The sequence below is a fragment of the Vibrio sp. IB15 genome, assembly GCF_016406055.1.
Taxonomy (GTDB): Bacteria; Pseudomonadota; Gammaproteobacteria; order Enterobacterales; family Vibrionaceae; genus Vibrio; species Vibrio chagasii.
In genome coordinates this window covers 1-52,123 of the sequence record NZ_JAEFCE010000035.1, presented here as the reverse complement: position 1 = coordinate 52,123, position 52,123 = coordinate 1, and the positions used below count along the sequence as shown (strand labels likewise).

The following is a 52,123-nucleotide window of genomic DNA, read 5'->3' as shown; positions in this document are numbered from 1 at the left end:
TTTCCGACGTCTCGGAAAACCAAGTAGTTCTCTCAAAGTTACTTTTAATAACGGCTCGAAAATCAGAAGCTTTAGAAAAACTTTTAAAAAACCACAAAAAAAATCACTAACCATAAAAATTTCAACAACTTAAAAAATTAAACTTTCTAAAATAACTGTAGATTTTTGTTATTGAGAGCATGTGGGTTGTTTGAAAAACGTTCAAACTGGTTTTTTAGTTAGCCTGTGTACAGAAATGATCAATCAGCAAAATTCATGGCTGTGGGCAAATAGTAGGCAAAAAGGTGAGCTGTTTTTCACAAAGTCGGCAGAGAAAATTAAAACTAGCAGAGCGAGAAAACGAAGAAAGATCGTTAGAAGGGAAAATAAAACACAATCTTCAGAAAGGAAAAAGCCCCTTTTCCTTTGAGAGAACCGGGGCTAGTTGGCGCGTCAGAGCCTGTGTGGAGATCATCGAGAAATGAACACATTTCCGACTCGCCGTTGCATTCTTACCGTAAAAATGGATAGCAGGTGAGAGATGAGAGAGCTAAACACTCACTAGTAAGTATGCTTGCCAGTTTCCCTTGCTGCATGGCTCACGTCTGAACACGAGCAGCAAGTTCAACCAATAACTATTGCAATAGTGACATTGCAGAGTTAGGCAATTGTTTTGCTTGAGCAAGTATTGAAGTACCTGCTTGTTGCAGAATTTGTGATTTGGTCATTTGCGTCGTCTCTTTCGCAAAGTCCGTATCTTTGATTCGGCTGTTTGAAGCGTCTACGTTCTCTTGAACGTTTGCCAAGTTATTAATACTGTGGCTTAGACGGTTCTGTTTCGCACCCAAATCAGCACGCTGTGAATCTACGTACTTCAATGCAGAATCAATAACGCTGATAGCGTTCTGTGAACCAGCAACACTTGTTAGACTGATATCTTGAACTGATGTTGCACGGCCTTCGCTCTTAATTCCAAGCTCAGATGCCAAGCCACCAGAGATTGACATAGCGCCAGCTAGGTCTGGTTCTGCTACAAATAACTGTAAACGACCGTCATCAGTAACCGATGCATTTAGTAAGTCAGATTGACCATTAATGTAAGTCGCTAACTCTTCAATATCGTCACCCGCTTTAGTGTTGATATCTAGAACGATGTCTTCACCCGCTTTAGTTTTGAATTCAAACTTAAGATCGCTCGCTGTTGGCGGCACTTCCCAGTTCTTATCTTTCGCGTTTTCTGAGTCGAACGTAGTACCACCCATACGGTAGTCATCTGCACGGATGCTTGTCAGAGCCATGATCATTGCTTCACCAGAGTTAGAACCAATCTGGAATGAAGCTTCACCGAATGACCCGTTCAGTAGACGACGACCACCAAACGATGTGGTTTCCGCGATACGGTTAAGCTCATCTTGAAGTGCCATTGACTCTTCATTCAGTGCAGTACGCTCTGCCGGCGAGTTAGTGCCGTTTGATGATTGAATCGCTAGATCACGCATACGTTGTAGTACGTTAGTCGATTCGTTCATCGCGCCTTCTGCTGTTTGAGCGATCGAAATACCGTCGTTGGCATTACGCATTGCCACATCAAGACCACGAGACTGAGCCGTTAGACGGTTCGAGATTTGCAGACCTGCCGCATCATCTTTCGCGCTGTTGATCTTGTGACCAGATGACAAACGCTCCATAGAAGTCGCTAAGTCATTAGACGCTTTGTTCAGGTAACGCTGCGCTGTCATTGCGGAAACGTTAGTACTTACATTAACTGCCATTTTGCTCTCCTTATGAGTTCGCAAGCTCTCTGCGAAGCGGCCAGCTTTACTCTCATATGGATAAGCACTGACCGTATGTTACTCAATAAACCTTACACAAGGTTTAAGATCTGTATTAATCATTTATAACCAACACAGATACAAGTTGTATGCCAAGTTTAATTTTGTATAAATAATTTTTTTATTTACTAATAATCAAAAACTTACAGAAAATTAAACGCGATTATGATTGTTTACTTTTAGAAGATGAAACTGCCCTCATCCTCTTGTTGCCGTTTTTTGCCGCTATATCAAGAAACATTATGCTTCGTACGAAAAAGCGGCAATTTTTGAAGTCATTCGCACGTATGGCATAGCACATAAGGCAAAGAATCGACTCCGTGGTATTTAGCAGTTCACCACTAAATACCGATCAATCGTTAAATATAGTTAAACAAGGTTAGGTCTTTTGTTTTGCCAAACGCTTGCTGTGAAGCTTGCAGTGCTCGAGAGTTTTCATTGAATTCAATGATGGCTTTCGAGTAATCCAAATCTTCAAAGTTGCTTTTCGCTTTCGCCAAAGACAACTTAAAATCTTCATGCTGTTGCTCTTGAATATCTAATGTACTCAAACGGGCACCAACATCCGTTCTCGCTTTCGTTAAATGGATAAACGCAGCATGGAACTCTTCCGTCATTTGGTGCAGTTTTGCCGTTGCCGATGCATCGGACACTGGATTTTCTACCTGCTCTGCCGCTTCTTTGAACGTGTCAAAGATCGAGAATGTCTCTCTCGGCTCTAAGGTGATCGAATCGCCCTTAGTGACTTGTCCTTTAAACTGAATATTTAGCCCTTCGTAGACAATGCCAGTCGCAGGGTCAAAATCTTCAGCAGCAACCACAGCGCCATCTTTTTCAAGTTGGTACGCAAACTTACCAGTCTGCATATCAACAAAGGTTACTTTATAAGTAGAACCATCTTCTGCACTGTTTGTTGCACGACCAAGTAGTAATTCAGATGCGGGCTCAAGCTCGTATTGAGGCTCGTAATCACCGAATGGGTTATCTATTTCCATAAATAACTTACTGCCCGGATCATTCATCGCCATTTCAAAGCTACTCGCTACACGCATCTTTCGCTGATAGTCGTCACCTTGATACGTCACCGTTCCTTCGTTATCGCGAAAGAAGGGCTGACTTTTTGGCTTAGTACCAGCAAATGTGTAGTTACCAGACTCGTCTTGAGAGTTTGCTAAGTACAAAAAGTTATTCGCTAACTCTTGGATTTCACGCTTCTTCGCTAAACGGTCTTCAGGTGACAACGCGCCGTTGATCATTTCCATCACGGTTCGTTTTGCTTCATCAGCAAAGCCTTCCGAGTTAGCGATCATCACCTCATGGTGCTCAAGGCGGTTTCTAACCAGAGTAATAGCATCAACGTACTGTTTAAGCTGCTCTGATTGCTGACCAATATTCTGTAAATAGTGCGTCGCTAACGGGTCATCACTTGGCGACTGCAGCTTCTTACCCGAAGCGAGTTGCGCCTGGTTGTGATGCACCTTGTTCTCTTGGCGGCGCAAGTCATTTTGTACGGACTGGTAGTTATGGAAGCTAGATATACGATTTAACATTTATACTTCCTACCTCAGAGCCAAAATAGTATTAAAGGTATCGTTAGCAGCTTGCATGATGCGTGAAGAAGCCATATACGCTTGTTGAAACTTCATCATGTTTGCCGCTTCTTCATCAAGGTTAACCCCTGAGATTGAAGCAATACGCTCCTGGGCTGACTGCTTTTCTAACGTCGCAATATCACTCAAGCGATTAGCCGTTGAAGACTTCAGACCCGTATTGGTATTCAGGTTGTGGTAAAGGTCTAAAATCGTAGACTCACCATCGTTCAAGATCTTGCCCGTTTGGAGATCTTGCAGCTTACGCAAGTTGCCATTGTCACCTTCTGATGGGACAAGGTTTGCCGTAAATTTGTCGTTTGCCAACGCGCCTGCCGTCAACTCGAAGGTCGTGCCGTTAATCGTCACTGGCCCTTGTGGTGGATACGGTTGAGGCTGCATTAAGATGTTGCCTTTTGGATCCGTCACCGCGAATTGCTCACCCTTGGGTGATACGATCACTTCAAACTCACGCAGTTGGCCTGCCTCTAGGATTTTGAACCCAGCAGTACCCTTGGCAAACGTCGTCGATGCCTCATAGCTTTGTGCGGCAATGTCTTTTGGATCTGTGGTTGCCATATGAATCTGCGCGGCAAAATTACGCGTTGGACGCAGTAACAGCTTTTCACCAAGTTCAGGCGGATTACGAATTTCGACGCGCATACCATCAAGGTAAAATGCGTTGCCGCTCAAATCGGTACTCACTTTGACCGTTTCGCCACTTGGCTTGGTCACCACGTAATCACTACCATCGTATTTAAGACCGTACTCTCCACCTTTTAAGGCAGAAGTATCATCAATAAACACAGCGACATCCGCTTTGGATTGCCCACTTGCCGTCACACGAGATTTTGCCACCAGCTCAGAGTTCACATCGGTAAACAGGTTCTTACCCACATTGCCGTTGAGATCCAAGCCTTGCTCTTGAAGAGCATTAACCTTGTACGAAAACGCGGTTGCCAAGCGGCCGAGCTCATCCATGATTGCTGGGATGTGTTCGTCTCGCATGTCTAACATGGCACCGATTTTTCCATCAATGTCACTGCTGGTGATCGGCTTTAAAGACTTTCCTTCAACAATCGCCAAACGACGCTGGTGTGCATCAGGCAAACCGTCCACCATTTTTAGCTGGCTTGCCTCGCTGCCTGATACTAAGGTGTGGCCGTTACCAATATGGACATTGAAGCCTTCGGCATTTGAGCGTGGTGTCACCGTTACTTTGGTGTAACCAGAAAGCTCATTAATTAGCTTTTCATGCTGATCTCGCAGGTCGTTATGAGGCCCAGGAGTTCGCATCATCAGGCGTTGTACATCACGGATCTCGATCGCGAGTTGGTTGACTCGCTCGATACCCATATCTAATTTTTTATTCGTAGAATCAGACTGTTGACGAACCGTCTCATGAAATTCATTCAACGTTTTTGTGAGTAACCCAGCCTTCTCGATTACGACTTTTCGAGCACCAACGTCGTTCGGTGTATCGGCTAAGGTTTTAACCGAGTCAAACCATTCATTTAGGTTTTCTGGAATCTTCTTCGAAGCCACCGAAGACAACATGTTCGACAGCATGTCCAAGTTGCCTTGAGTGTCGCCTTTGTTGGCGGCATTGGTTGTCGATAGGTTAAGTTCATTGACGGCAAATTGGTCCCAAGAGCGGCGAACATTTTCCACATGCACACCCATGCCGTAGGTTTGACCACCGTACTGGCGCGGGTCATTAACACCTTGAATCACAGATTGACGGCTATAGCCCTCTGTATTGGCGTTAGAAATGTTATGACCTGTGGTGTTTAGCTGTCTCTGAGCAGTAAGAACACTTTGTGCCCCTACATTCAGAAGATCCGACGCCATAATGCCCCCAAAAAACTTAACAAAATCAGGATAAACTGATTAACTACCAGTTTAAATAGCAATATGTATGCCAACAGATAAAGAAGATAATCAAAAGGCGTTAATTTATTGAAGTATAAAGAGATAACTATGTGTGATGGTGTTGAATCTTATACAGCATATAAGAAAAGAGCCTGCCACTGGCAAGCTCTAGGTGTTCAATCGATTTGACCTAGTTCATTTCATCAATCTTAGCTTTAACTCGCAATACTTTATCAGCGTAGTTAGGGTCGGTTGCGTAGCCTGCTTGATGAATCCCTTTGATGAAATTCTCTGAATTACCTTGGTGCTGCAGCGCTGTTTCGTATCTTGGGTTTTCGTTCAAGAACTTCACATAATCGTTGAAGCTGTCTTCAAAACTAGAGTAAGAACGGAAAGAGGCCGATTCTTTAACGGCAGTTTTACCATGGAACTCGAGTGTTTGAGTTGCCACTTTATCGCCTTTCCAACTTCTGTCTGCTTTGATGTTGAACAGGTTATTACTGTTGCCCAGAGAGTTCTTAACCATCTTAGAGCCCCAGCCTGTTTCCAGTGCCGCTTGAGCCAATAGTAGAGATGAATCCACACCAAGGGCGCTTGCCGCTTTTTCTGCGTAAGGCTTCATTGAAGCGACAAATGATTCTGGTGAGTCGAAAGAGACCGGCTGTTTGGCTGCTGACGCAGATTGGATTTCTGACGTTCTCTCATCTGAACGACCTGAGAATTGTGGTCTTTGCAATGAAGTATCAAAGCCTTCGCTACGAACCTTATCTTCTGTCGCGTCGCTAGATTGGCCGGCACTTAACTGAGCAACAATCATATCCGCAAGGCCTAGTGAGCCATTCGCACTGAGCTCACTCGCCATTTGATCATCTTGCATTTGGCGGTAGAACTGTTCGTTCTGGCTGTTCAACATATCCGATTTAAAGCTAGAGTTCGCATCGCGCATCGACTTAAACAACATTGAGGTGAAAATCGCTTCAAACTGTTTTGCCGCTGCGGTCAGTGCTTCTTTCTCACTGCCCTCTTCACCGTTTACTGCTTGTTGACGAAGACGGTCTAGGCTACCGATATCGTGAATAAAGCCGATGTCGTTGTTATTCTTAATCATGCTCTATTCCTTAGATAATGATCAGCTGGCCTTCAATCGCACCCGCTTGTTTCAGTGCTTGAAGGATTGCCATTAAATCAGAAGGCGCTGCGCCCACTTCGTTAACCGCTCGAACCAAATCATCCAATGTTAGGCCAGGTTCAAACTTAAACATCTTGCCATCGGCTTCAGTGACTTCGATATCAGAGTCTGGAACCACTACCGTTTGACCACCAGAGAATGCATTCGGCTGGCTCACGTTTAAGTTTTCTTTAATCGCGACTGTCATACCGCCGTGTGTTACCGCCGCCGCTTTTAGGCGCACGTGCTTACCAACGACAATAGTACCAGTACGAGAGTTAACGATGATTTTCGCTGAGCCTTCAGCTGGATCAAATTCAATGTTTTCGATTGCCGATAAGAAAGCCACACGTTGGCTGATTTCTCGAGGCGCACGTACTTTTACAGACGTCGCATCAACCGCAGACGCCATTTGTGGGCCTAAGAAATTATTAACCGCATCAGCCATGCGCTGCGCTGTTGTGAAATCTGATTGGATTAGGTTGAAGGTGATGTAGTCGCCACGGCCGAAAGGCGTTGGGATCTCTTGCTCTACTGTTGCACCACTAGAGATGATACCGACGTTAGGGTTATTGCCGACAATCTTAGAACCATCGTTACCCTGAGCACTAAAACCACTTACCACTAAGTTACCTTGCGCGACGGCATACACATGACCATCTAGACCTTTTAGGAAGGTTTGTAGCAAGGTACCACCACGTAGGCTTTTTGCCGAACCGATAGAAGAAACCGTGACGTCAACTTCCTGACCTTGCTTAGAGAAAGCCGGCAGTTCAGCGGTAACAATTACTGCCGCTACGTTTTTGGTTTTTGGCTTAGTGCCAGGCGGCAATTGGATGCCAAAATTTTGCAACATCGCGTTAAATGTTTGATCGGTAAAGGGAGTTGTCTCACCGGTACCCGGCAAACCCGTGACCAAACCATAACCGACAAGTTGGTTACTACGAACACCCGCCACTTTTGCCACGTCTTTAATACGCGCAGCATGGGCACTGGTGGCAAGAAATAGCATGCCAAATAGTACGAGTGTCAGTTTTTTCATTGAGTAACCTGTCTGTATTGCTTTAATTAATAATAACTTAGCGAAATATTTTGAATAACACGGGCTGTCAGTATGTCGACACCCTCTCAAGCTCTACAGAGATACATTAAAGAATCGTGCCAAGAATCCAGGCTCTTGCATATCTTGTTGCACTCCGGTACCTGAATACTGGATTCGAGCATTAGAAACACGGTTTGAAGCGATGGTATTGTCGAAATCAATATCGTCTGGACGGATGGTGCCACTTAAGCGGATGTACTCATCACCGGTGTTCAATGTCATCCACTTTTCACCACGCACCACTAGGTTACCGTTAGCAAGCACTTCAATCACTTCCACAGTAATGTAACCACTGATGCTGTTGCTCTGATTAGCAGAAGCATCACCTGCGAAGGTATTAGTGTTGCTTAGGTCGTACGAGAAGTTGTACTTGTCTATTGTTAACTCTTGACCACCAACAGCCAAAGGCTCCATTGATGAGTCATTCGACTTAGACATATCTGCATTGGCTTTTTTCGTCGCACGAGTATTTTCATCCAATGCCACAGTAATGATGTCACCAATACCGCGAGGCTTTGAATCATCGTACATGCTGCCAATATGGTTTACGTTGAATAGTGAACCGGTTGCCGCTGCATAATGCTCTGGCTTCTGTTTTGGATTAATTGGCGCCCATGCAGGATCACCGGCAATAGGGTCCGTTCGGCCGCGAAGCGTATCAACAATGCCTGAACTTTCTTGAGCCGATTTATCACCTTCTACCGCATCAACCACTGTGGTCGCGTTCTCTTCTGCTGGCGTCTCAATTGGATCCAATACAGAACAACCGCTCATAGATAAAAACAAGGCTAAACAAAAAATACGTTTCATGGCGATATACTCTCAGCAAGTCATGACGAACACGTCGATTAATACGAAACAAGTAAGCGGTGAATTAACCGATTACAGCTGTTGGTTAACAAAGCTCATCATCTTGTCTACCGACGAGATAACTTTCGAGTTCATTTCGTAAACACGTTGAGCTTCAATCATATTCACAAGCTCTTCGGTTACGTTTACGTTCGATGTTTCTAGCATCGACTGGCGGATATTACCTAGGCCATCAAAACCAGGTACACCTTCTTGTGGATCACCACTTGCACCAGTCGGCAAGTAAAGGTTTTGACCTACTGGTTCTAAACCGCCTGGGTTTACAAAGTCAGTAATAGTGATCTGACCTACCACTACGTTGTTTTGCTCACCACGGAGACGAACCGATACCTCACCGTCGTTACCTACTGTCACTGAGATTGCATCTTCAGGAATAACGATTTCTGGTTGTAGCGGGTAACCTTGACCCGATGTCACGATTGCGCCGTCACCGTTCAATGTGAACTGACCATTGCGGCTGTAACCTGTTTCTCCGTCTGGCATTTCAACTTGGAAGAAACCGTCACCTTCGATCATCATGTCTAGGCTGTTAGACGTAGTCTGCGCGTTACCGTGTGTGTGAACCTTTTGAGTCGCAACCACTTTAGAACCCGCACCTAGCATCAAACCACTTGGTAACTCAGTGTTCTGAGACGACTGACCGCCAGGCTGGTTAATATTCTGATAGAACAGATCTTCAAATACTGCACGGCTCTTTTTAAAACCAATCGTCGAGGCGTTAGCAAGGTTGTTTGAAATCGTTGAAATATTGGTTTGTTGGGCGTCTAAACCTGTTTTACTTACCCATAATGCTGGATGCATAGCAATTTCCTTTAAATTCTATTAGCTCATACGAAGCAGTGAATCAGACGACTTGTCCATTTCCTCTGCTGTGCTCATCATCTTGACCTGCATTTCAAACTGACGTTGTAAGTCAATTAGGCTGGTCATTTCACCTACAGCATTTACGTTACTGCCTTCGACCGCACCTTTTAGCAACGTGACAGCTGCATCTGCTTCGTATGCCTGATCTGGGTTTTTCGAACGGAATAGACCATTCGTATCTTTAAACAAACTTTGATTATCTGGACGTACAAGTTTAATACGATCAACAACCTCCAATTCCTCAGCTGGAGCGCCTTGAGGAATGACTGAGATCGTACCGTCTGTACCAATTTCGACTTTACTGATTGGGATTGGCAGTGTGATTGGCGCGTCATTTTCGCCCAATACCAAGTGACCACTGGCATTGGTCAACAAACCGTTTTGGTCAACCTTTAGGTTACCGTTACGTGTTAAGCCTTCGCGACCAGTGTTGTCCATTACCGAAATCCAACCATCACCTTGGATAGTGACATCAAGATCACGACCAGTGGTAACAACACTACCCTGCGCAAAATTATGTCCTGGACGTTCTGTCATGCTGAAAACACGAGTAGGCATACCTTCGCCATACGCTTGCATTGAACGCGCTTGTGCTAAATCAGCACGGAAACCCGTTGTACTTACGTTGGCAAGGTTGTTTGCACGTAGCTGCAAAGCTTGCATATTTTGCTTAGCGCCACTCATGGCAAGAAACAGTGCGCGATCCATAATTTTGCTCCAAAAATCATCTTCTGGGGCTAATAAAGCAAACACTGTGCCAATATTTTTAACTGTTATTTATCAACAACTTAAATAAAAAACAAACAAGAAAGGTGATCACAAAAGGATCATTGAGGAAGAATTGTTGCCAGTGGCATTACCGGGCGGCAATAAGGGCGGCAAATAAAAAAGCAAACAACAATACCCAATTCAATAACATTGAATTGGGTATTCACAGATGATTCAAACGTTAGAAACGATTAACGAATCTGAAGAATATTCTGTTGTAGTTGGTTGTGTACTTCTAGAGAACGAGAGTTCGCTTGGAAGTTACGTTGAGCAGAAATCAAATCAACCAATTCTTGAGTCATATCGATGTTCGACTGCTCCAGAGAGCCGTTGTTGATGCTACCAAATGAACCTTTGTTAGATTCGCCCCAGATTTTGTCACCTGAGTCGTTAGTAGAATCCCACTGGGTACCGCCTTTCTTATCCAGACCTTGCTCGTTTGGTACGCGTACTAGGCCAACACGACCAAGCATTACGTTTTCACCATTTGAGTAAGTACCTAGAACACTGCCGTACTCATCGAAATCGATTTTGGTTAAGAAACCTGTTGTTGCACCATCTTCATCAAACTTAGTCAGTTCAAACGGAGCCGCAAATTGGGTTGAAGAATCTAGACCAAACTTAAGCACTTGTGTTGGATCTGCACCGTTCAAGTCGATTGGGTTCGCACCAGCACCTAGTGGGTCCGAGTTTATCGGTTGACCACTGTTCAAGCTTGCTAACGTACCGTCATTGTTGAACTTCATTGTATGACCAACATGACCTTGAGCATTCGTTGCATCACCACCAGTAATGTTGAGTGGCTTCTCGCCAGTCTCATCAGTCATGGTGTAGTACGTCTGCCAAGTATTTGGTTGCGTCTGATCTTTGAGGTAGTAAGTCGTTAACTTGTAAGACTGGCCCATAGAATCGTATACCGTCGAAGACGTTGCACGGTTATAGGTATCAGCATCTTTGAAGTTAAATGCAGCCGGATCTTTAAGGTCACCGTTTGCGGGAAGGTTAACCCCTACTTCAATGTTTTCTGTCTGCTTTGGTTTACCAAATTCAGCTGGAATGTCGAGAGGCTTTGGCGCATAAGAAAGAACTTCACCCGAGTTTGGATCAACATCGTAACCTAAAAGAAACTCATCGCTAGCCGTAACCATGTAGTTGTCTTTGTTTAAGTGAAATGCACCATTACGTGTTAGTTCGTTAATCTCTGGCACCATACGGTCTTTCGCTACCGCAAAGAAACCTGTACCACTTACGCGTAGATCCATTGGGTTGTTTGTATAAATACTTGAACCTTCGTGGAACTGTTGCGCCACTTGGCTAGCTTGCGCACCACCACCTGACGTCGTTTTTGCGTTTGTGAACAACGAGTTTGAGTAAACATCACCAAACTCAGCACGAGACTCTTTAAAGCCAAATGTGTTTGCGTTCGCAATGTTGTTACTGGTTGTATTCAGGTCTAATTGTGCAGCGGATAGGCCGCTTAAAGCTACATATGACATTCCAATATTCTCCTAATCTATCTAGCTAGCATGTTCACTCACTTAAGAGCTACGCTTTACCAACCTCTAGTACTTCAGCAAGTCGTACTGGCGATGTGAAACCAGCCAGATTGAGTAGTACGTTGCCATCACCCTTACCAAGAAGCACACTGTTCACGTTCGCATAGCTGGAAACTTGGAACTCTGTGTTCTCGCCATCCAGTAAACCCGACGCTTTCACGTTGTATTTACCGGCCGGCAATGGGTTACCGTCTTCGTCTTTTCCGTCCCATTCAACACGTGTATCGCCTGAAGGTTTAGAGCCAATATCAAAAGTGCGAACTAATTGGCCCACTTCGTTCTCAACACGGACCATAACGTTGTCCATCGCTTGAGGAAGCTTAACCATTGCCGCCATACCGCCATCACCTTGCTTTACACCTGCCGCACCAGGAACCAATACATCACGACCAACCAAAGAGGAGGCCTGCAGTGCTTGGTTAGAGGTCATCGATGAGTTCAAGCTTTCAAACTGTGAATTCATTTTGCCGATGCCATCAACGGTCGCAAATGAAGCCATTTGCGCAATCATCTGGTCATTGCTAACCGGCTTAAAAGGGTCTTGCTGTGCTAGTTGCTTAGTCAACAAAGATAAGAAATCTTCTTGCTTAAGATCCTGCTTACCAGTTGTTTCGTCGGGCTTCTTAGCGCCATCTTGAAGACTCTTCAGCTGGTCAACATAGGACAAGCCGCTTTGACCAACATTGTTGTTGATTCCAGCCATGTGCTACCTCCTTATCCTTATTGACCCATCTGCAGCGTACGCAGCAGCATTTGTTTACTCGAGTCAGCAACCTGTACGTTCGTTTGGTACGCACGTGATGCCGAAATCATATTTGCCATCTCTTCCATAACGTTCACGTTAGACTTGTAGATGAAGCCTTCGTTGTTCGCTAATGGGTGGTCTGGGTTGTACTCCGCGCTCAGCGGCTTATCGCTTTCTACGATACCTAATACTTTCACAGGCACAGTGTGGTCACTGTTGCGTGCTCGATTTAACTCAGCGCCGAACACTGCGTGGCGAGCTTTGTAAGTTTCTTTAGCAGAACTACTTACACTGTCTGCGTTTGCAAGGTTGCTCGAGGTCGTATTTAGACGAACAGATTCAGCACTCATCGCAGAACCAGTCACATTGAATACATTAAATAAGCTCATCTAATTATTCCCCTTTAATCGCTTTAGTTAAATTCTTGAACTTACTTCCTAGGAAGTCGAGAGAGGCTTGATGCCTAATTTGGTTTTGCATGAAAAGGTTTCTTTCCAAATCCAAATCAACCGTGTTGCCATCTCCTGTATCAGGTTGGGTAGGAATTCGATACTTCGTTTCCCCATTCACCGTCGTTTCGGCAGAAATGTGCCGACCGTCTGTGCGGCTAAGACCAATGCTTGCCCCAGAACTTGCCGCCTGCAGTGATTTCTTGAAGTCTAATCCCTTTGCTTTATACCCTGGCGTGTTTGCTTGCGCGATATTGGTGGAAAGCACCTCAGCGTTACGCTCACGTACACCAACTGTGTGCTGGTGAATGCCCAAAGCATTGTCAAAAGAAATAGCCATCTAAACCTCAACTCAAGAACTGACTGTTATGAAATAACCAAAGCAATATATATACCAACTTTTGAAACAAAGTGGTCTATTTATGCTTTTACAGGTTACTCGTGGGTAAACTTGCAATATACAAGCCAAAAAATAGAGTAAATTGAAATGTCACTCTGACTTAAAGATATAGGTTAAGCCGGAAAAAGAAAACCCAGCACTTGGCTGGGTTTTAAAATTATTCAGTAATGTCACACCATATTTAGGTGGCGGCAATTACTTCAATTTGTAGATGATACCTGGGTTGCAACGAACCATTTCGAAGCGGTCCGTTAAACCAGTTAACGACTCAGACGCCCCCAGAAGCAAGTAACCACCCGGGTTCAGGCTGTTCGCCATTTGGTTGAGCACTTTAGATTTCATCTCTGGAGAGAAGTAAATCAGTACGTTACGACAGAAGATAATGTCGAACTTACCCAGCAGTGCGTAACTGTCCATCAGGTTCTGTGGACGAAAGTTCACCATGCGCTTCACGTTGTCTTTCACTTTCATGCGGCCATCGCCTGCATCTTCAAAGAAGGTACGACGGCGCTCTGGAGAAAGACCACGACCTAAAGCAAGGTTGTCATACGCGCCAGTGCGGCACATATCCAACATGCTTGCTGAGATATCCGTTGCGGTGATCGATACATTTGGCAGCATACCAGGCTTACGAGCTTGAGTCTCAAGCACCGTCATTGCCATTGAGTATGGTTCTTGGCCTGAAGAACTTGCCGCAGACCAAATCTTAATAGGACGTTTATTTGCCGCTATTTCCGGTAGAAGTTTATCCGCAAGCACTGCAAACGGGTAAGTATCTCGGAACCAAAGTGTCTCGTTCGTCGTCATAGCATCCACTGCTGCCACTCTCAACTCACGGTTTCGGCCCGTCACTACATCTCTCAATAAATCAGACAGCGAAGCTAGATTAAACTTTGCCACTAATGGGCTTAGGCGGCTGCGCACTAAGTACTGTTTGCTGTCACCTAATACAATGCCACATTGAGATTCTAAGAAACGGCTGAAATCGCGATACTCTTGATCACTTATTATTATAGCAGTCATTAATGTCTCTTTTAGTTAGTTAAAGCAGCTTTAACGGCTGCACCAAGCTCATCAGGGTTGAATTTAGCAATGAAGGAGTTCGCTCCCACACGCTCAACCATGGCTTGGTTAAATACACCACTCAATGATGAGTGTAAAATTACGTATAAATCTTTTAGCTCAGCGTGACGGCGAATCTCAGCAGTCAGCGTATAGCCATCCATCTCTGGCATTTCAATATCCGAGATCACCAATGAGATCTGATCGTAAATGCTGCCCTCTGCTGACATCTGCATCAGTTTTTCGTAGGCTTCTTTACCATCTTTCACAGCAATCACTTCAAAGCCGATCGACTCAATAGCTCGTTGAACCTGTTTACGTGCAACGGTTGAATCATCAGCAATCAAGATGCGGCGAACGAGTTCTTTTTCTTGTTCTACTTCTGCGATTTCTTCGGCAATCTTGCTGTCCATAGTTTCATCAACAGGCGAAATTTCAGCTAGGATTTTTTCAACATCAAGAATTTCGACCAATTCATTGTCGATGTTGGTTACCGCTGTCAGGTAGTTCGCTTTACCAGCGCCATCTGGCGGCGGGAGAATCGATTCCCAGTGCATGTTGATAATGCGCTCTACTGAACTGACCAAGAAACCTTGAATGGTTCGGTTGAACTCAGAGATAACCACAAAACACTTTTCAACATCCGTTGTCGGACGGCCACCAATCGCTAAGCTCAGGTCGATCACAGAGATCGTTTGGCCACGAATGTGTGCGACACCTTTAACCAGTGGGTTCAAGTTTGGCATCTTCGTCAGCTTAGGGCATTGAAGCACTTCTTTTACTTTAAAGACATTAATGCCGTAACGCTGACGCCCCATTAGGCGAAAGGTTAGTAATTCTAATCGGTTTTGACCGACGAGTTGCGTACGCTGATTCACCGAATCAAGAATACCCGTCATGAGCTCATCTCCATATCAAACTTTTTTGTATAAAAAGTGTTAGTCTACTGCAGGCTACGAACCACCAGAGAAACGGAATGACGTATTATAAAACAAATTTGCCACCTCTTTCCATAGCAATGTGTAGAGCTACTTTTAAAACTGTCGCTAAGTTTATCGGCATTTTATCAATATTGTTTAGTTTTTTTGTGCAAGCTGCGACCCCAGAACAAATTGAGAAGATTCAGTCTGCGGCAGAGCAACACATTATTGATACCGTTGAGCAGCCACGAGGCGGCGAACTCTTTGTTAATTCAGCAAATGTTGACTCAAGAATCAAAGCAACAGACTGCCCGATTCCTCTTGAGACAAGTGCCTCAACCACCACAAATACCCGCAGCAGTATTACGGTTTTAGTGCAATGTGTTCCTGATGAGTGGCGAGTTTATGTACCGGTACGTCTTGCGATGTCGGTGCCGCTTGTGACGACTACTCGAGCACTCGCGAGAGGCGAGATTGTCGGTCAATACGACGTGACAACCGCGATGATTTCTCTTAACAAATTCCGTCGCCAAGGCTTCACCGCTCCAGAGCAAGTTATCGGCGCCAAGGTAAAAAAGAACCTAAGGCCGGGTGACGTTGTCGAAAGGGGTGACATTTGTGTCGTATGTCGAAACGAGAAGGTTATCATACAGGCAGTAAAAGGTGGCATGACCATTACGACTAAAGGCACAGCGCTAACTGATGGCTCTATGGGTGATCAAGTAAGAGTGAAAAATGATAAATCACAGCGTATAATTGAAGGTATTGTTACCAACATGTCTGAAGTCACGGTTTACTTTTAACTCTCTACTTCTCAATTGGCGGTACCGTTAGCTATTTCGCTTTCGACTCTAGCATTGAAATACGTAGCTTCAGTGTTATATCCCTTTTCGACTAAAGAGCGAAAAATTGCTAAAGTAATCGAACCCTTGGTCGATATTGACTTTACAGGTTCCCATTTTTGAAGAAAAAGGCTTAACTATGGCAGGCATTGATAACATTCGTTCAGGGCAAACCCTAACGACCACTAACCGATCAGCAGTACGCTCTGATTCTAGTTCTGAGTCATCACGCTCTGATGTTTCAACTAAATCACCAGCGAGCAAAGATGCGGTTTCACTAAGCCAACAAGGCAAAGCGATCGGTCAACTCCACCAAGACATGGCAGCAAACCCAAGCTTTGACTCTGCAAAAGTTGCAGCAATCAAAGAAGCGATCGCGAACGGTTCATACACAGTTGACCCAGAAAAACTGGCCGACAATATGATGAAGTTCGAAAACGAATTAAAAGGTCTTTAAGTTCTCCCCTCTTGTACTGAGTGCTTAACTTAAGACACACAAGATTATTGATAGGTTACGTTATGGCGGCACTAGCAGATTTAGTTAATTTCCAACTTCAAAATGCCAAAGCCTTATCTGAGCTACTAAGTTCAGAGAAAACCGCTATTACAAGCCGACAATCGACAGATATTGAGCGAATTGCCAAGGAAAAAGTGGTCCTTGTCGAACAGCTAAGATCAACCGATCAACGCATCGCTGCCCATAGCAATATCTCAGAACTGACCGAGAATCCTGAACTTGCTCAGTTAGTCTCAACCATCAAGTCTATTGTGCACGATTGTCATCAAGCGAACCTGGTGAATGGCGAGGCCCTAAATCGAGCACACCTCAGCTTCAAAAAACTCAGCAACATGATGCAACAAAGCCACGGCAAAATTGGTATGACTTACAACGCCGGCGGTCAAACGCACACTATTTCAACGTTGGGAACCAACGTAAAAGCTTAGTTAAGCTACACCTTTTCGATAACACCATTGTTTTTTCCTATCTGTATCTGTATCTGTATCTGTATCTGTATCTCAGCCTATCTACATTTCGACTCCAATCAAACACCCACATATCTGAAAGTACGCCCAAGACAGCAAAAACAAAAAGCGGCAAGTATTTTCATACTTGCCGCTTTTATATTCATGTTAGGGCGTGTTGAACTTTCGTGGTTAAATTTTGTTCGGATGGGGACGCCTAGTCAAAAGCGTTTTAATCGCGGCGAGGGGGAAGTAGCCTAGTCATTCTAAGCAAATCTCCCTCAACAAAGAGTAAAACGCTTTTAGCCGAACCCTTTGGGCAGCGTTTGCTGGTTATTGGTTGCCGATACACCATCTGGAAAGCGACTGGCGGCCAATATCATTTATTCATGCTCCGATACTAGAACAGCGTTTGTTGTCTCTTCTCAGGTACAGCCTGAACTTCGCCGTAGTTACGTAATTGATCCATCTTGCGGATATCCAACTGAAGCTCAGTCACATAGCTATCGCCAACTGGGTAACTGCGCACGACTTCTGCACCGCGGATAACCCCATCAACCGCACCTGATGTGCGCTCTGTACCAAGGCGTTGGTCTTCAAGTTCAGCACGGCCGCTGACTCGCATACCATAAACTTGTTCCGCAAGTTCACGATAGGCATCGATCTTAGAGGCTCTCATCGCACGGATGCGCTTCTCTTCGTCGTTGCGACCTTTTTGCTCACTGATACTCGCGTAACCAACAGCAACCAAGAAATCGTCTGGTCTCATGCTCTGCAAAGGCTGACAGCCAACAAGCAGTAAAGCAACAACCACAAATATTAACTTCTTCATCTCGAACTCCTAAGGGCGAAGAATAACAGTATAAGGCTGACTGATCGTTGGGTCAGAACGAATGATCACGCCATCTTGAGTTCGAATACTGTTCAGAGTATCGAGGTCACGGCCAATACGGTCTGCAGGCAAAAAGCCTTGTGCCGAAGCCACGACAATACGAGTTTGCATGCCCACCACTCGAGCATTAACAAGCACACCGCCCTCTTGGCGCAGCATAGTACCCGTTAGTACGTATTGAACGTCTTGCTCTTGAGCTAAGTCTTTCCAGTCACGGCTAATCGCAAAGTCACCTTGATGAGTCACTTGGATAGAACCCGTGGTTTTAAAATCGACCACCTTGAAGCCACGACGCTGAAACTGATGAATGAAACCTTCAGATACTGAATTACCAAGCCAGTTTGTTGTGTCCATGTGTTGCAGGTCAACAAACGAGGTGATCGCAATAGGCGTTCTTGCTGAGATACTGGTGTTCGACACGATCAAGTCTTCAGTCATGCTTTCAACGAAGAAATCCATGGTGTGACGAGGGCTGTCCATCAGCATGAACTGACTGCCGGCATACTCAGTCTTGCCGTTATAGATCGGCGAATAAGCGCATGATGTCAGCAACATGACACTCATTACTACGAGCCATTTTTTCATTCTCTAATCTCCAGATAGTTTTAGTGCTACCTGTTCCAATATGTTCTCGCCATTATTCTTTTCAATGGATTACAATGTTGGAACAGTCTTTGCTTTTCATTAATGGTTCAGATTAAGAAAAACGCACTTAAGTCAGCGTCAAGCTTATAGTTATTTGTTAAGCAATATTTATACCCAACTGGTAACGAATAGATGAAAAAAATAATTTCTTACTTATTTTCAATAGGTTCACTGATAATCATAAGCTTCAGTGCTCATGCCTCATGGTATGAAGTTACCGGTACCGCAACCATCGTCTCGTCAGAAGAGACGGCAAGGATCCACGCTCTGGAAGACGCGGTCTATAAGGCCGTTCAGTTCTCGGGGGCTGACATTGGCAGTATTGCGAACCTGACGCCTTATCTCGATGGCAAGAAAAAGGAATACCAATTTACTAACCACGAAGTACGCTACATCTTGGTTGATAAAGAGAAGAAACGCGGTGGCAATTTAATGATCACCGCAAGAGTCGACATCTACCCTTCGGCAAATGCTTGCCATGAGAGCCAATACAAGAAAACCTTCTTGGTGGGGAATATCGATGTCACCTCTCCACAACAAGCCGTGATGGGAAGAATCTACAACATCGGTGATGATTTCGGCCACGTGGTTGATAGGCAGCTAGCAAAAGAGTCTCGCAGCTTTGTTTCTGTCGGTACCACCAATTACGACATCGACAAACGTAAACCTGAAGTGATCAAGATGATCGCTCAAGACACGGGCGCGCAATACATTATCGGTGGTGACATTACCGATTTAACGGCAACCATCGAATCCAAGCTATTAAAAGATGACATCATCAACCGTCAGTTTGCATTAGAGATGCAAGTATTTGATGGTAAGACAGGTCATCAAATCTACACCCGTAGCTATCGTGAAGTGGCAAAGTGGCCATTTGCTAAAACCAGTGAAGTTGACACTCGCAGTGCTCGTTTCTGGGCATCGACCTACGGCAGCATGATGCTTCGTGTTAGCCGTAACATCATGTTGGACTTAGAGTCTGAAGTCTCTTGTAAGATCACGCTTCCTGAAGTTGCAGCCGTATTCGGTAATACAGTGACCATTGATTTGGGCCGAATGCATGGCGTACAACAGGGTGACAAACTGCAGCTATGGCACACAGGTTCGTTTATCGACCAACGAGGTTTACCTCGCAATAAAGTCTCACAAAGCGATATCACACTGACCGTTTCTCGCGTCTACGAGAACGAAGCTGAACTGACGATTGATCAGCCAAGCCTGGCGGGAAGCATTCAAATTGGTGATGTGATGCAAAAAATCATGTAGTTAGCAGCACTCTAAACTCATAGTTTCTAATAAAGCCTTAGCACCTCTGTTAAGGCTTTAATTTTTTCATGGGTATTAGTTTCGGTTTTTACGTATTTGTCGTAACCTTACTAATAACATAATCATCATTTAGCAAGCTATGAGTCAGAATAATCTAATTGGTGCTACCGGCTATCGCTTTATTTCGAAAGGTAAGACCGCTTTTAAGATCCACATCCACACACCAGAAGACACGGTACTGCACCGGTCTGTCGGTTTTGTTCGTATGGGCGAAGAAAAAGCACTCAAGAAAACCATCAAATTGAGAGACGAGCTGGGTAAAGAGCTTTGGGGTAAGTTTTGGAAGAAGGTTCTCAAGGAGCCTTACCTAATGACGCGCCTTCCACATAGTTTAGAGCCTAAGATTGTATTCAAGCCAAACCCAACACAAAGTGACCCTGAACATCGTGATGAGTGCTATATCGCCAAATGGCGCGTGTTCTCCGATAACAGCGATTACAAATACAAAACCAAGGTCTGCTCCATCAGAAAGCACGGTCGACTGGCCGCATACAGCCAAACTAAGCGCGCACTACTTGACGCTCACAAAGACGTGATTGATTTACTCATATTCATGGGACGCCTCAACAGCATCGACCTGAAGTAGCCTTAAATTCCAATCGGTTTACCTAGTGAGTCAGATACAAAAACAGCCGCATTTGCAGCTGTTTTTTTATTTTTGGAGCAATAAGATAGAACTATCACGATGGCAAAGCACTAAATAGACCATCTAGCTTCGGCAGATCTCTGCCAGTGTCGTCAATCGGCGTTTTGAATCTTTCACATAAGGATTGGTTTGATCCCATGCGTAGCCCGCTAAAATCGAGCACACCATTTGTTTAATCTTAGGGTTGGGATCCTGATAGAAAATCACATCCTGCAGAGTACCGGAGTACCAACCTTCAACGTACGTTCTGAAGGTGTTTACGCCAACCATCAACGGGTCCGCGTATTCACGTTCCCAATCGACCGTCTCACCATTGAGCTGCTTTTCCACACACTCAACCGCAAACTGCGCCGACTTCATGGCAATCGTCACGCCTGACGAGAACACAGGATCAAGAAACTCACCAGCGTTACCCAGTAGTGCGTATTTGTCAGTTGCAAGGTGTTTAACGTTGGCAGAGTAACCACCGATTTCACCCGCAGGGTTTGGGTACTCAGCGTTTGCCAATATTTCAGCCAAACCCGGCTCTTCCATTGCCAATTGCTTAATCGCGGCAATCTTATCTTCAGGGTAAGACTCAAAGAACTTCGGCTCCCCTACCACACCAAATGAAGAAACACCGTTGCTAAACGGGATCAACCAATACCAGACATCAGGATTGGTTGGGTGCACAGAGATTAGGATTTTGTTTCGGTCATAATCTAGCTCAGTATCCACCTCAGCGATATGATCGTTAATGTGCGTGAAAATAGCTTTTCGAGGTGGAAGTGATGATTTCTCTTCCAGATCAAGCATCTTCGGCAACACTCGACCAAAACCACTGCCATCCAAAACGTACTGTGCTTCGAGCTGATAGCTTTCTCCATCAAGTACTTGAACATCTAAAATAGTGCTGTCATCGGTAAAATTAATGCCCGTCAACTCATGCTGGTAATCAATAGTGACACCTTGTGCCTCAGCAGTATCTGCAAGCACCTTATCAAAAGCACCACGTTGAACCTGAAAAGTGGTTCCCGGTCCAGTAGAGAACTTATCTTCAAAATTGAACGCGGTGTACACACCATTTTTACGAAATGCTGCGCCATCTTTGTATTGGAAGTTAGCCTTGGTCACCGCGTCGGTCATGCCTGCCTGTTCAATCACTTCCATGCAAGCGGGTAATAGGCTTTCACCAATTGAAAAGCGAGGGAACACGCTTTTTTCGATTACTCGAACATCGATGCCTTTTTTGTGCAATAAAGACGCGGCAATAGACCCTGATGGCCCAGCTCCGATGATCACTACTTGAGTAGACAGTTTTTTCATTAATTTAAGCCATGTTTGTTATGTGTTATTGCGCGCTAGCTTTCAATTCAAGAAGCGTATGACCAAGACCGATATCATCGGTGCGAGTGACCACTTCAAAGCCAGCTTCTTCAACTATCTCTAAGAAATCTTCACTGCAGTAAAAACGACTGTTGCCGTTTGCCAAGCAGGTAAAGTAAAGCGAAGTCGCGTTTAAGCTATACGAAGCTGCATCGTATTTCTGTGCATCCCAGAACAATTCAAGGATATAAACGGTCGCTTGTTCTGACATATGAGAGCGGACACGCTTTAAGATGCTAAGGATTTCCATTGGCGAGAAACAATCGAGGAATTGACTCATCCACCACACATCCGCACCCGTTGGCAGCGCTTGTTGCTTATCTAGCATGTTGGCCGGGAAAGGCGTCACTCTGTTTTGATGGCCATGTTGCTTAGCGTTCGCCATTGCCATTTCTAACTGCTGTGGCAAATCAACAATCGTGACTTCAACATCAGAATCATGGTTGCAACACTGCATTGCCCACTTACCGGTATTACCGCCAATATCCACCAGCGATTTAGGTGTCTTGCTGAAAACCTTCTCAAGCAAAACGGGGAATGAGCGATCAGAGTAGAAGTGATCAAACTTGAACCAGCTCTCTTTCGCTTTTTCAGGTAATTGAGACAAGCTTTGGTAGATCGTATCCCAATCCCCTAGCTCCTTCAAACCAGCAGGAGTGCCCTCTTCAATCGCTTCAGTGAGGTGCATCATCGCGGCATAACAAACATCGGCTGTGAAATCCATGTTTGCGTTAGTCATGCCATCATGCAACAGGTAGAAACCAAGGTTGGCTATCTTATAGTTAGGCTTTTCCCAAACAACAATATGAGCGCTAAGCGCCATATCAAGTAACACTTTCACACCATATTCAGATACACCTGTTATTTCTGAAATAGTCTCAGCAGGTAAGCCATCGCTCCCCGCATCATCGAGCGCTTTTAAAATACCTAAATCACGAAGTGTACGAGCAGTATGAAAAACAATAGGAGCAAAAGATAATTTTTGTGCTTCTGTTTTTGCTTCTAATGCATTGAATGGATCTAATTTATATTCCGACACGAAAAACCTAACTTATAAATAATAGAGGGTTACTCAGCTGCCATTTGTGCAAGCTTACGTTTAATATCAACGTTTAAGTTATTAACCCAGCGGTTGTAATTACGGTGTATTTCACCATCGTCATACTTCAAATTCTCTGATTCAACATAAAGAATAGAGTAAAATTTGTCGTTATAAGGGATATCAACCACTGCGTGATGTGAACGAACATACAATTCAGCGCGGATCAAACCAGGTTTAATCTCAGAAACTAACCAGCCTCGATTTTCAGCAGATTCATAAATAGCTGATTTCACCTGTTTACTTTGAAGATTATGTGCAACTGGAGTATCCTCAACATTCATTACAGGCTGGACACGTCCACACCCTGCAAGAACCAATATGAATAACATTGAAACGGCTATTTTTAGTAATTTCATTAAAATTCCTTATCTGTGTTTATTTATAAGCACGCATAGTATTTAGTTAGACCCAAAGCAAATCAATACTCTATGTCAAATCAATCCCAATTAATGTCGTTTAATATTGAGAAATGGTCTGCAAACTCGGCTGGTCTCAATTCTGATGCCGAATGGCAAGCCTGGAGCACTAATTTAGATTGGCCGCAAGATGGCTCAACTGAATTTAAAGCGATCCCACCGATGATGCGCCGCCGAATGAGCCTACAAAGTAAATTGGCCGTTCAAACTGCATTGACACTCTTAAAAGACAACTCGATTGATTACCTGGTTTTTGCCAGTCGACATGGTGAACTGCACCGAACCGCAACCTTGATCCAGTCGATATTGGAAGGTGATGATGCCTCGCCAATGGCGTTTTCACAGTCCGTGCATAATACAGCTGCAGGGTTAACTACCATCGCAGCGAAAGCACCAATCCCTCTGACCTCTATCGCGGCCGGCCAAGATACTTTCCACAACGCTTTGATTGAAGCCTATCTTTACCTGAATCAATATCCATCACATCGTGTGTTAGTTATCGATTTCGACCAGCCTTTGCCAGAGCTCTATCAAGAGTTCGAAGCTCAAAGTTATACCGACTATGCGCTAGGGTTAGTGCTCACCTCAGGAAGTGATTACTCAGTATCAAGAGCTGTAGCTAACGAAAGCTCAGCCACTCCTTTACCACAAGGCTTGCAGGCGCTACAAAACATCCTTCTAGGTTCACAGAGCTGGACCATAACAGGTAAGCATCAAGATTGGACTTGGACAAACAACGCGAAAGCCGGAGAACTATAATGAGCAAGGTCGACCAATATTGGCGAGTATTCGCGACAGGCCTCTGCTTTACCATCTTCGGCTTGGGAGGCCTAATTCTCAGCTTCTTGCTCTTGCCATCTATCGCGCTCATCACTCCTAACACCATTCAGCGTGAGCTCAGAGCTCAACGATTGATTCGCTTCTCATTCAATGCCTTCTGCCAGATCATGAAATTCACAGGCGCAATAGATTATCGAATTGATGGTGCGGAACTACTGCGAGAAGATCGCAACTGTATCATCGTTGCCAATCACCCAAGTTTGATTGACTATGTATTGATCGCATCGCAACTTCCTCAATGTGATTGCCTCGTTAAAGCCGCCATTTGGGAAAACCCATTTATGAAAAGGATCGTCAAAGCCGCGGGCTACATACCCAATCAGGCTCCCGACGATCTTTTAGAACGCTGTGAAGAGCGCTTTTCGCGCGGGAATGTGCTACTTGTTTTTCCGGAAGGCACTCGCACAACGCCCGGAATTGAAACATCCTTACAGCGTGGTGCGGCACAAATTGCCACCCGAACACAAACTGATTTACGGGTGATTCATATTACGGTTTCTCCGACATTCTTAACGAAAGAGAAAAAATGGTATCAAGTTCCTGTGACGAAGCCCTTTTTTCATGTCGCGGTGAAAGGTAAAATAGAAGTCGCACCATTTATTGAAGGCTCAAATAATTTAACTTCGGCCGCAAGACGCCTTAATCATCATCTTGCACAAACAATTTTCCCTTCCGAAGAAAACATTTAGCGTATCAATAACATAACAGGCGATATCGGCATTTCGAAAATACCTCATATAATGTAGAATCGCCCCCTTAAAGCAGCATTTAGACAAAGCATTAAGTAGGCCAAAGTGGAAACATTACACAACGAACTGAAACAACTGATCATCGACGCATTAAATCTTGAAGACATGAGCATTGATGAGATTGAAACGGAAGCTCCACTGTTTGGTGATGGACTAGGACTAGATTCTATTGATGCACTAGAACTTGGCCTTGCTATCAAGAAGAAGTACAACATCGTAATTGATGCTGATGATTCAAACACTCGCGAGCATTTTGCATCGGTTGCAAACCTAGCGAATTACATCTCATCTCAAACGAACAACTAGACAGATCTTTATGACACAAGCTAACCAACAAGAAGTATACAACCAGGTTAAAGATGCGCTGATTGAGCTGTTCGAGCTTGATGCTGAAGATATCACGCCGGAAGCTCATCTTTATCTTGATCTAGACCTAGACAGCATTGACGCGGTTGATTTGGTCGTTCATCTACAGAACGTAACAGGTAAGAAGATCAAGCCTGAAGAGTTCAAAGCAGTACGCACCGTTAATGACGTTGTAGAGTCTGTGGTTGAACTATTGAAGGACGCATAATGCGTCCTCTGCTGACTTTGCTGTCGGCAATCATACTTTTCACATATCCAATAGCGGTTTACTTTGGACTCAACAAGTTTGGCCTGCAAACCGTGGGTATCGTGTTGGCCGTTATCTTTGCTGTTCGCATTTTTACCGGCGACCAGGCAAAAATCAAAGAGCTAAAACACCTAGCTTGGATCAGTGGAAGTGCTGGTATTGTTCTGCTGACATTAGGTTTAACCTTTAAGCAGCATGGCTGGCTAACCTATTATCCCGTTATCGTTAATGTTTGTATGCTGGCTGTATTTGCTTCAAGCCTATGGCAACCACAAACGATCATCGAACGTCTTGCTCGCCTTCAAGAGCCAGAGCTTCCACAAAGTGGCATTGATTACACCAGAAAAGTCACCAAAGTTTGGTGCTTGTTCTTTGTTATCAATGGCTCTATTGCTTTTTACACCTGCTTCCAGCCGCTAGAAGTATGGACCCTATACAATGGCTTACTCAGCTATCTGTTTGCAGGGGTGCTCTTTGCAGGGGAGTGGGTAGTAAGACAGCGCATTCGTCAGAGTTAAATTGTTATGACCCAAACCGTATCTTACACCTCGTTGTCTGAACTTCTCAGCCAGAACAGAGTCCCTGAATCTATTGTCTGCTTTGAAGACAATAGTGAGATTACGTGGCAAACCTTTAACGACGACTTATCTCAACTCGTGCACCTTTTATCTTCATCCCCTTTTCAACGAGTTGCGATTTGTACCCAAGATAGCTACCTATTTTCGATAGCATTTTTAGCGTGTGCAGCAGCGAACAAACACATCATCTTACCGGGTAACTACCAACCTTGTGCACTTGCTGAGTTAGGTGAACAGTTTGATTGCCTGCTAGTTGATGACTCGATTGGCGAAGTTGAGGTGAGTGACGTTCGCAATATCCAAACCTTATTGGACTCAAGCACTGAAGTAGAAAAACCTCAGTCCGATGGTCTTCCGGCCATTGATTTGGCAGCCACCCATTTGACCCTGTTCACTTCAGGTTCAAGCGGTACACCAAAAGCGATAAATAAAACGCTAGAGCTGCTGGATATTGAGACCGCACAGCTACACAAAAACTGGGGCAAGCTGCTCAAAGGCAATCAAGTTCAAAGCACGGTTTCGCATCAACATATCTATGGTTTACTATTTAGAGTCTTGTGGCCACTCTGCTCTGGTATTCCGTTTGCTCGTAACAACCTAGAATACCCTGAACAAATTCTATCTCATGCCAATAAAAACTGTGTGCTGATCAGCAGCCCTGCACTACTGAAGCGATTAAAGCATGAGACCAACCAGGTACAACTTGCAGGAGTCTTCTCTTCGGGTGGTCCACTGCCTACCGAGTCTGCTCATCAGTCGCGTGATTTACTAGGACATTTACCAATAGAGGTATTTGGCAGCACAGAGACTGGCGGCATAGCATTTCGTCAGCAAGAGAGCGCTCAAACGCCTTGGCAACTTTTTGATTGTATTGAGGCTAGTCTCAACAGTGAGAACTGCATTAAGTTATTGTCGCCATATATCGATAAAAACAACTGGTATCAAACCGCCGACGAGTGCGAAATGGTCTCAGATAGTCAATTCATATTGAAAGGTCGAACGGACCGGGTGATCAAGATTGAAGAGAAACGAGTATCACTGGTTGAAGTAGAAAAGCGTCTTGAGCAACTGCCTTGGATAAGCGAGTGTGTGGTGATTCCATTTGAAGAACCAGAGCGCCTCATCCTAGCCTCGGTTTTGGTATTATCAGATCAAGGCCAAGCCACTTTATCGACCATGAGTAAAGGTAAATTCTGGTTGATGCTGCGTACAGAACTCAGAAAGTGGTTGGAGCCAATCGCTATCCCAAGAAAATATCGTATTGTTGATGAGATTCCCCTCAACAGCCAAGGTAAGCGATTAACGTCTCACATAGAACAGCTAATAAAATCATAGTAACCGCTGATCGTATTTTACACTGAGATTATCTTTTTATATTTTTGTCAAAGAACCAATATTTGCCCAAGGATTCTAAGCACGCCCTATGGATAAAAGAAAACCAACCGTCATTGCGGTAGACACTGTAGAAAATGAATCGACCCTGACACTTAATGTTAGCGGAGATATCACCGATTTTAAGGGGCACTTCAAGAGCTTCCCTATTCTACCGGGCGTCACGCAAATTGATTGGGCACTTCACTACGCAGTCCAAGAGTTAGGCGTTCCTGGTTTCTTTAAAGGCATGGAAGTCATTAAGTTCCAAGAGCCTATCTTGCCTGACGCCACAATCCAACTATCACTCAAATGGGATGCTGATAAAAGCAAGTTGAGCTTCAGCTACACCTCAAATAACGGTGAGCAAACCCATTCATCAGGCAAAATGAAGCTGGGAGAGAAAAGTGAATAGCACTCCCGTCGAGGCTACTTCTCAACACCCCAAAAAGGAAAGCAACTACAAGGCTTGCTTCCTTATCCCGTGCTTTAACCATGGCGCAACCATGCCTGAGGTGGTGTCATCACTCCATCATTTTGAGTTGCCGATCATCATCGTTGACGATGGTAGTGAGCTCGCTACAAAACAATTTCTCACTCCCCTAGCAGAGCACTCACACGTAACCTTGGTGACACTTGAGCAGAACCAAGGCAAAGGCGGTGCAGTAAAGGCCGGTATCAAAAAAGCACACGAACTCGGCTTTAGCCACGCCATTCAAATTGATGCTGACGGACAACACGACCTTGAAGCCTTACCAACATTAATTGAGGCCTCACAAGCTAAGCCACAACGTCTGATATCAGGCCAGCCTGTCTACGACGAGAGTGTGCCCAAGGCGAGACTGTACGGGCGCTACGCGACACACATTTGGGTATGGATAGAAACCCTTTCTTTATCAATTAAAGACAGCATGTGCGGCTTTAGAGCGTACCCTATCAACCAAACACAAGCGGTACTTAGCAAATACGATATTGGCTCTAGAATGGACTTCGATATCGAAATTCTAGTTCGCCTGTATTGGGAAGGCTGCGACATAGACTTCGTTGAAACTCGAGTCATCTATCCTGAAAACGGCATCTCTCATTTCGATGCATTGTGGGATAACATCAAAATCAGTTGGATGCATACGCGCCTGTTCTTCGGCATGTTGCCAAGAGCACCAAAGCTGATTGCTCGCCATTTCAAATCCGATTCTGCTGAAAGTTACCAAGCTTCATCGACGGATTCAGAACAGCAAACTTCAGAGCAACCGCACTGGTCTCGCACCCAGGAACGCGGCACCGTTTTAGGTATCAAACTGTTATTAGCCATTTATACCTTGTTAGGTCGCGGTGTGTTCAACCTCATTCTACGTGGTGTGATGCGTTACTACCACTTAACGGGCAAGCGCGCGCGAAACGCTTCTGAGCAATACTTGTTTCAGTTGAAGGCCTATGCGGAACAGCAAAATATTGAGTTACCCGGCGAACTAACCAGCTACAACCATCTGCTTTCGTTTGGGCATACCATGCTCGACAAGCTTGCTGCATGGAAAGGCGATTTCTCAGTAGAGAACCTCACCATCCAAGGCCAAGACCAATTCGAAAACATGGTGGCAAATAAGCAAGGTGTGCTGATTTTAGGCTCACACCTAGGCAACATTGAATTATGTCGCGCTTTAGGTCGCAGACACTCAAACATCAAAATCAATGCGCTGGTTTTTACAGAACACGCAGAGCGTTTTAATTCAGTAATGAAAGCGGTTAATCCGCAGTCAGATCTAAACCTAATTCAAGTGACTTCAATGGGGCCTGATACGGCGATCCTTTTACAGCAGAAGTTAGAGCAAGGTGAGTGGATCGTTATTGTCGGGGATAGAACTTCCACCAGCAAAGAGAGCCGCTCGGTATGGGCAGAGTTCTTGGGTAAGGAAGCGCCGTTCCCTCAAGGGCCATTTATGTTAGCCTCTGTACTCAAAGCACCCGTATTTTTGCTATTTGGGTTACGTGACGATTCACAAGCAAAACCGCATTTTAATGTCTATTTCGAGCATTTTAGCGACAGAATCGAGCTACCCAGAAAAACACGCGAACAATCTTTAAAGCAAGTCGTTCAACAATACGCAGACCGACTTCAGCACTACACACTGAAAGCACCACTTCAGTGGTATAACTTTTTTAATTTTTGGACATTGAGCAAGCACCATGACGAAAAAGAATCCAAATAGCATCACCTTTGGTGCCGAACGCCTCACAATTGAGGATGTTGTCGCTATCTCACAGGGCGCAAAAGCCTCGATGAACACCAGTGACGAGTTCACTTCAAAAATCGACCGCGGTGTAGCATTCCTAGAGCGCCTACTTAAAGAAGAAGGTGTGATTTACGGCGTAACAACAGGTTACGGTGACTCTTGTACGGTTGCGATTCCGCCAAGCCTTGTCGATGAACTGCCTCTTCACCTAACACGCTTCCACGGTTGTGGCTTGGGTGAAATACTGTCTCACGAGCAAGCACGTGCGGTACTTGCAACTCGTCTTTGTTCGCTGTCACAAGGCGTATCTGGCGTGACTCATGATCTGCTTAACCAGATCGTTACCCTAATCAACCAAAACATCTCACCACGTATTCCTCAAGAAGGCTCGGTGGGTGCCAGTGGCGACTTAACACCTCTGTCTTACTTAGCAGCCGCGTTGATTGGTGAGCGTGATGTCATCTACAAAGGTGAAGTGCGCCCAACCAGTGACGTCTACAAAGAGCTAGGCATTAGCCCTATCAAGCTTAAGCCAAAAGAAGGCTTAGCGTTAATGAATGGTACGTCTGTCATGACGGCATTAGCGTGTATCGCTTACAAGCGTGCGGAATACCTAGCTCAGCTATCAACTAAGATCACCGCTATGGTATCGGTCGGTATGCATGGCAATGACTTCCACTTCGATGAAGCCTTGTTCGCAGTAAAACCCCATCCGGGTCAACAACAAGTTGCGGCATGGCTGCGTGATGATCTGCAAGCAGATCGCCCGCCACGTAACAGTGACCGCCTACAAGATCGTTACTCTCTGCGCTGCGCGCCACATGTTATCGGTGTGGTTCAAGACTCCCTACCTTGGCTTCGCCAGATTATCGAGAACGAGTTAAACAGTGCAAACGACAACCCAATTATCGATGGTGATAACGAACGCGTACTGCACGGTGGACACTTCTATGGTGGTCATATCGCAATGGCAATGGATACGCTAAAAACTGCCGTAGCCAACCTTGCTGACCTGCTTGATCGCCAAATGGCGCAGCTGATGGATTACAAGTTCAACAACGGTCTGCCATTCAATCTAACGGGTGCTGAAGGCGAACGTAAGCCAATCAACCACGGCTTTAAAGCAGTACAAATCGGCGTGTCAGCTTGGACAGCAGAAGCATTGAAACACACCATGCCTGCAAGTGTGTTCTCTCGCTCAACTGAGTGTCACAATCAAGACAAAGTGAGCATGGGCACCATCGCAGCTCGTGACTGTTTACGCGTTCTTGAACTGACAGAGCAAGTGGCAGCAGCGTCACTTCTAGCCGGTACGCAAGCGCTTGAACTACGTAAACGCCACAATGAGCTTGATGAGCACCATATGAGTGAAAACCTCAAGCACATTCGCGACGAAGTACTGAAAGAGTTTGAGTTTATAGTCGAGGACCGCCCGCTTGAAGGCGATCTACGCCACTTTATTACTCGTATTCAAAATCAGCATTGGTCACTTTACTCATAGAGTTATGACCTTATAAAGTAGCCAACCCTTTACGCAATATTGTTGAGAGCGATTTATGTCTGAAATCCTTCATCCATTACAATCTGAGGTGACACTTGTCACCTCATTCCAAGATGCCGACCCAATGGGCGTGATCTATCACGGCAACTACTTCCGATTTTTCGAAGAAGTACGACGCATCATGATGGACAAGATTGAGTACAACTACCATGAGATGAAGGATTCAGGCTACATGTGGCCTATCATCGATACCCGCGTAAAATACATTAAGGCGATACCGTTTAATCACAAAATTAAAGTAACGGCGAAGCTCACCGAGTGGGAAAACCGCCTGCGCGTCGATTATGAAATTCATGATGCCCTAACCGGTGCTCGCATGACTCGAGCACACACTATGCAGGTTGCGGTAACCATTGAAGAGCAAGAAATGTGCTTTGCTTCACCGAAAGTGTTTACTGAAAAAGTAGAACACTGGCACCAGTTTGGCTGCTTACCTCTCACAGCTGAACAGCAACCTCAGGCCTCTAGCCCACCGCAGGTGAATCATGAATCTGTTTAAACGCAGCCGCAAACACATCAATATTGTGCTACTTGGGCTTACAGCGATAATGACGAGTGGCCTTGTAAGCGCTGAAGAGAGCGCTGCTGCTGTCGGTTCTATCTCAGAGCTGCAGACGGTACTCAGCGAAAATAGCATTGTTCGTGGCGAGTTCACTCAAACGCGCAATATGGAGATGTTCGCCCAACCTCTGACGTCGCAAGGTACATTCCTATTAGACAAATCAAATGGCCTACTCTGGACACAAACCACACCGTTTCCGGTGAACTTAGTGCTCACCGACAACAAGTTGAGCCAAAGGTTTGCCGACCAGCCCGCAAAGATCATCACTGATAAAGAAAACCCAATGGCGTTTTATTTCAGCCATATTTTCCTATCTGTGTTCCACGGTGATACACAAAAACTTCAAGACCAATTCTCACTGTCATTCCAGCCTGCAACTGCGCAAAGCTCAGACCAAAACACAGGATCTTGGACACTGACTCTTAAGCCCAAAAGCGCACCAATGAATGCAATATTTGAGGCTATCAGACTGCAAGGTAACAGTGATATTGAGCGTATTGAGTTAAAGGAGATTCGCGGAGATAGCACGGTGATCGAATTTAGCCAGCTAAGCCATCAACCGGAAGTATTGTCAGATGCCGAAGCGCAACAATTTCAACTCTAAGCTCGCCCTTGTCTGGCTAGTAATTGCGGCGCTTTTTAGCGGACTGTTGATTAAACAGTTCGCTTTTTCTTCTTCAGTGCCGATCGAAAGCAACATAATGAAATTGCTGCCTGAAAATCAACAAGATCCTATGGTTGAACAAGCTTTCCAGCAGATTTCCAACTCTATGAGTGAGCAAGTGGTGTTTATCTTGAGTGGAGCAGACATCAAGAACACTATTGCGGCAACTAAAGCCTTTGAAAAAGCACTCAATCATGGCACGTTTTCTGGTGGCTCAGTACTCTTCAAGCATGTACAAGGTAAAATCAACTCAAGTACGCAAAGCCAATGGAGTGACTTCTACTTCCGTCATCGAGCTCAGCTACTAACAGAGCAACAAAAAAAGACTCTGACGCACGCACCTGAGTCACGAGCTCAGTATGTGATTCAATCCTTGTACAACCCTTTTTCAGGCGTAACAGCGACCGAGCTAACCTTAGACCCATTCCTGTTATTTCGAGACTATATAAGCGAGGTTGGCACCCGCTCGAGTAACTTTGGACTTAAAGATGGCTATCTCACCGCTCAATCTCAAGAGCAATCACATATCCTCGTTACCGCAACGCTGGCGGGCTCTCCTTATAGCCTGACGATTCAAGAACAACTACCCGCGCTAGATACTTTAGAGCGAGACATTGAGAAGCAATTTGACGTTAAAGTTCAGCACACTGGCGTGGTTTTCTACGCAAATTACGGCACCCAAAGTGCGAAATCTGAAATCAGCACTATTGGTTTAGGGTCATTAGCGGGCGTAATTTTATTGGTGTGGTTAACGTTTCGTAGCGCACTCCCACTTGCCTTGTCTTTACTCTCAATTAGCACGGGGTTATTGGTCGCATTGGCGAGCACCGTCGCTATCTTTGGCAAGGTCCACCTATTCAGCTTGGTGTTTGGCGCGAGCTTGATTGGCGTATCCATCGATTACTCGTTTCATTACCTTACTGACCGTTTGGCCGCAGGAAGCCAATGGCAGAGTGACAAAGGGCTAAAGCACATCTTAGTTGCCATCACCCTAGGTTTAATCACTAGCTTAATCGGATACTTAGGGCTGCTGGTTGCGCCTTTCCCTGGTCTACAACAACTTGCACTATTCTCGTCCATCGGACTTATCGCCGCCTACGCAAGCGTGGTGTGTTGGTACCCCGTGTTGGCCTCTAAACCGAGCCAAGAACGAGCGCTTCCTTTGGCTGGCCTTTGGCACACATGGTTAAACTTGTGGAGCCATCCTAGGTTTAGAATCGGCTTGCCATTGATAGTGACCGTCTTAAGTTTGGCGTCAATCACTCAGGTTCGCTACGACGACGATATCAGGCAGCTTCAAGCAATGCCTGACGAGCTAAAACAACAAGAGCAAGCTATCTCTGAGATATCTGGTTTAGGTAGTGCTCAGAACATGCTGCTAGTTACTGCCGAAAGCAACCAAGCGCTGCTCAATAAGTTAGCATTGATCAGTTCTAATCTTGATAACTTAGTCGCTCAGCAAGCTATCTCAGGCTATCGCAGCGTCAATCAACACCTGCCAAGTGAGCAAGAACAACACCATAACTATCAGCTGGTTAAGCAGCTTTATGATAGTCAAAGCGCCACACTACAAACTACGCTTGGCTGGCCGAGCTTCCCAGAGCTTCCTAAATACAGTCCGATCACGCTCGATGAGTTTCTACCGTCGCCTGTATCAGAACCTATTCGCCCGCTTTGGTTAAAACCAATCAATAACCAAGCAGCGTCAGTTATCATGATCAAAGACGTCACTAACACTGAGCTGTTCTCACAATGGTTAGAGTCCGACTTTGCTCAGCAGCAAGGTGTGAAATACCTCAATAAAGCAGATGAAATCTCCTCTCTTTTTGCTGAGTACCGCGTCAAAATTACCGAGCTGTTATTGATTGCCTTCGCTGCTATTGGCATGGTGCTAGGTTGGCGATATGGCGTGAAACAAAGCCTATTAATGCTTCTACCATCTCTAATTGCAGGTGTCGCGGGGTTAGCGGTGACTGGCGTTTTAGGCTCAACATTAAACCTATTTAATCTGCTTGGTTTGATTCTGATTTTAGGGATCGGTATCGACTACACCCTGTTCTTTGCGGAGCAGAAGAAGTCGCTGAGCACCCTATTAGCAATCACTTTATCTGGCCTCACGACACTGCTGTCATTCGGCTTACTGTCACTGAGTCAGACTCATGCCATTCATAGCTTCGGGATTACCGTGTTAACCGGAATTTTTGTGGCGTGGCTGCTTTCCCCGCTCGCCATCAACAATGAGCAAGCCACAGAAAAGAACAAACCTCGTGAGGCATTTAGATGAACAAGACAATCAAGATAGCGCTCGCTGTCGTATTTAGCTTCCTACTCAATGCCTGTTCACTGGTTTCTCAACAACCGACAGGTGCGAGCGTCACTATCAATCAAGACAGAGAACTCGCCTTGCCCCTACCCGAAGAACTTGGGTACTCATTAACAGCAAGTCAGTTGATTAGCGCAAGCTGGCAAGAAGATACCCAGCAGTTACCAGTTCAAGTTGAAGTTACACCCGATAAGGTCGTTTTAGCCGGCTTTTCTTCTTGGGGTACACGCATATTATCGCTGCAGTATCAAAACCAAGCCATTGAAACACAAGTGCTATCTGGCCTCGGTGCTACCCTACCGCAGCCCGAACAGGTACTGTTTAATTTGATGCTCACCTTGTGGCCTGCAGAAGCATGGGCCCAACCACTACAAGGTATAGGCTGGCATTTAGTCGATACAGATAACAGCCGCACTGTGTTTGATGACGACAAGAAGGCAATCATCCGAATTGATTACCAAGCCAAACCGAATACACACAAAACGGCAGGCAACATTGTTTTTAAACATTTGACCCAAGGCTACACCATTACTATACAAACGTTGAATTCAACGATTGTCGATACCCCAAGTAAGAGCTAAACACTATGCCTATTTATATCCAAGACTGTGGTTTCCACTCAGCGCTAGGCTCCAGTATTACTGACATTCATGGGTGCTTAAAAGGCGAACGTGAACCGAACATGATTGAAGTCAGTGATATGCTGAACGACGGCAAACACACTGTCGTTGGCAAAATCGCAGGTGCGCTACCAGAGGTTCCGTCCACTCTCGTGAAGTATGCCACTCGCAACAACCAACTGGCGTTATCAGCTCTCAACCAAATCAAAGATTCTATTGAACTTGCCAAGGCACAATTTGGCGCAGACCGCATTGCTGTTGTTATAGGCACCAGTACCTCTGGTATCTCCGATGGTGAAGCGGCCTTCAAACAAAAACTGACAAACGGTGAGTTTCCAGAAGATTACCATTACTCAAAACAAGAGCTTGGGGACACTTCTGAGTTCGTTAGCCAATACTGCGCGTTGACGGGGCCAAACTACGTCATCTCTACGGCTTGCTCATCCAGCGGCCGCGTGTTTCTGACCGCCCAGCGCTTGTTAGGTTCAGGCATGGCTGATGCCGTATTAGTAGGTGGTGTGGATACCTTATGTAAGCTGACACTCAATGGTTTCCATGGTCTTGAAGCCCTTTCAACTAAACATTGTAAGCCATTTAGCGCATCTCGAGATGGCATCAATATTGGTGAAGCAGCCGCATTTATGTTGCTCAGTAAAACCAAGATCAAGCGTGTTCATTCTACTCAAAACACACCTCAAATTGCCTTATTAGGCTGTGGTGATAGCTCTGATGCACACCACATTTCAGCGCCTCATCCTGAAGGAAATGGAGCTGAACAAGCGATGAAAAAAGCTTTATATTCTGCACAGTTAACCGCAGAAGACATCGGTTACATCAATGCGCATGGTACAGCAACGCCACTCAATGACTCGATGGAAAGCAAAGCCATCCATCGTATTTTTGCAAACAAGGTTCCCGTAAGTTCTACCAAGCCGTTGACCGGGCATACTCTAGGCGCAGCAAGTGCGATTGAGGCTGCAATTGCTTGGCATATTTTGAAATATGACTTACCGCTTCCCTTACAAAAATGTCAGGATAAAGCTGAAGATATTGAGGTTGATTTGGTAAACTGTTCCCAGAAACTTAAAGTAAAGAATATCTTAAGCAACTCGTTTGCTTTTGGTGGTAACAACATTAGCCTGATTTTTGGTGTAGTAAATGACTGATATCCCTTCTGTAGACCAACTTCTCCCTCACGATGATCCGATGATATTAATCGATCGTGCTATCAGCGTAGAGGCGTTGTCGATCCACTGTCAGGTCGATATTGGTGACCATAATCTGTTCTTTAATGCCGAATCTCAAACGGTCCCAGCTTATGTTGGCATCGAGTTTATGGCGCAGTCTGTAGCGGCGTGGTCTGGATATCACGCGCTGAAAAACGGCACCACTCCCCCTATTGGTTTCCTGCTTGGCTCTCGTCGCTATAAATCACTGTGTGATGAGTTTACTCAAGGTCAGACCCTTGATATCTATGCCGAGCAGCTTATGGAAGACAGTGGTATGGCCGTATTTACCGCAAGAGTCGAAGACCAAGGCGAGTTGGTAGCTCAATGCCAACTCAATGTTTACGTACCAACCGAACAAAAATTACAAGAAATGAAAACTAGGAGCCCATCATGACCCGTCAGGTTTTAGTCACTGGTGCCAGCAAAGGCATTGGTAAAGCGATCGCTATTCAACTCGCGAAAGACGGATTTGAAATCGCCGTTCATTACATGGGTGACAAACAAGGCGCTGAGGAGACTCTACAATCGATCACCGAGCAAGGTGGCGCTGGACGTCTTATCCAATTTGATATCAGCAACCGCAGCGAATGTCGTGAAAAGCTAGAGTCTGATATTGCTGAACATGGCGCTTACTACGGCGTAGTAAACAATGCAGGCATTACTCGCGACACTGCATTCCCAGCGATGACAGAAGAAGAGTGGGACGGCGTGATCCATACCAACCTAGACAGCTTCTACAACGTACTTCACCCTTGTGTCATGCCTATGGTGCAAAAGCGTAAAGGTGGCCGTATCGTCACGCTAGCGTCTGTATCAGGCATTATGGGTAACCGTGGTCAAACGAACTATGCAGCGGCAAAAGCGGGTGTGATTGGCGCGACTAAATCTCTTGCTCTAGAACTCGCAAAACGCAAGATCACGGTAAACTGTGTCGCTCCTGGCTTAATTGACACAGGTATGGTTGACGAGCACGTGAAAGATCATGCACTTCCTCAAGTACCACTGCGCCGTATGGGTGAGCCGGAAGAAGTGGCTGGTCTAGTCAGCTACCTAATGTCTGATATTGCAGGCTACGTAACTCGCCAAGTGATTTCAGTAAATGGAGGCTTAGTATGACCCGCCGCGTTGTTGTAACTGGCATGTCTGGTGTTACTGCTTTTGGTAACGACTGGCTACAGATAGAGCCAAAGCTAAAAGCCTGTGAAAATGCGACTCAATATATGCCAAGCTTCGAGCAATATGACGGTCTCAACACTAAGCTTGCAGCGCCTATTGATGACTTCCAACTGCCTAAACACTATAAGCGTAAACAAGTACGTGGCATGGGGCGTGTATCACGCCTAGCAACGGTTGCTACTGAGAATGCATTGGAGCAAGCCGGCTTAATTGGTCACGATGTATTGACCAATGGTGAAACGGGTATCGCTTACGGCTCTTCAACCGGCAGTACTGATGCGGTTGGTGCGTTTGGTGTGATGCTGAATGAGAAGTCGACACGAGCAATCACAGCAACCACTTACGTTCAAATGATGCCGCACACAGCAGCGGTAAACGTAGGCCTGTTCTTTGGTCTGCGTGGTCGCGTGATTCCCACCAGCAGCGCATGTACTTCAGGAAGCCAAGCCATTGGCTACGCCTATGAAGCGATCAAGCATGGTTACCAAACCGTCATGGTCGCCGGTGGTGGTGAAGAGCTATGCCCAACTGAGTCTGCCGTTTTCGATACCCTTTTCGCTACCAGTTTAAAAAACGACACACCCAAGAAATCCCCTAGCCCATACGACAGCGAGCGTGATGGCTTAGTGATTGGTGAAGGAGCAGGTACTCTGATACTTGAAGAGTACGAACATGCGGTTGCTCGCGGCGCAAAAATTTATGCCGAAATCATTGGTTTCGCTAGCAACTGCGATGCCGCCCACGTGACCCAACCTCAAATGGAAACCATGCAAATCTGTATGGAAAAAGCATTGAGAGACGCACAACTTCCAGCTGAAAAGATTGGCTATGTCTCGGCGCATGGCACTGCAACTGAAAAAGGTGACATCGCCGAAAGTAACGCGACAGCGAATATCTTTGGCGAAGTGCCTATTAGTTCTCTTAAGAGTTACTTTGGCCATACGCTTGGCGCATGTGGTGCGATTGAAGCGTGGCTCAGCCTTGAGATGATGCACAGCGGTTGGTTCAGCCCAACCCTAAACCTAGAGAATGTCGATGAACAATGCGGCAAGCTCGATTACATCACGGGCTCGGGTCGCGAATTGGATGTTGAATATCTGATGAGCAACAACTTTGCCTTTGGCGGCATCAACACTTCAATCATCTTCAAGAAAATCTAGGATACGTAATGAAAAACTGGTTAGCCGTTGCTGCTGTCACTTTACTCGCAGGTTGTAGTGCTCCTAAATATTCAGGAAACGCACTGCCAGAAGCGAACAGCATTAAAAACATCACCATCGTAGAAGACACCAAGACGCGCACTGTGTTTCTTGATTCGATGCTCGATTGGTGTTTGAACAATCAAGTTAAATGTAAGGTTGTCGCAGACGGCTCTGAACACAAGCCTGAAGAAGTCACGCTAGATTACGTATCTCGTTGGAGCTGGGATTTGAGAACCTTTGTGGCAGACGCAAAGATCTCAGCTTATCAAGATCAACAGCGCGTTGGTAACGTAGAGTTTAAGGCGCCGAATAGCGGCAACTTTTCGAAGTTTGGTGACGATATGGAACGTATCAAAGCGATGATGGATATATTGTTCGATAAGAAATCAGCCGCGCAAGCAACCCAAATGATTGCCGACGACCAGCTATAGCGAAGCTATTTAAACAATAAAACGAGTTGTTTAGACAATAAACGAAGTCGTTTAGACAATAAATTTTGAGACAAATAAAAAGGGTCAGTAACCAAGTTACTGACCCTTTTTTGAATCTAACAACTGCTCAATTAAGCGTTAGCTTCACGCTCTGCGATGAACTCAAGAGCCATCTTGATGCGAGCGATTACGCGCTCTTTACCAACAAGCTCCATAACTGCATCAACAGAAGGAGACTGACCGCCACCTGTTACTGCTACGCGAAGTGGCATACCGATTTTACCCATGCCGATCTCTAACTCTTCACATACTGCAGCAATCACACCATCTTTGATGTTTGCTGTCGTGAACTCTTCAAGAGCTTCAACCTTAGCAAGAGCAAGCTCTAGTGGACCTTTAGCTACACCACGTAGGTGCTTCTTCGCTGCGCCCGCTTCAAACTCAGAGAAATCTTCGTAGAAGTAACGAGACTGCTCAGCAAGTTCGATAAGCGTGTTACAACGCTCGCCAACTAGCTTGATCACTTCAGTGATAGCAGGGCCGTTTGTTGTATCGATCTTCTGCGCGTCTAGGTGCCATTGCAGGTATTTTGCAACGTACTCAGGCTCAGAAGTTTTGATGTAGTGGTTGTTCAACCAAAGTAGCTTTTCAGTATTGAATGCAGATGCAGACTTGCTGATTGCGTTCAGGCTGAAGAACTCAATCATCTCTTCTTGAGAGAAGATCTCTTGGTCACCGTGAGACCAACCTAAACGTACTAGGTAGTTGTTTAGTGCGTTAGGTAGGTAACCTTCGTCGCGGTATTGCATTACTGATACAGCACCGTGACGCTTAGACAGTTTCGCACCGTCATCACCTAGGATCATTGCACAGTGAGCGAAAGTTGGAACTGGCGCGCCTAGTGCTTCGTAGATGTTGATTTGACGAGGTGTGTTGTTGATGTGGTCTTCACCACGAACAACGTGTGTAATACCCATGTCCCAGTCATCCACTACAACTACGAAGTTGTAAGTGGGAGCACCGTCTGTACGACGAATGATTAGGTCATCAAGTTGGCTGTTAGAAATTTCGATGCGACCACGGATTTGGTCATCAAATACTACACTGCCTTCTTTAGGGTTGCGGAAACGGATAACGCACGCATCGCCTTCTTGTGCTGCTTCGTTAGCGGCAATAATTTTAGGGTGGTTCGCATCGTAACGAGCCATCTCTTTGTTTGCTTCTTGCTCTGCACGAATTTCATCAAGCAGTTCTTTAGACGCGTAGCATTTGTATGCTTTGTCTTCAGCTAGAAGCTTATCAACCATTTCGTTGTAACGGTCAAAACGCTTAGATTGGTAGTAAGGACCTTCGTCCCATTCCATACCCATCCATTGCATGCCTTCTAGAATTGCATCAACCGCTTCTTGAGAGTTACGCTCAAGGTCTGTGTCTTCGATACGTAGAACGAATTCACCGCCTTGGTTTTTAGCGAATAGCCAAGAGTAAAGTGCAGTACGTGCACCACCAACGTGAAGATAGCCAGTTGGGCTAGGAGCAAAACGAGTTTTAACCGTCATTTAAATACCTTGATTATGTAGGTGATTCTTTTAGTGGAGCCTATTACAAGGCCTGCAATAGTCAAACATCACTAAATTTTGGGCACTATTTTATCACCACCGCTTAAATCTACAATCAGTAGTGAATGATTAATGCGCTGTTGTTGTACGAAAGCCGTTATTGAAAGGCCAATTACGCCCTTAAAGTTCTAAATAGATAGTCTTAGCCAGTAGATTATAGCCGCACATTCTTAATTTCCCTCTTCCATTCCAAACTGAAACCACCAGCTAGCACTCCACCAAGATCAAATTCTTGAATTTATGTTTGACCTTACCCTTACGGGAAGGTTTATGTTAGGCGTAGATGAGAATTGGAGTATCGATATGAACCACTACACAACGGCGCTCAACGGCCTAAATTGCATGGGTTGCGCGAAGAAAGTTCGCACACTGTTTAGCGATCTCGACAGCACGATGATTAATGACATATCGCCGACCTACATCGATATTTCGACTCCATTTGGTTACATTCAGCTCAACGAACAGTTAGCAACGCTTGGCTATTCTATGGGTAATCAGCTGCACCTTTCGCTATCCGGTCTGAGCTGCGGCAAGTGTGTGAGCAAACTGACTAAAACGCTTGAACAAACTGAGCAAGCCTCAAACCTAGAAGTCAGCAAACAGGAATTATCACTGGTTACTCTGCTTTCTGAATCTGAGGTTATTGAGCTGGTCGAAAGTGTCGGTTATCACGCCGCTCCCTATTCTGAATCTAATGACCAGTCATCACGTTCAGATTTAGAAGAAGATAAAAAACCAGCCTCCACAGTTACAACGCCAACTGAACCCGTTGCAAGTCAATATACTTATCATCTTGTTCTTGAGGGGATGACCTGCGCGAGTTGCGTTTCTTCAGTCGAAAAAGCACTGAAAAACAACAAATTCGTCGATCAAGCTCAGATCAACCTTGCCGAGCAAACAGCCTTGGTTTTCACATCTCAGACACGCGACCTGATAGAAAACAAGCTCATCCAATCGGTGAAAGCCGCAGGGTATGGCGCCGAGTTTGTTGATGATGCGGCAACACAACAACAAAAACAGCAAGAGCAACAACTTCGCACTCAACAGGCCTTCCTGAAAAACTCAGTGAGTGCGCTACTGCTTGGCGGACCATTAATGGCATGGGGCGTCTTTGGTGGCAGCATGACCATCGCAACACAAAATGATCAACTGGCTTGGGGATTCATTGGTGTAATCTGCCTAGTGCTACTAGCCACCTCTGGGCGGAACTTCTTCACTAACGCGTGGCAATCCTTGATGCATAAACGCGCGACCATGGACACGCTAGTAGCTTTGGGTACAGGCGCAGCATGGTTCTACTCAATGTTGGTTGTGCTCATTCCATCATGGTTCCCCGAAGCCTCTCACCATGTCTATTTTGAGGCAAGCGCGATGATCATTGGCCTTATTTCTTTAGGTCACTATATCGAAGCCAAAGCCAAAGCTCGCACTACAAAATCGCTACAGGCACTGATTAATTTACAGCCTCAAAAAGCGATGGTTATCGTCGATGGCAAAGAGCAGCTTATTGCTGTAGAGGCTATCCAAGTGGGTATGCAGATACGCGTCAAACCGGGTGAGAAAGTGCCGGTTGATGGTGTTGTGGTATCAGGTGAGTCTTACATCGATGAATCCATGCTAACTGGTGAGCCGCTTCCCAACGTAAAGTCAGTTAATGATAGTGTCTCTGCAGGTACCATTAATGGTGATGGCAGCTTAATTATTGAAGCGACAGGAATTGGCTCGAGCACTATGTTGGCTCGCATCATCCAGATGGTTCGCCAAGCACAAAGCAGTAAACCTGAAATTGCCAAGCTTGCAGACTCTATCTCTGCTATTTTCGTTCCTGCTGTCGTCGCGATCGCAGCCGTTGCCGCCCTAGTTTGGTTCTTTATTGGTCCGCAACCAAGTGCAAGCTACATGCTTGTCGTATCAACGACTGTGCTGATCATCGCTTGTCCGTGTGCTCTAGGCCTTGCCACTCCGCTTTCTATTACTGTCGGTGTCGGAAAAGCTGCTGAGTTTGGCGTTCTGATCAAAGATGCCGATGTGTTGCAGTCAGCGAGCAAAATCGATGCTGTGGTATTTGATAAGACGGGTACCCTAACCCAAGGTAAACCAAGCGTGCAGCAAGCGTTTTACCACAACCTATCAGAACAAGAACTGCTGACTTACGCCTATTCGGTTGAAGTTGGTTCAGAACACCCGCTTGCCAAAGCCGTTTGCCAGTATGCCGAAAACTTAGAAGTTTCAGCACTCTCACACAGCGACTTTGAAAACCGCCGAGGCCTTGGCGTACAAGCCAATATCAACGGAAAACACGTTCAAGTCGGCTCTCTGAAATACCTAACCCAACTCGGTATTGATACTCAAATAGGTAATGACTTTATTGAGCTTTGCCGCGCACAAGCATGGACGCCAATCTTCGTCGTCATCGACCAAAAACTGGAAGGCATATTAGGCATTTCAGACGCATTAAAAATAGATAGCAAACAAGCTATTGCTCAACTAAAATCCGCCGGAATTCACACAGTGCTACTCACTGGCGACAACGACTCGGTTGCTCAAGCGATTGGCAAAAGCGTCGGTATCGATGAGGTTATCTCTGAGGTACTTCCAGAGCAGAAGGCGCAACATATTGTTGAACTTCAACAACAATATAAGAATGTAGCAATGGTTGGAGACGGTATAAACGACGCACCAGCACTGGCTCAAGCCGATATAGGTATCGCAATGGGCAGTGGCAGTGATGTTGCGATTGAAAGTGCACAAATGACACTCCTCAACTCGTCGCCACTGTCTGTAAGCAACGCGATCGAGCTATCTCAAGCGACCGTAAGAAACATGAAGCAAAACCTGTTTGGGGCCTTCATCTACAACTCGCTTGGCATCCCTATTGCTGCCGGTGTGCTCTACCCGTTTTTTGGATTTCTGCTTAGCCCAGTAATTGCAGGAGCTGCTATGGCGATGTCGTCAATTACTGTGGTAAGCAATGCCAACAGGCTGAGATTGTTCAAGCCCACCCATTCTAATATCAATAAAAACCATATTCATGAGGTTAACCATGATTCGTAAAGTTATGACTCTTACTGCAGTCGCTGCAATTTCAGGACAGGCTTTAGCTACTGATGTTCTAAACCATAAATCTCCATACTGCGGCTGCTGCACAGAATGGACGGAGCATATGCGTGATTCCAGGTTCGATGTAACAGAGAAACTCCACGATGATATGAACCCAATCAAGCAAAAGTTAGGGGTCACCCCTGAGCTGGCATCTTGCCACACGGCAGAGATTGATGGTTATGTATTTGAAGGTCACATCCCAGCAGAAGACGTGAAAGCCTTTTTAGAAAACCCACCACGCAATGCGATTGGTTTGGCGGTTCCGGGTATGCCAATGGGCTCACCGGGTATGGAATATGGCGATAAGAAAGACGAGTACTCTGTGTACGCGTTTAATGATAAGGGTCAGGTGTTTGAGTACCGTCACTATAAAGGTAACTAGAGTACCAATTCACCTAAGGTAGAAAATTTAAAGCATAAAAATAGAGCCTAGTATCAAGCAAACCCAAGACTGTGGTTTGCTTACTAGGCTCTTTGCTTTTGGACAGTAAAGCAAATCTTGTCGCGGTACCAACCGGGCTGTTAGTACCGCTATATTCCCCTCGCTAATTAGCTAGCAAGCTATTTAACAAAGAAGTTCACTCAGCTAATAATCTAATCGACTAAGCAGCTAAGCGAATCAGCTTAGAAGCCGTAAGAAGCACCGAATACGAATGCGTTGTTAGCATTGTCAGCTTGGTTACGGTACTCAAAGTAAGGTTGAACACCTTGACGAGTCCATGTAGCACGAAGCTCGTGGTCCATTGTGTTATCAGCGTCGCTGATTACGTATACGTTGTTGTAGCTAAGCGCTAGTTCAGCATTTACTGCGTAACCGATACGGTTGTCAAAACGAGTTTGGTCATCAGCTTTGCTGTCTTCCATTGCGTGGTAACGAGTACGGTTACTAATAGAGATACCGTTATCGAAGTTGTAGCCGATCTTAACTAATGGACGATACTGAACCGTTTCGCCGTTATTTAGTAGGTGGTGGTAACCAGCTGCAACCCATAGGTTGTCATTGATGTTATACATCTGCTCAACACCTAAAGTGATGTATGGAGAGTTACCTAGGCCGCTATCTTGGATTGCGTCATTGTCGTACTTACCAAGAGAGATACCATCGAACTCTGTTAGTAGCGTTGTACCAGAGTCAAACGTGTGTCCAGCTTCTAGAGTAGACGTAGCGTTTGGTTGGAAATCAGAATGAAATTGAACGTTACCTGTAACGTAAGAAGAACCAGCAAAAGCACTAGAAGCGAAAGCAAGAGAAAGAGCACTTAGAGCGATAATTTTTTTCATAGTAAACTGCCTTAGTTTGATTTTTTCAGCGGCATATCTTCGGTATATCATTCACCTTCACCGCTTGAGTAATTGGTCGCCTCCCTGGCATGAAATCTATGTTGCTCGAATTAATTTTCGTTTCAAAATAAAAGGGGCAACAGAGTGATCCCTCTCACTATCAAAAAAAGACAAGTTATTTAACACTTTAAAATCAATAACTTAAAGGCATAAAAATTGATAAAAAACTCAAGATTGAAAAGTATACAGATCGGGATCACGTTATTTCACGAAGAAAAATTAGATTTAGATAGTTGAATCACATCTGATTTAGAGTTTTTTACAGGGGACTTATTTTTTGAAGAGAATAATGAGAAGCGCGTCACTTTTGGGATTAAAGTCACCTTATGTGCATTGTTGATGATATGAACAAAGGCGATTTCTATATGTTTCAGTTTTGGATAAACACCTAATTCGCAGTAAACAAAAAGAGCTCCCGTTTTATCTTGAATAAGATAAAACGGGAGCTCTTCTACTAATAGTGCTTATCGATTATTTAACTGAGGTCACTCGACTTACTTTCTCACCACTTTCTGAAATAGAGCGGATGTAAGTCTCACCAGAAACTGATGGACGTTGTTGCTCATCGTACGTTAGCCAGTTTTCGCCATCAGCAGAGTATTGCAGCTCTACACCTGGGAATTGAATGTTCATCGCTAGCTTACCGTCAACAACCTTCGCACCTGGAACTGGTAGTCGGTAATCAATACCTGCTTTTTCTAGCTTAGCTAGTTCACGTTGACCAAGAATATTCGCAAAGCGATTAAAGTCGCTGTTCAACGCTTGCTTATTCACTAAGTTAGTTTCTTGAGAGTATTCAACACCAACCTTGTAGTCGTTTTCCCACTCAGCTCGGTGCCATGCACGCTCTGCTGCTGCTAGTACACGAGGGAACACCATGTATTCATATTGCTCGTCAGTACGTACTGTTTCTGACCAAAGTTGAGCTGACAGACCGTAGAAAGGTTTCGCTTCAACCTCACCTTTACCTGAGAAACCATTACCATCACGGTCTAATGATGTTTCTGCGTTTTGTGGCATGTTTTCTGGTGCGAAGCCAAACATCTTACGAGTATCGGTTGCACGTGTTGCCCAGTAGTAACCGCGCTCAGCAGCATCAACTTCGTATGGCATATCCATGTATACGTAGTCTGGGTTAGAGACAATCACGTCATACCCTTTTGCTGACCAATCGTATACTGATGAAGTTCCGCCCCAGTAAAGAACGTCCCAGAAGTTCACGCGAGTGCTTTCGGTTGCAAATGCTTCTTCACCTTCGCTGTATTTCAGACCATCTTGCCATGCTTGGAAGTGTGGAATACCCTTCTCAGCAACAATCTTAGAAACCTGTTCTGCGAAGTGGCTTGGTAGATGACCGAAATCGCTTACAGTACCATCAGCTATCAATGACTGACATTGTGGTGATTGTTGGAACGGCTTATCTTGCTTAGACAAATCGATATTGCCTTTCCAAGCCACTTTATCTTCTGCATAAATATCTTGTAAGCCTGCACCTAACTTGATGTTTTTCGCCTCATCGCCACCAAAGTGCCAAGTCGTTAGCGGAACGCCCGCTTCTTGGTGCATTGCCGCCACTTCAGAGATTACTTTATCGACGAAGTGAGTTGATGACTCCATACATGGGTTAATGAAGCTTTGCTTATCGTAGAACTGAACCGTGGTTACGTTCGATGTATCTTGTGGATCCATCAAGCGGTATTCGTTCGCTTCTGCTTCTTTGCCTTCCGCCATGAGACGAGTGTAACGCGCTTCCATTGATACCACAGCTGAACGAGCGTGTGCTGGCATATCAATTTCAGGGATAACTTCGATGCTGCGCGCTTTAGCGTAGCTTAAGATCTCGACGTAATCCGCTTTACTAAAGAAACCAGAGCCAAAGTTGTCTGTTGTTGGACCAGAACCTAGCTGAGGCAGTAAGCAGCTTTGTTCATCCAAATCAAAACAACGATTAGACCCTACATCCGTTAGCTCTGGTAAACCTGGAATTTCTAAACGCCAACCTTCATCATCCGTTAGGTGAAGGTGCAGTTTATTCATCTTGTATGCCGCCATTTGATCTAGCGTTGCTAAGATAGCATCTTTTGAGTGGAAGTTTCGAGCAACATCCACCATCACACCACGATAATCAAAGCGCGGCGCATCTTTAATTGACAGTTGCGGTAATGATTCAGCGTTCTGACTATCTATTAGGCCAAAAATAGACTGAACTGCGTAGAAAGCGCCGGTTTTATCAAACGCTTTAATCGCAATCCCCTCTTCCGAGATGCTTAGTTCATAAGCGCCAGATTTCGCTAAATCACCCGTAAACTGAGTGGGAACAACAGCGACACTTACAGGAAGGTCACCACTCACATCTACGTTTACCACATCTGCACGTTCTTCAATTGCAGCGAACTGATCAGCGTCGAATGCGTCTTTTGGTAAAGCAATACCACCAGCAATACTTACTGAACCTTCAGCCGCTTCTACCGACATTGGCGTTGGCAATAGCGTTGTTGATACATCTTGCGTTGCTAGATCTGCATTCTTTTCAAAACGCGTCACCGCTGTCGCCATTACGTTATTATCATCAGGCGTACGCTTAAGGTTATTACCCTCAAGACCAGTTACGAACGATGCAACATCTTCTGTATTCAATGATGCAATCATCTTAGGTTCTGCGTTTGGCCCCGTCACGAATGCACCTGGCATAAAGTCAGTTTCAAACAGTTGCCAGTATTCACTCGTTAACGGAAGAACCACTTCTTCACCAGCCGCAAAGCCGTCAAATTTTTCAGTAGGTTCTAGCTTGTGAAGGTCACCAGTAACGCGAGTGATCTTAAATTGCTCATTATCAACATCTAAAATAAGACGAATACTGTGGAAGTAGATGCTCCAATCTTTAGAGTCAATCGCTTCACCGTCATTGGTTAGCGTCATGTTCACTTTATTACATGACGCCCATTCAGCACCTAGATCCTGACAAGCCAAGCCTTCATTCGCACCATGATTAGTTAGAATTTCGTACTGAACATCAAGATTGTCAGCCAGTGCATTCACTACTTTTTGTTCTGGTGCTTGCGTTACTGCACAACCTGTTAGGCCAGCCAATACCGCTACAGATAGTAAGTTTCTCTTCAACATCGTATTCACCCATAAATTAAAAATTGAGTAAGAAGCAAAATGGAGCGCTTCGAAAGTTAGATAAACTATATGGGCTTATTTTTTACCGTGAATTAAATCGAGCTAATAAAGTGATCGGCTTCAAATCTCAAAAATATTGATAAATTTAATTTAAATAAAATCATCAAGTTACAAGCAACGGCACTTCCGTCATTTTAATTTTGACGTAAAATTTGAGAAATGAATCACAATCTTTTTTACCGATTTCATAAAATCGTGTCATTGGTAGTCAGAAAGGATTTAGAGTTTGAGTGTATTGTTATACTTTTCTTACAAACAACGTGACATTGTTCTCAAAAAAAACCGTTAAAAAACTCCGTCAAAATCATTTTTAACGAGTTACGTCTTCCTCTAGGAGCTCTCTTTGCGCACATTCTTATACTTAACGTTACTCGCTCTTACCTTTACGACTAAGCACGCTTTAGCAGAACCTCTGTATTGGCAAGCCAAAAAAGATGACCTGACCTTAACAATTTTAGGTTCTGTACACGTTGGGGATGAAAGCATGTATCCACTTCCCACGCAGATTACCGACACATTAAAAGAGAGCGATGGCCTAATCATCGAAACGGATATCAGGAAATCCGAAGGTGTCGTATACCCGACTACAACAGTGACCACGGCTGATGTGCTCAGCGCAGAACAAAAGCAGTTACTAACAAGCATTTCAAAATCTTTGGGGATGCCGACTCAGCAACTATTGAGCTCTCCACCTTGGGCGACATCTTTATCGATACAAATGCAGCAATTAAAGAATCTCGGCTATGGCTCGGCGGGCGGTGTAGACGCAACATTAGCCTATAAGGCAACCATACAAGACGTTCCGGTGATCAGCTTAGAGCCTCTACAATTTCAAATTGACCTAATCGCAGGACAAAAAGATTCGGGTAAAGAGTGGTTGTTGACTAGCCTTGAAGAATTTGACCAAACGGACCGTGTCGTGCATTGCCTCATTGAAAGCTGGAAAGCGGGCGATGAGTCCAAACTTGAGGATTTTGCGGAATTGTCTGAAATGCCAACCGAGCTTGAGAAAGCATTCCTAACAGATCGCAACGTAGACTGGGCAAATAAACTATCATCCAATGACTGGAAACTCGATACGAAAGGACACTACTTGTTAGTCGTCGGCACCTTACACCTAATTGGCGAAGGTAATCTTTTGCAGTTGTTAGAAGATAAAGGGTTCAGTGTGACGCAACAATCAAAGAGCCAAAAAGCACAGTGTCAGTTTGAAGATCACTAGTTAATTTTGATGCCATGACTTTTTCATTATAAAAGCGTTTCCTTAATAACAGACATTTTACATTTAGCAACGCTATAGTGGTGCTATCATCTTTCGCTCTTTTTATAAATGGTGTTGTTCTAATGAAACCAGTACTTTTCGCTTTTCCTCTAGCCTTTGCCGTCCTTATGCCTACAGTAGTGTCTGCCAAAGAAACTTGTACGGTAGAACAATTTCAAGCTATCGACATTCAGCCAGATACAAAGGGGGGTGTGATAGATAAAGAAAGTGGGCAATTTCTCATAACAGAGAAGCCGCCAATGCGATGTGCGACGATAACATTCACAACATCGACAACGAGAAACCGCATCGTCAGCCAAATGAATGGAAACTTTGAAGCAAGCTTCTACGATAATCAAACTGGGAACTCTAGTTCGGCTACGTTTAATGAAGATGAAGTGAAGGCGGGTTACATTCGAATTGGTCCCAATAATCCAGCAGAAGCTTATGTTTGTTTTGTTACTTCAGAGACACCGATCAAAGACATTACTTGTGACGTCAAATAAATCAGCTGAGTAACAGATAAAAAACAGGGCTACGGGTAAGATCCATTTCCGCATAGCCCTATTTTGCTGCTTACTCGGTTATTTAAAGAATGTCAGTGCTCGCTTCCGAATAACGTGCAATGATTGGGTTTTGCATTGCATTAGGGTCACCAGGCGACCACATACCACGTTTCATTCCTTTAACGATTAAATGAATCACTGCCGCATCTATCGCAGACATTACGGCAATATTCACTGGTTCATTTTGGCTGTAGCCCATCTCAACTTCTAACAACTCTTTATAGTCAACAAAGCGAAATGAACCGAAGCCGATCTCATGAGAGGAAATGGTTTTAGTAGTAGTGACACTCAAAAGAACTTGCCCAGTTCGAACATCGACGGCTCTCAAATTCACCGTGACTTGATCCGTTCTGTACTGCCCAGAACCACCAATACCTAAATACTTAGCGCCTGCCCCTCCGGTAACAATATTTGAGTCATAAGCCACAATCCCGCCTTCGATAACAATGTTAGCGGAACTCAAAGATGACAAATCCGCACCATGATTATTCACGACTTTGTCTTTTTTCTGAGCCGCACGAATGATCTTACGTTCCGTCAACAAGTTCTGTAGCCCTTCACGTTCTAGAGGGATAAACCATTGTGAATCAATCAATGCTGTCGTGAGCAGTGATGTACCGCCCTGTGGTACAGCTGTTGAGAAGTTACTGTTTGGTTGAGGTTTGTATTGCCCCGTTTGGTCTCTAAAATCATAGACTGAGACCAATATTTTACCGCGAGGCTGAGGTAGTGAGCTGAGATCGGTGTAAGTCGATCCTCTCGGCATCAGCTTAGGTGTTTCAGAAGTCTCTGGAATTTGCATAGAGTAAGTGCATCCTCCTAACACGAAGGTTAGAAAGACGATAATAATCGATTTCATAACACAACCCTTGTGATTAGAGGTCTGGATTTAATCCCGATACGCTGATTTCAGTTGACTCACCAGTCGCTTTGTCGACGATTTGAACCAATAACGTCCCTGAGTCATCAACGATGTTGAGAAAGAAGTCTTCCGTTTCTAGTTGCCCAGTATTGCCATTACCCACGTCAGCAAGCAATTGGCTAATCAGGCGAGACTCTAAGCTGGAGGCTAAACGATCTAATGCTGATTCTTGTTCATCAAAAATATCCCTAGCACTTGGATCTTCGTAATCATTGATAGCGTTAGCGTGATTAAATAGGTGAGAACTGTTTAAAGCGTTTCCACCGAAACTGGGGTTTACGGGCGTATAAACTAATTCGCTCGCGTAAATCGAAGGGGAAGCTAACAACGCAATAAGCGCTGCCTTTCTGAAAAGTATCGACATCCTTGGCTCCTTAAAATTCATCATGGTCTAGGTCGTAAGTATCCTGAAAGAGCCTTTCCGCTTGCCATCTAATGATGTAATTCCCTACAACTCGTGTTGCATCAGCGGCTCGTTCTTTTGCTTGTCTACGACCGGGGGACAACGCTGTACTGAAGATCGGTTTTCTAGAGTGTTGAACCTCTATGATGGGCTTTGTTGCTTAATTCAGAGCGAAGACATGCCTGTCCCATGTGCTTGACTCT

The 52,123-nt window shown here is 45.0% G+C and carries 52 protein-coding genes; 27 read left to right on the top strand and 25 right to left on the bottom strand.

Annotation, left to right across the window (positions count from 1 at the left end):
- Positions 1-614: 614 nt before the first annotated feature.
- The 14 genes from JC606_RS14000 to JC606_RS13935 form a co-directional block, all read right to left on the bottom strand.
- On the bottom strand, positions 615-1,751 hold the full coding sequence (locus JC606_RS14000) for a flagellin (RefSeq protein WP_008218250.1): 1,137 nt from the start codon (positions 1,749-1,751) through the stop codon (positions 615-617).
- 419 nt (positions 1,752-2,170) lie between these two features.
- Entirely contained in the window at positions 2,171-3,361 is a 1,191-nt protein-coding gene (gene flgL / locus JC606_RS13995) for a flagellar hook-associated protein FlgL (protein ID WP_008218248.1), read from the bottom strand.
- A 9-nt stretch (positions 3,362-3,370) separates the two neighbouring features.
- Positions 3,371-5,251 (bottom strand): flagellar hook-associated protein FlgK, encoded by a 1,881-nt coding sequence (gene flgK / locus JC606_RS13990; protein WP_137409102.1) that lies wholly within the window; start codon positions 5,249-5,251, stop codon positions 3,371-3,373.
- Between the two features lie 211 nt (positions 5,252-5,462).
- Complete coding sequence (flgJ, locus tag JC606_RS13985; RefSeq protein ID WP_105024505.1) at positions 5,463-6,380, bottom strand: flagellar assembly peptidoglycan hydrolase FlgJ; 918 nt, start codon at positions 6,378-6,380, stop codon at positions 5,463-5,465.
- 10 nt (positions 6,381-6,390) lie between these two features.
- Positions 6,391-7,482 carry a flagellar basal body P-ring protein FlgI gene (locus JC606_RS13980; protein WP_198778791.1) on the bottom strand — a complete coding sequence of 364 codons (1,092 nt, stop codon included), beginning with the start codon at positions 7,480-7,482 and terminating at the stop codon, positions 6,391-6,393.
- A gap of 93 nt (positions 7,483-7,575) precedes the next feature.
- Positions 7,576-8,352, bottom strand: a complete 777-nt coding sequence (gene flgH / locus JC606_RS13975) for a flagellar basal body L-ring protein FlgH (RefSeq protein WP_102426545.1) — start codon at positions 8,350-8,352, stop codon at positions 7,576-7,578.
- A 72-nt stretch (positions 8,353-8,424) separates the two neighbouring features.
- Positions 8,425-9,213 (bottom strand): flagellar basal-body rod protein FlgG, encoded by a 789-nt coding sequence (gene flgG / locus JC606_RS13970; RefSeq protein ID WP_004739713.1) that lies wholly within the window; start codon positions 9,211-9,213, stop codon positions 8,425-8,427.
- A gap of 21 nt (positions 9,214-9,234) precedes the next feature.
- Positions 9,235-9,984 carry a flagellar basal body rod protein FlgF gene (locus tag JC606_RS13965; protein ID WP_004739714.1) on the bottom strand — a complete coding sequence of 250 codons (750 nt, stop codon included), beginning with the start codon at positions 9,982-9,984 and terminating at the stop codon, positions 9,235-9,237.
- Positions 9,985-10,235: 251 nt separating this feature from the next.
- Positions 10,236-11,540: a flagellar hook protein FlgE gene (gene flgE / locus JC606_RS13960; RefSeq protein ID WP_137409100.1), complete on the bottom strand. Its 1,305-nt coding sequence runs from the start codon at positions 11,538-11,540 to the stop codon at positions 10,236-10,238.
- 49 nt (positions 11,541-11,589) lie between these two features.
- Positions 11,590-12,303, bottom strand: a complete 714-nt coding sequence (flgD, locus tag JC606_RS13955; RefSeq protein ID WP_008218237.1) for a flagellar hook assembly protein FlgD — start codon at positions 12,301-12,303, stop codon at positions 11,590-11,592.
- Positions 12,304-12,320: 17 nt separating this feature from the next.
- Complete coding sequence (gene flgC / locus JC606_RS13950; RefSeq protein ID WP_008218235.1) at positions 12,321-12,734, bottom strand: flagellar basal body rod protein FlgC; 414 nt, start codon at positions 12,732-12,734, stop codon at positions 12,321-12,323.
- Between the two features lie 4 nt (positions 12,735-12,738).
- On the bottom strand, positions 12,739-13,134 hold the full coding sequence (gene flgB / locus JC606_RS13945; protein ID WP_004739719.1) for a flagellar basal body rod protein FlgB: 396 nt from the start codon (positions 13,132-13,134) through the stop codon (positions 12,739-12,741).
- Positions 13,135-13,389: 255 nt separating this feature from the next.
- Positions 13,390-14,217 carry a protein-glutamate O-methyltransferase gene (locus JC606_RS13940; protein WP_198778790.1) on the bottom strand — a complete coding sequence of 276 codons (828 nt, stop codon included), beginning with the start codon at positions 14,215-14,217 and terminating at the stop codon, positions 13,390-13,392.
- 11 nt (positions 14,218-14,228) lie between these two features.
- Complete coding sequence (locus JC606_RS13935; protein ID WP_004739721.1) at positions 14,229-15,155, bottom strand: chemotaxis protein CheV; 927 nt, start codon at positions 15,153-15,155, stop codon at positions 14,229-14,231.
- A gap of 77 nt (positions 15,156-15,232) precedes the next feature.
- Between JC606_RS13935 and flgA the strand changes: the two genes are divergently transcribed.
- The 3 genes from flgA (at position 15,233) to JC606_RS13920 (ending at position 16,963) form a co-directional block, all read left to right on the top strand.
- On the top strand, positions 15,233-15,979 hold the full coding sequence (gene flgA / locus JC606_RS13930; protein WP_198778789.1) for a flagellar basal body P-ring formation chaperone FlgA: 747 nt from the start codon (positions 15,233-15,235) through the stop codon (positions 15,977-15,979).
- 178 nt (positions 15,980-16,157) lie between these two features.
- Complete coding sequence (gene flgM, locus JC606_RS13925) at positions 16,158-16,475, top strand: flagellar biosynthesis anti-sigma factor FlgM (RefSeq protein ID WP_061034108.1); 318 nt, start codon at positions 16,158-16,160, stop codon at positions 16,473-16,475.
- A 62-nt stretch (positions 16,476-16,537) separates the two neighbouring features.
- On the top strand, positions 16,538-16,963 hold the full coding sequence (locus JC606_RS13920) for a flagella synthesis protein FlgN (protein ID WP_004739725.1): 426 nt from the start codon (positions 16,538-16,540) through the stop codon (positions 16,961-16,963).
- A 418-nt stretch (positions 16,964-17,381) separates the two neighbouring features.
- Here the strand turns inward: JC606_RS13920 and flgP are convergent, their stop codons facing one another.
- Complete coding sequence (gene flgP / locus JC606_RS13915) at positions 17,382-17,813, bottom strand: flagellar assembly lipoprotein FlgP (RefSeq protein ID WP_102426547.1); 432 nt, start codon at positions 17,811-17,813, stop codon at positions 17,382-17,384.
- A 9-nt stretch (positions 17,814-17,822) separates the two neighbouring features.
- Positions 17,823-18,458 carry a FlgO family outer membrane protein gene (locus JC606_RS13910; RefSeq protein ID WP_032498316.1) on the bottom strand — a complete coding sequence of 212 codons (636 nt, stop codon included), beginning with the start codon at positions 18,456-18,458 and terminating at the stop codon, positions 17,823-17,825.
- Positions 18,459-18,650: 192 nt separating this feature from the next.
- Here JC606_RS13910 and JC606_RS13905 point away from each other — a divergent pair, with 192 nt between their 5' ends.
- Both JC606_RS13905 and JC606_RS13900 read left to right on the top strand, forming a co-directional pair.
- A complete protein-coding gene (locus JC606_RS13905; protein WP_116870182.1) occupies positions 18,651-19,784 on the top strand; it encodes a flagellar assembly protein FlgT in 1,134 nt (377 codons plus the stop codon).
- Positions 19,785-19,923: 139 nt separating this feature from the next.
- Positions 19,924-20,430: a Fe3+-citrate ABC transporter substrate-binding protein gene (locus JC606_RS13900; protein WP_198778788.1), complete on the top strand. Its 507-nt coding sequence runs from the start codon at positions 19,924-19,926 to the stop codon at positions 20,428-20,430.
- Positions 20,431-20,553: 123 nt separating this feature from the next.
- Here JC606_RS13900 and JC606_RS13895 read toward each other — a convergent pair whose 3' ends face one another.
- From JC606_RS13895 to JC606_RS13885, 3 genes are read right to left on the bottom strand one after another with little or no spacing between them, the layout of a single operon-like run.
- Positions 20,554-21,795 carry an NAD(P)/FAD-dependent oxidoreductase gene (locus JC606_RS13895; protein WP_061034112.1) on the bottom strand — a complete coding sequence of 414 codons (1,242 nt, stop codon included), beginning with the start codon at positions 21,793-21,795 and terminating at the stop codon, positions 20,554-20,556.
- A gap of 25 nt (positions 21,796-21,820) precedes the next feature.
- The gene (locus tag JC606_RS13890) at positions 21,821-22,894 is read right to left on the bottom strand and encodes a methyltransferase (protein ID WP_137408624.1); all 1,074 of its coding nucleotides are present in this window, start codon (positions 22,892-22,894) and stop codon (positions 21,821-21,823) included.
- A 29-nt stretch (positions 22,895-22,923) separates the two neighbouring features.
- A complete protein-coding gene (locus tag JC606_RS13885) occupies positions 22,924-23,313 on the bottom strand; it encodes a hypothetical protein (protein WP_061034114.1) in 390 nt (129 codons plus the stop codon).
- A 72-nt stretch (positions 23,314-23,385) separates the two neighbouring features.
- Between JC606_RS13885 and JC606_RS13880 the strand changes: the two genes are divergently transcribed.
- From JC606_RS13880 to JC606_RS13795, 18 genes are all read left to right on the top strand, one after another.
- Positions 23,386-24,132, top strand: a complete 747-nt coding sequence (locus JC606_RS13880) for a beta-ketoacyl synthase chain length factor (RefSeq protein ID WP_137408625.1) — start codon at positions 23,386-23,388, stop codon at positions 24,130-24,132.
- A complete protein-coding gene (locus tag JC606_RS13875; RefSeq protein WP_198778787.1) occupies positions 24,132-24,902 on the top strand; it encodes a lysophospholipid acyltransferase family protein in 771 nt (256 codons plus the stop codon). Before JC606_RS13880 ends, JC606_RS13875 begins: the two co-directional genes overlap by 1 nt.
- A 105-nt stretch (positions 24,903-25,007) precedes the next feature.
- A complete protein-coding gene (locus JC606_RS13870) occupies positions 25,008-25,268 on the top strand; it encodes a phosphopantetheine-binding protein (protein ID WP_004739743.1) in 261 nt (86 codons plus the stop codon).
- 10 nt (positions 25,269-25,278) lie between these two features.
- The gene (locus tag JC606_RS13865) at positions 25,279-25,536 is read left to right on the top strand and encodes an acyl carrier protein (protein ID WP_004739745.1); all 258 of its coding nucleotides are present in this window, start codon (positions 25,279-25,281) and stop codon (positions 25,534-25,536) included.
- Positions 25,536-26,093, top strand: coding sequence for a septation protein IspZ (locus tag JC606_RS13860; protein ID WP_137408628.1), 558 nt, complete (start codon positions 25,536-25,538; stop codon positions 26,091-26,093). Before JC606_RS13865 ends, JC606_RS13860 begins: the two co-directional genes overlap by 1 nt.
- Positions 26,094-26,099: 6 nt before the next feature.
- A complete protein-coding gene (locus tag JC606_RS13855) occupies positions 26,100-27,488 on the top strand; it encodes an AMP-binding protein (RefSeq protein WP_137408629.1) in 1,389 nt (462 codons plus the stop codon).
- An 88-nt stretch (positions 27,489-27,576) separates the two neighbouring features.
- A complete protein-coding gene (locus tag JC606_RS13850; RefSeq protein WP_004739748.1) occupies positions 27,577-27,939 on the top strand; it encodes an ApeI family dehydratase in 363 nt (120 codons plus the stop codon).
- Positions 27,932-29,731 (top strand): glycosyltransferase family 2 protein, encoded by a 1,800-nt coding sequence (locus JC606_RS13845; protein ID WP_137408630.1) that lies wholly within the window; start codon positions 27,932-27,934, stop codon positions 29,729-29,731. The genes JC606_RS13850 and JC606_RS13845 overlap by 8 nt, the downstream gene beginning before the upstream one ends.
- The gene (locus JC606_RS13840) at positions 29,709-31,256 is read left to right on the top strand and encodes an HAL/PAL/TAL family ammonia-lyase (RefSeq protein WP_137408631.1); all 1,548 of its coding nucleotides are present in this window, start codon (positions 29,709-29,711) and stop codon (positions 31,254-31,256) included. The genes JC606_RS13845 and JC606_RS13840 overlap by 23 nt, the downstream gene beginning before the upstream one ends.
- Positions 31,257-31,311: 55 nt before the next feature.
- The gene (locus tag JC606_RS13835; protein ID WP_198778786.1) at positions 31,312-31,815 is read left to right on the top strand and encodes an acyl-CoA thioesterase; all 504 of its coding nucleotides are present in this window, start codon (positions 31,312-31,314) and stop codon (positions 31,813-31,815) included.
- On the top strand, positions 31,802-32,482 hold the full coding sequence (locus tag JC606_RS13830) for a LolA family protein (RefSeq protein ID WP_137408633.1): 681 nt from the start codon (positions 31,802-31,804) through the stop codon (positions 32,480-32,482). Before JC606_RS13835 ends, JC606_RS13830 begins: the two co-directional genes overlap by 14 nt.
- Complete coding sequence (locus JC606_RS13825) at positions 32,454-34,826, top strand: MMPL family transporter (protein WP_137408634.1); 2,373 nt, start codon at positions 32,454-32,456, stop codon at positions 34,824-34,826. Before JC606_RS13830 ends, JC606_RS13825 begins: the two co-directional genes overlap by 29 nt.
- Complete coding sequence (locus tag JC606_RS13820) at positions 34,823-35,446, top strand: DUF3261 domain-containing protein (protein ID WP_137408635.1); 624 nt, start codon at positions 34,823-34,825, stop codon at positions 35,444-35,446. Before JC606_RS13825 ends, JC606_RS13820 begins: the two co-directional genes overlap by 4 nt.
- Before the next feature lie 5 nt (positions 35,447-35,451).
- A complete protein-coding gene (locus JC606_RS13815) occupies positions 35,452-36,651 on the top strand; it encodes a beta-ketoacyl-[acyl-carrier-protein] synthase family protein (protein ID WP_137408636.1) in 1,200 nt (399 codons plus the stop codon).
- Positions 36,644-37,108, top strand: a complete 465-nt coding sequence (locus JC606_RS13810; protein ID WP_004739763.1) for a hotdog family protein — start codon at positions 36,644-36,646, stop codon at positions 37,106-37,108. Before JC606_RS13815 ends, JC606_RS13810 begins: the two co-directional genes overlap by 8 nt.
- On the top strand, positions 37,105-37,830 hold the full coding sequence (locus tag JC606_RS13805) for a 3-ketoacyl-ACP reductase FabG2 (RefSeq protein ID WP_019824153.1): 726 nt from the start codon (positions 37,105-37,107) through the stop codon (positions 37,828-37,830). Before JC606_RS13810 ends, JC606_RS13805 begins: the two co-directional genes overlap by 4 nt.
- Positions 37,827-39,050: a beta-ketoacyl-ACP synthase gene (locus JC606_RS13800; protein ID WP_102424522.1), complete on the top strand. Its 1,224-nt coding sequence runs from the start codon at positions 37,827-37,829 to the stop codon at positions 39,048-39,050. Before JC606_RS13805 ends, JC606_RS13800 begins: the two co-directional genes overlap by 4 nt.
- Before the next feature lie 8 nt (positions 39,051-39,058).
- Entirely contained in the window at positions 39,059-39,523 is a 465-nt protein-coding gene (locus JC606_RS13795; RefSeq protein WP_137408637.1) for an Sbal_3080 family lipoprotein, read from the top strand.
- A gap of 131 nt (positions 39,524-39,654) precedes the next feature.
- On the opposite strand, the gene gltX is transcribed toward JC606_RS13795, so the two are convergent.
- Complete coding sequence (gltX, locus tag JC606_RS13790) at positions 39,655-41,082, bottom strand: glutamate--tRNA ligase (protein ID WP_008218185.1); 1,428 nt, start codon at positions 41,080-41,082, stop codon at positions 39,655-39,657.
- A 300-nt stretch (positions 41,083-41,382) separates the two neighbouring features.
- Between gltX and JC606_RS13785 the strand changes: the two genes are divergently transcribed.
- Together JC606_RS13785 and JC606_RS13780 are read left to right on the top strand one after the other, a co-directional pair.
- The gene (locus JC606_RS13785) at positions 41,383-44,196 is read left to right on the top strand and encodes a heavy metal translocating P-type ATPase (RefSeq protein ID WP_198778785.1); all 2,814 of its coding nucleotides are present in this window, start codon (positions 41,383-41,385) and stop codon (positions 44,194-44,196) included.
- Positions 44,186-44,626, top strand: coding sequence for a DUF411 domain-containing protein (locus tag JC606_RS13780; RefSeq protein ID WP_137408639.1), 441 nt, complete (start codon positions 44,186-44,188; stop codon positions 44,624-44,626). The genes JC606_RS13785 and JC606_RS13780 overlap by 11 nt, the downstream gene beginning before the upstream one ends.
- Before the next feature lie 242 nt (positions 44,627-44,868).
- Here the strand turns inward: JC606_RS13780 and JC606_RS13775 are convergent, their stop codons facing one another.
- Both JC606_RS13775 and JC606_RS13770 read right to left on the bottom strand, forming a co-directional pair.
- Entirely contained in the window at positions 44,869-45,525 is a 657-nt protein-coding gene (locus tag JC606_RS13775; RefSeq protein WP_019824160.1) for an oligogalacturonate-specific porin KdgM family protein, read from the bottom strand.
- Between the two features lie 531 nt (positions 45,526-46,056).
- On the bottom strand, positions 46,057-48,708 hold the full coding sequence (locus tag JC606_RS13770) for a beta-N-acetylhexosaminidase (RefSeq protein WP_198778784.1): 2,652 nt from the start codon (positions 48,706-48,708) through the stop codon (positions 46,057-46,059).
- 403 nt (positions 48,709-49,111) lie between these two features.
- Here JC606_RS13770 and JC606_RS13765 point away from each other — a divergent pair, with 403 nt between their 5' ends.
- Together JC606_RS13765 and JC606_RS13760 are read left to right on the top strand one after the other, a co-directional pair.
- Positions 49,112-49,990 (top strand): TraB/GumN family protein, encoded by an 879-nt coding sequence (locus JC606_RS13765; RefSeq protein WP_061034134.1) that lies wholly within the window; start codon positions 49,112-49,114, stop codon positions 49,988-49,990.
- 122 nt (positions 49,991-50,112) lie between these two features.
- On the top strand, positions 50,113-50,535 hold the full coding sequence (locus JC606_RS13760; RefSeq protein ID WP_137408642.1) for a hypothetical protein: 423 nt from the start codon (positions 50,113-50,115) through the stop codon (positions 50,533-50,535).
- 82 nt (positions 50,536-50,617) lie between these two features.
- Here the strand turns inward: JC606_RS13760 and JC606_RS13755 are convergent, their stop codons facing one another.
- Genes JC606_RS13755 through JC606_RS13745 form a run of 3 tightly spaced genes read right to left on the bottom strand, consistent with a single transcriptional unit; the run spans position 50,618 to position 52,065 of the window.
- Complete coding sequence (locus JC606_RS13755) at positions 50,618-51,454, bottom strand: CsgG/HfaB family protein (RefSeq protein ID WP_198778783.1); 837 nt, start codon at positions 51,452-51,454, stop codon at positions 50,618-50,620.
- 16 nt (positions 51,455-51,470) lie between these two features.
- Positions 51,471-51,881, bottom strand: coding sequence for a curli assembly protein CsgF (locus JC606_RS13750; RefSeq protein WP_004739781.1), 411 nt, complete (start codon positions 51,879-51,881; stop codon positions 51,471-51,473).
- 10 nt (positions 51,882-51,891) lie between these two features.
- A complete protein-coding gene (locus JC606_RS13745) occupies positions 51,892-52,065 on the bottom strand; it encodes a curli production assembly/transport protein CsgE (RefSeq protein ID WP_261900871.1) in 174 nt (57 codons plus the stop codon).
- Positions 52,066-52,123: the final 58 nt, after the last annotated feature.

What these genes read in the sequence shown, in the direction of transcription:
- JC606_RS14000 (WP_008218250.1), bottom strand. Translation starts at nt 1,751, where the DNA reads ATGGCAGTTAATGTAAGTACTAACGTTTCCGCAATGACAGCGCAGCGT.
- flgL (WP_008218248.1), bottom strand. Translation starts at nt 3,361, where the DNA reads ATGTTAAATCGTATATCTAGCTTCCATAACTACCAGTCCGTACAAAAT.
- flgK (WP_137409102.1), bottom strand. Translation starts at nt 5,251, where the DNA reads ATGGCGTCGGATCTTCTGAATGTAGGGGCACAAAGTGTTCTTACTGCT.
- flgJ (WP_105024505.1), bottom strand. Translation starts at nt 6,380, where the DNA reads ATGATTAAGAATAACAACGACATCGGCTTTATTCACGATATCGGTAGC.
- JC606_RS13980 (WP_198778791.1), bottom strand. Translation starts at nt 7,482, where the DNA reads ATGAAAAAACTGACACTCGTACTATTTGGCATGCTATTTCTTGCCACC.
- flgH (WP_102426545.1), bottom strand. Translation starts at nt 8,352, where the DNA reads ATGAAACGTATTTTTTGTTTAGCCTTGTTTTTATCTATGAGCGGTTGT.
- flgG (WP_004739713.1), bottom strand. Translation starts at nt 9,213, where the DNA reads ATGCATCCAGCATTATGGGTAAGTAAAACAGGTTTAGACGCCCAACAA.
- JC606_RS13965 (WP_004739714.1), bottom strand. Translation starts at nt 9,984, where the DNA reads ATGGATCGCGCACTGTTTCTTGCCATGAGTGGCGCTAAGCAAAATATG.
- flgE (WP_137409100.1), bottom strand. Translation starts at nt 11,540, where the DNA reads ATGTCATATGTAGCTTTAAGCGGCCTATCCGCTGCACAATTAGACCTG.
- flgD (WP_008218237.1), bottom strand. Translation starts at nt 12,303, where the DNA reads ATGGCTGGAATCAACAACAATGTTGGTCAAAGCGGCTTGTCCTATGTT.
- flgC (WP_008218235.1), bottom strand. Translation starts at nt 12,734, where the DNA reads ATGAGCTTATTTAATGTATTCAATGTGACTGGTTCTGCGATGAGTGCT.
- flgB (WP_004739719.1), bottom strand. Translation starts at nt 13,134, where the DNA reads ATGGCTATTTCTTTTGACAATGCTTTGGGCATTCACCAGCACACAGTT.
- JC606_RS13940 (WP_198778790.1), bottom strand. Translation starts at nt 14,217, where the DNA reads ATGACTGCTATAATAATAAGTGATCAAGAGTATCGCGATTTCAGCCGT.
- JC606_RS13935 (WP_004739721.1), bottom strand. Translation starts at nt 15,155, where the DNA reads ATGACGGGTATTCTTGATTCGGTGAATCAGCGTACGCAACTCGTCGGT.
- flgA (WP_198778789.1), top strand. Translation starts at nt 15,233, where the DNA reads ATGACGTATTATAAAACAAATTTGCCACCTCTTTCCATAGCAATGTGT.
- flgM (WP_061034108.1), top strand. Translation starts at nt 16,158, where the DNA reads ATGGCAGGCATTGATAACATTCGTTCAGGGCAAACCCTAACGACCACT.
- JC606_RS13920 (WP_004739725.1), top strand. Translation starts at nt 16,538, where the DNA reads ATGGCGGCACTAGCAGATTTAGTTAATTTCCAACTTCAAAATGCCAAA.
- flgP (WP_102426547.1), bottom strand. Translation starts at nt 17,813, where the DNA reads ATGAAGAAGTTAATATTTGTGGTTGTTGCTTTACTGCTTGTTGGCTGT.
- JC606_RS13910 (WP_032498316.1), bottom strand. Translation starts at nt 18,458, where the DNA reads ATGAAAAAATGGCTCGTAGTAATGAGTGTCATGTTGCTGACATCATGC.
- JC606_RS13905 (WP_116870182.1), top strand. Translation starts at nt 18,651, where the DNA reads ATGAAAAAAATAATTTCTTACTTATTTTCAATAGGTTCACTGATAATC.
- JC606_RS13900 (WP_198778788.1), top strand. Translation starts at nt 19,924, where the DNA reads ATGAGTCAGAATAATCTAATTGGTGCTACCGGCTATCGCTTTATTTCG.
- JC606_RS13895 (WP_061034112.1), bottom strand. Translation starts at nt 21,795, where the DNA reads ATGAAAAAACTGTCTACTCAAGTAGTGATCATCGGAGCTGGGCCATCA.
- JC606_RS13885 (WP_061034114.1), bottom strand. Translation starts at nt 23,313, where the DNA reads ATGAAATTACTAAAAATAGCCGTTTCAATGTTATTCATATTGGTTCTT.
- JC606_RS13880 (WP_137408625.1), top strand. Translation starts at nt 23,386, where the DNA reads ATGTCAAATCAATCCCAATTAATGTCGTTTAATATTGAGAAATGGTCT.
- JC606_RS13875 (WP_198778787.1), top strand. Translation starts at nt 24,132, where the DNA reads ATGAGCAAGGTCGACCAATATTGGCGAGTATTCGCGACAGGCCTCTGC.
- JC606_RS13865 (WP_004739745.1), top strand. Translation starts at nt 25,279, where the DNA reads ATGACACAAGCTAACCAACAAGAAGTATACAACCAGGTTAAAGATGCG.
- JC606_RS13860 (WP_137408628.1), top strand. Translation starts at nt 25,536, where the DNA reads ATGCGTCCTCTGCTGACTTTGCTGTCGGCAATCATACTTTTCACATAT.
- JC606_RS13855 (WP_137408629.1), top strand. Translation starts at nt 26,100, where the DNA reads ATGACCCAAACCGTATCTTACACCTCGTTGTCTGAACTTCTCAGCCAG.
- JC606_RS13850 (WP_004739748.1), top strand. Translation starts at nt 27,577, where the DNA reads ATGGATAAAAGAAAACCAACCGTCATTGCGGTAGACACTGTAGAAAAT.
- JC606_RS13840 (WP_137408631.1), top strand. Translation starts at nt 29,709, where the DNA reads ATGACGAAAAAGAATCCAAATAGCATCACCTTTGGTGCCGAACGCCTC.
- JC606_RS13835 (WP_198778786.1), top strand. Translation starts at nt 31,312, where the DNA reads ATGTCTGAAATCCTTCATCCATTACAATCTGAGGTGACACTTGTCACC.
- JC606_RS13830 (WP_137408633.1), top strand. Translation starts at nt 31,802, where the DNA reads ATGAATCTGTTTAAACGCAGCCGCAAACACATCAATATTGTGCTACTT.
- JC606_RS13825 (WP_137408634.1), top strand. Translation starts at nt 32,454, where the DNA reads ATGCCGAAGCGCAACAATTTCAACTCTAAGCTCGCCCTTGTCTGGCTA.
- JC606_RS13820 (WP_137408635.1), top strand. Translation starts at nt 34,823, where the DNA reads ATGAACAAGACAATCAAGATAGCGCTCGCTGTCGTATTTAGCTTCCTA.
- JC606_RS13815 (WP_137408636.1), top strand. Translation starts at nt 35,452, where the DNA reads ATGCCTATTTATATCCAAGACTGTGGTTTCCACTCAGCGCTAGGCTCC.
- JC606_RS13810 (WP_004739763.1), top strand. Translation starts at nt 36,644, where the DNA reads ATGACTGATATCCCTTCTGTAGACCAACTTCTCCCTCACGATGATCCG.
- JC606_RS13805 (WP_019824153.1), top strand. Translation starts at nt 37,105, where the DNA reads ATGACCCGTCAGGTTTTAGTCACTGGTGCCAGCAAAGGCATTGGTAAA.
- JC606_RS13800 (WP_102424522.1), top strand. Translation starts at nt 37,827, where the DNA reads ATGACCCGCCGCGTTGTTGTAACTGGCATGTCTGGTGTTACTGCTTTT.
- JC606_RS13795 (WP_137408637.1), top strand. Translation starts at nt 39,059, where the DNA reads ATGAAAAACTGGTTAGCCGTTGCTGCTGTCACTTTACTCGCAGGTTGT.
- gltX (WP_008218185.1), bottom strand. Translation starts at nt 41,082, where the DNA reads ATGACGGTTAAAACTCGTTTTGCTCCTAGCCCAACTGGCTATCTTCAC.
- JC606_RS13785 (WP_198778785.1), top strand. Translation starts at nt 41,383, where the DNA reads ATGTTTGACCTTACCCTTACGGGAAGGTTTATGTTAGGCGTAGATGAG.
- JC606_RS13780 (WP_137408639.1), top strand. Translation starts at nt 44,186, where the DNA reads ATGATTCGTAAAGTTATGACTCTTACTGCAGTCGCTGCAATTTCAGGA.
- JC606_RS13775 (WP_019824160.1), bottom strand. Translation starts at nt 45,525, where the DNA reads ATGAAAAAAATTATCGCTCTAAGTGCTCTTTCTCTTGCTTTCGCTTCT.
- JC606_RS13770 (WP_198778784.1), bottom strand. Translation starts at nt 48,708, where the DNA reads ATGTTGAAGAGAAACTTACTATCTGTAGCGGTATTGGCTGGCCTAACA.
- JC606_RS13760 (WP_137408642.1), top strand. Translation starts at nt 50,113, where the DNA reads ATGAAACCAGTACTTTTCGCTTTTCCTCTAGCCTTTGCCGTCCTTATG.
- JC606_RS13755 (WP_198778783.1), bottom strand. Translation starts at nt 51,454, where the DNA reads ATGAAATCGATTATTATCGTCTTTCTAACCTTCGTGTTAGGAGGATGC.
- JC606_RS13750 (WP_004739781.1), bottom strand. Translation starts at nt 51,881, where the DNA reads ATGTCGATACTTTTCAGAAAGGCAGCGCTTATTGCGTTGTTAGCTTCC.